The sequence below is a fragment of the Pseudomonas sp. SCA2728.1_7 genome (assembly GCF_018138145.1).
GTDB classification, from domain to species: domain Bacteria; phylum Pseudomonadota; class Gammaproteobacteria; order Pseudomonadales; family Pseudomonadaceae; genus Aquipseudomonas; species Aquipseudomonas koreensis_A.
In genome coordinates this window covers 5,691,798-5,746,202 of the sequence record NZ_CP073104.1, presented here as the reverse complement: position 1 = coordinate 5,746,202, position 54,405 = coordinate 5,691,798, and the positions used below count along the sequence as shown (strand labels likewise).

The following is a 54,405-nucleotide window of genomic DNA, read 5'->3' as shown; positions in this document are numbered from 1 at the left end:
GCACGGTTTACGTACGCGACCCCGAGGTTAGAGCCTGGGTTCGAAATGAAGCTGAGGGGCATTGCGAAGGCTGTGGCGACCCGGCTCCGTTTCAAATGCATGATCTGCCATTTCTAGAAGTCCACCATGTCAAACCACTTGCAGATAAGGGTTCGGATCAAGTCTCGAACGCTGTAGCACTTTGTCCGAATTGCCATCGTCGTTGTCACCATTCGAATGATCGCGTGGCGTTTACAGCTTCGCTTTATAAAAGGGTGAAAAGGCTGATTCCAGAGGAATAAAACTCTGTGACTAGCGGGAGTTTTTGCTGCTGAGTGGGTGTCTGGATTCGATATTGAGTTGATGCCACCAATCCCCAGCAGGCTGACTCCCACAGATTCCGCATCATCCTGAAAACAATCAGTGCAACCTACCCCGCCTCCCGCTATTAATACCCCACCCCCACTCAAGGATCCGAGCCCCACCATGAAATTCGATCTCGCCTACTGCCTCAGCCTCGACGACAAGTTGTCGATCTATGACGTTCGCGATCTCAATTTCGATGAGACGGTGGCGTTTGACTCTGCGAAGGAACACTTCCAGTGCCCCAACGATGCCTGTCGTTCGGCGTTCGAGGCGTCCAACGAGTTGGGTACGTTCAACGCCAAGAACGTGAATTACGTGCGCACGCCGCACTTCAAGAATCTGCCCACTACGCAACATGTGGCGGGTTGTCCGTATGTGAGTTTGAAGGCTTCAGCATCTGGCGTTGAGACGGCGGATGGCGAGGTGGATGACGGGCGAGAGGAGCACTTCCCGTCAGAGTTGTTGCTGACGCGGCGTGAGTATGTGCGCAAGCCTGTCGCGCCAGCGGGGGCGGTGGATGTGTTGCGCGATGATCCGGTGCGGGTGGCGGCGGACAGTGGTAAAGAGTCGGCGAGTCGTGAGTCGGCGCCGGATAAGACCAGTGTGTTTGCGCATCCAGTGGAGTGTTTTGTTTCCAACTTCGCGGACAAGGAGTTGCTTAAGCGTATGCCGTTGAAGGTCGGTGAGCATACGGCGCCGTACAGTTCGTTCTTCAAGAAGATCGAGTATCTGACGGACAACAAGGGGCTGATTTACTGGGGGCGGATCAAGAAGATCGAGGACTTCCACAGTGCCAGTTTTCGTATCGATTTCGAGGACAAGGTCTGGTTCAAGAAGCCCGAGGACAGTAAGAAGAAGCCGTATCCGGTCAGTGTTTATCTGAACAAGAAGCTGATCGACAACTACCGCAAGCGCAAGGCGTTTCTGGAAGAGATCAAGCACGCGGCGGATAGCGACAAGGCGTTGTTCTGTTTCTTCTATGGGGTGACGCCGGAGTTGAGGCAGGTGCCCGGCAAGAAGAACCCCGAAAAGCCTTTCGAGGTCTTCAATGCCAATATCGAGAACCTGGACCACTTCATTATTCGTGAAGCGCCGGGCCTGGAGTGACGGTTAGCCCTGGGGCAGTTGCAGTTTGACGGCGCCGGGGTGTTGTTTGACGAGGGAGTACGGCAGGATCGACCAGTCGGGTGAATCGCAGGCTCGTTCTATGCGGGCGAAGTACGCTCCGATGTACAAACCTTTTTCGGTGAAGTGCCAGTTGGAATAGCTCCAGTTGTCTTCATTGGTGAAGTCGCAACTGTCTTCATCTCCGCCTGCCGGTTTCTTCATTTCATCCGGGTACAGTGCGGTGAGCTGCTTTATTAGCCACGGCTTGAAGATTTCGCGTTGGTACTTTGAGCGCGCTGCGTCTTCGGCCTCGGTCAATGGCTGGTCACCGCCTCGGTAACGATCAGCGTGAAGGATTGGCTGACCCTCGCCCACCCAGAGCACGTCTTCGAGCGACAACGGATGGCCGGTTTTCACATCGATGTTAAGTGGTGAATCGCCGAAGTCCGGGTGCGCACCGCCGCAGTCGTAGCTGGTGGAGATGTTCAGGCTGATGACGCTGGGCGAGATAAATGTCGGGGTGACGTCCTGCAGGAATTCGGCGTAACCGCGACCTCGCAACTGGCAACCGTAGTAACTGATGGCCTCGTCCCACAAGCGCCCGAGCAACTGCTGGTTAACCCGTTGCAGATCTTCTTTTGGCATCCCGGATTCGATGCTGAACATGGACATCTTGGTATCAGGCTCTTCCCACCATTGCAGGGAGTAGCCCATGAAGTCCTGCTTTTTACCGGGTTTGAGTCTCAGTCCCTGAAGCCGTAGATATTCGTAGGGCTCGCTCTTGGGCAACTTGGCGATGTAGGGCAATGCATTCGCCGGCACTTCGGGAAGAGGCGTATCAGTGACGAGTACGGGCAACTTTTTGCCCTTCGGGTTTTGCCATTCGCCCTTCCAGCCGCCATCAATCTGTTGCAGTTTGAGGGTCGGTAATGGCTTTTCCGGGTCCATACGATTGCTGCCCTCTGTGAGCAGCAAGATGTCATTTTGATAGGTGCCGTTAAGCTCTAGATCGCGGTGAAATTTCTCATAAAAGTAGCGACCGGTGACTTGCCCCGGGTCACTAATATCGACTTCGAAGACGATCGGCATTTTGCCCAACGTGCCGGTGAACACCATCCGGTTATCTTCGGCGTGCGCGAAGGATAGCAGCGAGAACAGCACAGCGGCGCAGGTTGCCAGGCGCATCAGTCCCTTGAGCATTGATCGTTCCTTGAAAGAGGCGGAGGCCGCGCCGGCATTGGAGGGCCGGCGCGGATAAATTCGCGGCGATTATGGCGGGGTTACGCCTGGTAATCGAGAGTCTGCGCTTGAAAGATAACGCCACCTCAAGGCAGTTGAAGTGCAACCCCGCCCGGATGTTGTTTGACGATTGTGTACGGCAGAACGCTCCAGTCCACGAATCCGCAGACCGCCGCGACGTGGGCAAATGATGGCTCGAGCTTGATGCCCTGTTCCGTGAAGTACCAACCCGGATAATGCCAGGGATAATCCTCGTCGTAGCCGCAATCGTTTTCACCCTCAAGGGTGACGGTCATTTCGTTTGGGTAGAGTTTCAGCAACTGTGCGACCAACCAAGGTGCCAGTTCAGTGTTGCGGTAGTTCGACCACGCTGTCGAAGAGCCGGGTGAGCCCGCGGCGAAATCTTCATATTCCTCGTAGTGCAACGGCTTGCCCTGCCCCACCCACAAAACATCATCAAGGGTCAGAAGCTTGCCTGTCTTGGTATCGATGTTGAGCGCGTCGTGGCTTTGATCCGGATAGGCACCGCCACAGTAATAGTCCGATGAATTCCGCACACTCATCACTGTGGGCGACATCCACAGTGGCTGGCTCCACTGCGCATAACTTCCAGAACAGCCATAAGACGACAACACTTCGCCCCACAAACGCGCCATCAATTGTTGGTTAATAAGTCGACGCTCTTCGAGGGAGTAACCGGTCAACACTTCAAACAGAGAAGTGCCTGTCTTCGGCTCAGTCCACCACTGCAGCGTGTAGCCCATGAAGGTGTCGGTCTTGCCTTTTTTGAGGGTGACGCCCTGCAGTCGCAGATATTCGTAAGGATACTTGTCGTGAAGGATGGTGAAAAAGGGCAAGGCATCGTCGGGTACATCGGGGATGACGGCTGGTTCTAACTCGACCTTCAGGATTTTCCCAGCGGTACTCGTCCACTCGCCATACCAACCATGAGTTGTCGGCTGCAGACGAAGGGTCGGGCGCGAGTCTTCCATCCGCGAACCTTCTTCCAGCATCAGTGTTTCCCCGTCCAGGGCACCGTCGAGTGGCAGATCCTTGCGATACTTCTTATAGAAGTAACGACCGTCTCCAGTGCGAGTGTTTATTTCGAGGACGATGGCCGCTTTACCCAAGGTGCCGGTGTACACCTGCGCGCCGTTGTCGGCCCACGTTGCAGTCGAGACAAACAAGCCCGTCAGAAAAAGAACAGCGAAAAGGCGTAACAATCCTCGGAACATCACTTCATCCTTGAATAAACGAGCAACTGCCCGCCAAAAGAAGCTGCGGATTATGTCGAGGTTGCGCGAGGGAATCGAGCGCTGTCGCTTTCAACTCAAGCACATGCTGATCATCACCATCAGCAACAGCCCGATGTACACACGCGCATGCACCCGATCCGGGATTCGTCCAATCCATGGCGCGGCCAATCGAATCCCGATGAGCGCCCCCACCGTCAGCATCGCAAACGCCAGCAAATCCACATACCCGACAAACCACGCGCCCAATTCAGCCTGACTGAACCCGGCCAATGCCATGTACGTCAGCGTCCCCGCCACTGCCACCGGCACACTCAACGGATTGGCCATGGACGTCGCTTGCGACATGCTCAATCCACAGCGGCGTAACAGCGGCACGGTCATGACGCTGCCGCCTACACCGAGAAACGTCGCGATGGCGCCGATGCCTACACCACCTGCGGAAGTTTCCGTAGCGCCAAGTCGACGTGGGATGACGTCTGGGTTCTGAGTGAGAAAGCCGCGTCGCAGCAGGCAGTCGACGATGGTCACGCCGAGGTAGCCGATGAATGCGTAGCGAATCACTTCGCCGCTGACCCACACAGCCGCCATTGCCCCCACGATTGCACCCAACCCGATGAACCCTCCCAACGGCCACAGGTAATGACGAATGAGATTGCCGGCGCGGCGGTGTTTGTCGGTGGCGATCAGGGCGTTGACGATCATCACGCAGGTCGAGGTGGCGACGGCAATGTGCATTGCCGATTGGCCGATCGGGTCGGCGGCGCCGTGGCTGGCGGTGAGCATGCGATACAGCAGCGGCACCACGACGAAGCCGCCGCCGAAGCCGAACAGCACGGCGGTAATGCCGGTCAGGCAGCCGAAGAGGGTCAGCAGTAAATAGAACATGTCTAGGCGTCCGTGGTGGGAGAGCGGTCGACGATAGAGCGGCATCGCTTGGCCTGCTTCAGCAAGTCAGCCAATAATGTTTGCGTTTACGCCAATCACCGGGAAACGCCTGATGCGCAATGTTTCGATCAATCTGCTGGATGACACGCCGCGCGCGGTGGTGGCGATCGGTACGGATTATTCCCACGGTCACTTGCTGCCCCTTCACACGCATCGGCGGGCGCAGTTGTTGTACGGCGCGACGGGGGTGATGCAAGTCAGCACCCATGACGGCAATTGGGTGGTGCCGCCGCAGCGCGCGGTATGGATTCCGCCGGGGGTGGCGCATGAGGTGTTGATGCTTGGGGTCAGCACCCGCAGCTTGTACATCGAGCCGGGGGCGGTGGATCTGGGGGAGCGCTGTCAGGTAATCAGTGTGTCGCCGTTGATGCGGCATTTGCTGATGGAGGCGGTGGAGGTACCGCTGACCTATGACCTCGGCGGGCGCGATGGTGTGTTGATTGATCTGTTGCTGCATGAACTGACGCGCAGTGCGCCGCTGCCGCTGCACATTCCGCTGCCGACTGACGGAAAGCTCCTGTCTCTGTGTCAGACCTTTCTGCATCAGCCGTACGCCCACCAATCACCACAGCAGTGGGCTGACCAATTACACATAAGCTTGCGTACCTTCAACAGACTGTTTCGCCAACAAACCGGGCTGAGCTTCAGGCAATGGCGGCAGCAGGCTTGCGTGGTCCTGGCGCTGGCACGTTTGGCCTCAGGTGAAGCGGTGACGCGCATCGCGCTGGACTTCGGTTATGAAAGCCCGGCAGCGTTCTCGACGATGTTCCGGCGGATCCTCGGGCAGGCACCGTCCGTCTGGTTGGAGGCGGCGAATTAGCGCAAATCAAAAAATGCGTTTGATCCCGGCCGAAAACAACTGTACAAAAACACAGTACATTTTCAATCAGCACTCTTGAGCCCGGAGCACACCATGGCCTCTCTTGCGATGAACCACATCCTCGAACGCATTGCCCTTTTCCAGTTCACCCCGACGCACTGCATCCAGGCCCGAGCGATGCTGGGCTGGAGCGCGGAACAGCTCTCGCGGGAGGCTGAGGTTTCGGTTGAGGACATTCAACGCTTTGAAGCGCAGCAGGATGTCGCGGATGCGGCGCGACTGGCGTTGGCTTACCGGTTCGAGGCGCAGGGGCTGGTGTTCTTTCCGGGGTTTGCGCCGGGGCGTAGTGCGAGTTTTCAGAGCGTTTCGTCGGAAGCGGTGGGACGTGGGGATTTTGCGATGGCTGAGTAAGCCAATCGCCCCCTTAGGGGCGAACCGTCTTCATCTGATCAGGCGTTCTGCACAACGCCCTCACTCTCCCCTTCAACCGCCAACCACCACGCCTCCCCGCGTTGCGGTTGAGCGATGTTAAACGCCTCGCCCATCTGCGGCGTGGTAATGGAAATACTGCGTTCCCACGCCAGTGCCAGGATCCGGTCGAACGGTTCGTGCCAGGCGTGCATCGCTAGGTCGAAGGTGCCGTTGTGGATCGGGAAGAGCCAACGGCCCTTGAGGTCGATGTGCGCTTGCAGGGTTTCTTCGGGCTGCATGTGTACGTGCGGCCATTCGACGTTGTAGGCGCCGGTTTCCATCAGGGTCAGGTCGAACGGGCCGTAATGTTCGCCGATGCGTTTGAAGCCGTCAAAGTAGCCGCTGTCGCCACTGAAGAAGATCCGCGTGTCGCCGTCGATCATCACCCAGGACGCCCACAGGGAGCTGTTGCCATCGAACAGGCCACGGCCGGAAAAGTGCTGGGACGGTGTGGCGACGAAACGGATGCCGGCAATCTCTGCGCCCTGCCACCAGTCGTACTGGCGGACTTTGCTGGCGTCGATGCCCCATTTGATCAAGGTGTCGCCGACACCCAGCGGGGTCAGAAACAGGTTGGTTTTGGCGGCCAGTCTGAGCACGGCCTGGTAATCGAGGTGGTCGTAATGGTTGTGCGACAGGATCACCGCTTCGATCGGTGGTAATTGATCGATGCTGATCGGCGGCTGGTGGAAGCGTTTCGGCCCGGCCCACTGCACTGGCGAGGCGCGCTCGGCGAAGACCGGGTCGGTGATGAAGAATTTGTCACGCAGTTTCAGCAGCAAGGTCGAGTGACCGAGGCGATAGACGCTGTGGTTGGGCGCTGCCAGCAGCTCTTCTCGAGTCAACGCCTGCACTGGGATCGGCGCTGCGGGTCGGGTATTGCGCGGTTTGTGGAAAATCATGTTCCACATGATCCGCAGCATTTTGCGCAGGCCTTCGCGTTGCACGGGTGCGTGGTTGCGAAACAGCCCCTGATGCTGCCGCGAGGCTTCAGGCGTGGATGTGTTATCCGGGAGCGAAATTGGATTGGCCATGACTGAATGACTCCAGAAAAACCGCACAATTCGCGGTTTTTCCACGGTGGACGATAGATGGCCAAAGCTGCACGCATAGGCCGAACTGCTGTTTTTTAGGTTGCGAGGATTAACGCAACATTACACTGCTCGGTGTAGTTTCTAGGTTGCATCAAAGCGGATGACAAGTAAACTGCCAAGTGTAATTTCATCTTTTCTCTGCCGAAGCGTACTTATGACAGCTCCACAGCGCCTCACCGACCGTAAACGCGAAGCCATTATTCAGGCGGCGATTGCCGAATTCCGTGCCCACGGTTTCGAGATCACCAGCATGGACAAAATCGCGGCCACGGCCGGTGTGTCGAAGCGCACGGTGTACAACCATTTCCCCAGTAAAGAAGAGTTGTTCGCCGAAATTCTCAACCAGTTGTGGGCACGAATCAGCGCAGAACAATCGGTCGTGTATAACCGTGATCAGCCGTTGCGCGAGCAATTACGGCAGATGCTCCAGGCCAAGGTGCAGTTGATGGCCGACGAGAATTTCCTGACCCTGGCCCGGGTGGCAATTGCCGCCACTATTCACTCGCCGGAGCGCGCGCAGAACATGATCGAGCGCATGGGCGAGCGCGAGGAAGGCCTGACCGTATGGATTCGCGCCGCGCAGGCCGACGGCCGATTGAAACCGGTCGACCCGGAATTCGCCGCCCATCAAGTACAAGGTTTGCTCAAGACCTTTGGCTTCTGGCCACAGATGTCGATGGGCCGCGCCGCTCTTGATGTCGACACGCAGAACACCGTCGCCGAATCGGCGCTGGAGATGTTTCTGGCCTGCTATCAACTCTAAATCGCCCTCCACCTGTAACCCGCTCCCTGCCAGTTGCCGCTGTACGAGGCATGGAGGCTTGATGGAGCGATGGGTGAAGCATTGAATTCATGTTGTCATCCGCAGGTGCCAGACTTGCGAGTGGGTCTGAGTATCGGTCTGGCGCGGTATCAACCCTTGTACAAGGATGCCCTCGACTGGCTGGACGATGCCGACAAAGCGCTGTACACCGCCAAACATAAGGGCCGCAACACCATCAGCACTGCCTTGAGCCGTGCCGTGGCGGACAACGTCAGCGCCTAAAAAGTTATACAAAATTACAAATAATTACTTTCTTGTACAACTTTATGAAGTTTTGTATAAGTAGCCATCTGCCAGTTAAGGAATGCTGGCATTGAGCAGTCACCGCCGAATGCCGTCCGCGCATTCGGTCTGCCAGCGCGGAAATAGGGACTGAATCCTCGATCTTCCCCTTCTTCCAGAGTACTGCGAGCATGTTCTTCAATCGCCACAAAGCCGTCGTCGATGACCTTCAGCGCACCCTCACCGAACAAGCCGGCCTGCTCGATGCGATCAATCGCTCGATGGCGGTGATCGAGTTCGACCTCGATGGCGTGGTGCTGCGTGCCAATGACAACTTTCTCAAGACCATGGGTTACACCGCCGAACAAGCGATCGGCCAAGCGCATCGGCGCTTTTGCACGCCAGAGTTCGGCCGTAGTGCTCAGTACACTGATTTGTGGTCACGCCTGAAAAACGGCCAGTTTCAGTCCGGGACATTTGAACGGGTCGACGGCAAGGGCCAGCCGATCTGGCTGGAAGCCAGTTACAACCCGATCAAGGATGCCTCGGGACGGGTGGTCAAAGTGGTCAAGTACGCCATGGACGTGACCGCGAAGGTGCAGCAGGAAAGTGAGGCCAATGCCAAGTTGCAAGCGATTGACCGGGCAATGGCGGTCATCGAATTCAACCTCGACGGCAGTATTCTCACGGCCAATCAGAATTTTCTGACGCGCATGGGTTACACCCTCGCCGAGCTGAAAGGTAAACATCACCGTTTGTTCTGCACGCCGGCATTGGTCAATAGCAGCGCGTATGAGGATTTCTGGCGGCGTTTGAACCAGGGCGAGCTTTTCCAGGGTCAGTTCGAACGCGTCGATAAACGCGGGCAAACGGTGTGGCTCGAAGCCAACTACAACCCGGTTTACGACGCTGCCGGGCGCTTGTGCAAAGTGGTGAAATTCGCCTCCGACGTGACCGCCCGAGTCGAGCAACACGAACAGGACGCACGCAGTGCCAGCGCGGCGTATCACATCTCGGTGGCGACGCGAAAAGTCGCCGAACAAGGTACGCAAGTGATCCAGCAAGCCGCCAGCGAAATGCGCGAAATCGCCGAGGACATTGCCGAATCTTCAACGCTGATTGCACAACTGGGTGAACGCTCCGAGCAGATCACCGCCATCGTCAACACCATCCGCGCGATTGCCGACCAGACCAACCTGCTGGCGCTCAATGCTGCTATTGAAGCTGCACGCGCCGGTGAACAGGGGCGCGGATTTGCTGTGGTCGCTGATGAAGTGCGACAACTGGCGGCACGTACCAGCGGCTCGACGGCGGAAATTTCCAGCATGATCGGGCTGATCCAGAACGAGACCCGCCAGGCCATCAAGAGCATGGAAGGCACCCGGGGGCGCGCGGCTGAAGGGGTCGAGTTGGCGAATCAGGCGGGCACGGTGATCTTGCAGATTCGTGATGGCGCCAGTGAGGCGGTGGATGCGGTGAGCATGTTTGCCAATGAGCGGGCCCCGGGTTAAAGGCAGGTAGACCGCGTCGTTGCCTTCGCGAGCAAGCTCGCTCCCACAGAGATTGAGTTGACCACAGGTTTTGTATTCCGACCGCTGATCCTGTGGGCGCGAGCTTGCTCGCGAAGGGCCGGTCGCCACAGCGCAGGGCTATAGTGACTACACGTCCCACGCCCTGCCGAGTGCATCATGACCACTGAAAAACCCGCAACACCGGAATCAGCTCCCGTCGATCACCTGCGCTTCCACCGCCGCCATGCGCACCTCAGCACCACCTTCGGCAATGACAAGTTCGCCCTGCGCGCCGAGGCGTTTGCGCGGTTCTTCGGCACGCCGATGTTTCTCGGCGCGCAAACCCTGATTGTGCTGTTGTGGGTCTGCCTCAACGCGTTTGGCGTGACCACCTTCGACGTTTACCCGTTCATCCTGTTAAACCTCGCTTTCAGCCTGCAATCGGCCTACGCCGCGCCGCTGATTCTGCTCGCACAAACCCGTCAGGCCGCCCGCGACAAGGCGCAAGCCGATGCCGATGCGCAACACCGTGAAGCGCTGGCGCAGGCCAATACCGAGCGTCAGGCCCAAGCCGCGAAAAACACCGCGCAGCTGCTTGAGCTGCTGGAGCAGAACACCCGCCTGACCGAGATGACCAAAAACCTCACCGAACGCATCGCCAGCCTGACCAGCGAGTTGCACGATCACATGCGCCAGAACCCGCAGCGCTGATCACGGCAACCGCAGCGCCCGCCCCAACTCATCGAACAGCGTCACCACCGAGCGCAAGGCGCGGCAATCCGGGCGAGTCAGCAGCCACAGCGCGGTGTCGTAACCGTGCAGCGGCTCGCTCAACGCCTGCATACCCTCGGTGATCAGAAAGTCCGGTAACGCCGCCACGCCGAGGCCCGCGCGAACCAGCTCTGTCACCGACAACATGCTGTTGCAGCGATAGCCCGGTGTCACGCCGGGCAGGTGTTGGCGACGCCAGGCAATCGTCGGATGATCGGGGAGAAAGTCGTCCGGGGCGATCCAGGTCAACGTCGTCAGATCCGAAGCATCGACATTTTGCAGATACCGCGCACTGGCGCAGACCCGATAGGAAATCTTCGCCAGTTGGCGTCCGACCAGATGCTCGGGCGGTGTCCGCGTCAGGCGCAGGGCGATGTCGGCATCGCGGCGGCTGAGGTTGGCGAAATCGTTGGAGGTGCTGAGCTCAATGGTCAGTGCCGGGTAATTGGGCATGAACTGCGCCAGTGCTGGCAGCAGCAAACTCTGCAGCACCGAATCGGTACAGGTCAGACGCACCGTGCCGCTGACGACTTCGCCGCCCTGCTCCACGCCAATGCGCGCGGCCTCTAGTGCTTGCTCGGCGCGTTCGGCTTGCTCGGCCAGTGTTTGCGAGAGAGTTGTCGGTAAATAGCCGGCACGGCTTTTTTCGAACAGTTGCTGACCGAGTGCGGCTTCGAGACGGCGCACGGCGCGAAACACCGTCGATACGTCGACCTTCAACAGCTGCGAAGCGCGGGCCAGAGAGCCGCCACGCACCAAGGCCAGAATCAGGGCCAGATCGGGGTAGTCGAGTTGATAGTGCGTCGCTGCATTGATCACTTGGGGAAACGCCCATATTGAGTGCGTGAACGCCAATCTATAGTGAGTGCCATCAATCAACAAGCGCAGGGAACCCCCATGGAAAACAGCGCCATCCGTATCGCCCTGATTGGCGATTACGACCCGCAGGTCACCGCTCACCAAGCCATTCCCGTCGCCCTCGGGCTGGTCGCCGAACACCTCAACCGCAACGTGCAATTCGAATGGTTGCCCACCGAGCAGATCCACGCCGATACGCCGCTCGAGCGGTTCGACGGTTTCTGGTGTGTACCCGCCAGCCCCTACAAAAGCGAAGACGGCGCATTGCGGGCGATCCGTTTTGCCCGCGAACAGCAGCGCCCTTTCCTCGGCACCTGCGGCGGTTTTCAGCATGCGGTGCTGGAGTTTTCCCGCAACGTGTTGGGCTGGGAGGATGCGGAACATGGTGAGACGTCACCTGATTCTGAACGCGCGGTACTCACGCCGTTGACCTGTTCGCTGGTCGAAGCGGTCGACAGTATTCACTTGGTTCCCGACTCGTTGATCGCCAAGGCGTACGAAACGTCGCAGATTCGTGAAGGCTATCGCTGCCGCTTCGGTGTGAATCCGCTGTTCGAACGGGAATTGTTGAACGATCGGCTACAGGCAGTGGGGCATGATTCGTCAGGGGATTTGCGCGCTATAGAACTCAAGGATCACCGCTTCTTTGTCGCGACGTTGTTTCAACCAGAACGTGCCGCGCTCAAAGGGCAGATGCCGCCGCTGGTGCGCGCGTTTGTCGAAGCTTGCATGGAGCCGCGTTGATGACTGATTGCTTTGCGGTGATTTTTACGTCGACTCGAACCGAGGGTGACAATGGGTATGCGGAGGCGGCTGAGCGCATGGCTGCGTTGGTCAGTGAGCAGCCGGGGTTTCTTGGGGTGGAGTCGGTTCGTGGGGCGGATGGCGTCGGGATTACGGTGTCGTATTGGCAGAGCGAAGCGGCGATTCTGGCGTGGCGGCAGAACCCTGAACATCAGGTGATTCAGGCCCGTGGGCGTTTGGAGTGGTATTCGGCGTTTCATACGCGAGTGTGTCGGGTTGAGCGTGAGTATCGGTTCGGGCAATAAAATGGCGGCGCGTTGACGGCCGCTTTCGCGAGCAGGCTCGCTCCCACAGGGGATTTGTGAACACCACTGTTCCCATGTGGGAGCGAGCCTGCTCGCGAAGAGGCCCTCACCCTCACAGCAAATCTTCAGCCGCGCACCAGACTGCGCACCGCCTCAATCTCCGGCACCTCAACCTTGCTCATATAAACGCGCAACGGCTCGGTGATGTTGATCCGGTCATCAATATTCTGATCCAGCAACAACTGAATCAACTCGCGTTTAAGCGTCATGGTCTGCGCTGTCGCCGGCGCCCAGACGAATTCATTCACAGGAATAATGCCGTCATCGGCCACGTCCATGCCGAACGAATCTTCGCTGAAACGCACGATGTATTGACCGGTTTTGCGGTTGAGGCCGACAAAACCCTTGAGATCGTCGGCGGCCTGGCAGATGAGTTGGGAGGTGATGCGCATGGTAAACCTCACGAAAAATGATCGATGGTTTACACGCAGGGCAACAGCACGGCGCGCCCTCTTCCGGAGCGTCTGCCGAGGGCAAGCGTACTGCAAACCGCGCCACAAAAGTGCAGGAAAAATCGCTTTTAATACGTTTATGTCGGTCCTGCGATAGCACCCGAGCGATTCAGTTGTTAAAAGATACGTCTTTGAAAATGCCCTGCGAAAGGAACTCGAACATGCCTGCCACTTTCACCAAAAGCGCTCTGGTCCTGAGCCTGCTGCTCGGCCTCGGTCAGGCGCACGCCGCCAGCCAAACCGATCCGAAAGCGCTCGCTGCCGCCAACGGCATCCCGCACCCGGCGGTGATCGCTCACCGTGGCGCCTCTTTCGATGCGCCGGAATCCACCGCTGCCTCCTACAAACTGGCTCGCGACCTGGGCGCCGATTACCTGGAAATGGACCTGCAGCGCAGCAAGGACGGCGTGCTGTTCGCCCTGCACGACGACAATCTGCAACGCACCACTGACGTTGCGACCAAATTCCCGGAGCGCAAGGACGCCTCGGCCACCGCGTTTACCATGGCCGAACTGAAAACCCTCGACGCCGGCAGCTGGTTCAACGCCAAGTACCCGGATCGCGCGCGCCCGTCCTACGCAGGGCTGAAGATTCTGACTCTCGATGAAATCATCGACATCGCTCAGGCCAATCCGCAACACAAGCCGGGCCTGTACATCGAGACCAAAGAGCCGCAACTGTTTCCCGGGATCGAGAAAGACCTGAAAGAGAAGCTGCAGGATCGCGGCTGGCTGAGCCCGGCCGGTTCGAAACTGGCGAAAAGTGCACTGGGTGTTGGTCAGGGCAAAGGCAAGGTGATCCTGCAGACGTTCGAGAAAAACAGCCTCGAACTGCTGCAAAAAGAAATGCCGCAAGTGCCGAAAATCCTTCTGTTGTGGGTTGGCGAAGGCAGCATCGAGCCGAAATCCAAGGTGACGTTTGCCGAGTCCGGCGAGAAGGACAAAAACGTTTTCTACGGCAAACAAGAGCCGAAGTCCGAAGCCGAATTCAAACAATGGGTGGATTACGCCAAGGCCCAGGGTGCAATCGGCACCGGCCCGTCGGCGAAGCTGACCAAGGGTGGCGACCAGAGCTATTCGGATCTGGTGCAACCGTGGATGAACCAGTACACCCACGATCAAGGCTTGCTGGTGCACGTCTACACAGTTGATGAACCGGTAGATTTCGAGAAAGTCATGGCAGCCGGTGTCGACGGCATCTTCACCAACCGTGCCAGCGAACTGTTGAAGTTCTACAAACGCCCGGCGGCTGGCACTGTTGATCAGGTGTTGAAGAACAACGGTTTCTGATCTGAAATCGAGGCGCCTATATCGCGGGCAAGCCACGCTCCCACAGGTTCGGTGCAGGGGCATGGCTTGTCCGTTTTGTTTGGCGTTTTAAGGGTGAGTTAAGTTGCGCCGGTTAACCTGAGGCCACTTAAACGAATCACCCCAAGGAACGAACCGATGAAAACTTTGACTGCCCTGTTTACCGCCGCTGCCCTGACCCTCACCGCTGGCCTGGCCCAGGCTGATGTCCGCGTCGACCAGATTCCTGAACTGGTTAAGTCGGGCAAGATCAAGTCGCTGGAGTCGATGAACGCCGAAGCGCTGAAACTGCATCCGGGTGCGACTATTACTGACACGGATCTGGACAACCACTTCAATGGTTATGAGTATGAAGTTGAGCTGCGTTTGGCCGATGGCACTGAATGGGATGTCGACTTCGACGCCACCACCGGCAAAGTGCTGAGCAACAAGCAAGACCACTGATACCGCGCATAAGCGAAAGCCGCACGATTGAAAGATCGTGCGGCTTTCGCTTGTGTCTGATGTTTGGCTTTGTTGATGTGTTGTCAGTGAGATTTTCTCCCCCTCACCCCAGCCCTCTCCCCCAAGGGGGCGAGGGGGAAAGGGAGCCGATCGGGGGGTTATTCAAGACCTGAGTTCGACTCGATATTTCAGGTCGGCGTACCTCAAATAATCACCACGGTCAGTCCCCTCTCCCTCTGGGAGAGGGCTAGGGTGAAGGGAAAGGGGGCAGACCGCGGGCTATTCAAGGCCTGAGTTCGACTCGCAATCTTGCAGCCGACAAGAAAACACCAAAGACCTGAGTGCACCTCGATATTTCAGGTCGGCGTAACTCAAATAATCACCCCGGTCAGTCCCTTCTCCCTCTGGGAGAGGGATAGGGTGAGGGGAAAGGGCATCACGCCGAGGTGCTGACCAGCGAACCCGAGGTGCTCGAGTCGGAATCCTGCAACGCCTGCAACAGCGAGGCGGTAGCGGTTGACAGGGAGGCCGAGGTCGCGGTGATCTGCGCTTGTGCGGCGGCTACTTCCGCAGCCTTGGCATCCGAACTTTCCTGCTTCGCCTGCGCCGCTTGCAACGCTTGCTGTTCTTCCTGCAATTGCTTCTGCAGTTCGGCAATCTGCTTGCGCAGTTCCTTCACCGAATCCGATTCTTCGCTGCTGCTGGAGCTGCTGTCACCCGCCGGAGCGGCCCCTCCACCGGCAGCGACTTTACCGCTATCGGCAGTCGCACCCGTGCTGGCGGTTGCTGAGGTAGACGTGTCGTCACCAACGTCACTGATCGACGTTTTGCTGGTCGGTGCGCTGACGGTCTGATTGATCGAAACTGAAGTAATGCTGACCATGGAAAGGCTCCAATGCCGGTTATAGATAACCGGTCATCGACCACGGCCGCAGGTAATTGAGATCGACTGTGTACCGACTCGGTATCCGAACCGGTACACAGTCAATCGCGTCAGGCGCTCAGGCGCGCGGTGACTTCGTTCAGTTGCCCGGACAGACCATGCAGGTTCTGGCTGGCGCTTTCGGTGCGCTGGACGTTGTCGAGGTTGGTGCTGGCGATCGAAGTGATCTCGGTGAGGTTGCGCGAGATGTCCTCGGCCACCGAGGTCTGCTCTTCGGCAGCGGTAGCGATCTGACGATTCATGTCGCGGATCGCTTCCACGGCGTGAGTAATACGTTCCAGCATCGCGCCCGCCTGGGTCACCTGCTCGACGCTTTCATCACTGCGCGTCTGGCCGCCGTCGATGGCTTGCGCTGCGTCCACCGCACCGGTTTGCACGCTCTGAATGATCTGGTTGATCTCGATGATCGACTCGGCAGTGCGCTGTGCGAGGTTGCGCACTTCATCGGCGACCACGGCAAAACCACGCCCGGCCTCACCGGCCCGCGCCGCTTCGATCGCAGCGTTAAGCGCCAGCAGGTTGGTCTGTTCGGCGATGCCACGAATCACTTCCAGCACTTTGCCAATGCGGCCGCTGTCGGCTTCCAGACGACGAATCACCGTGGCGGTGTTGGCGATTTCACCGCGCATCTGGGTGATCGAGTGAATAGTGCTCTGCATGACCTTCTCACCCTGCTGGGCAGACTGGTCGGCATCGTCCGCAGCACGCGCGGCATCGGCAGCGTGACGCGCCACTTCTTGGGCGGTGGCGGACATTTCGTTCATCGCCGTGGCCACTTGGTCGGTGCGGTTGAACTGCTCGTTGGTGCCGCCGGCCATGGTCGTGGCGATCGCATTCAACTCACCGCTGGCGCTGTCCAGATCACTGGCGCTGCGCTGCAAACGGGTGAAGGTGTCGGCGAGGAAATCACGCAGGGTGTTGGCCGCTGCGGCGAGATTGCCCAGCTCATCCTGACGGTCGCTGACCACACGTTCGGCCAGTTTGCCGCGGCTCAATTGGGTGACGTAATCGATGAGTTTGCGGATCGGCTCGACCAGGTTGCGGTTGACCAGCCACAGGCTCAACAAGCCGATCAGCAGACCCGACGCGAGCATCACCAACAGCCCCAGCCACACGGTGCGATCGGCCTCGGCACTGATCAGCGCCGACTGTGCACTACCCTGCTTGCGCAACTCAGCGACCAGTTCGCTCATCTGATCACTGGCGGCACGGTCAACGCCTTTGACCGCCGCGTCACCCGCCGTCGGATCACCACCGGCAGCCACGTAGGCATCGCGTCCCTTCTGATACGCAGAACCCAACTGACGATGCTCATCACGCAAACGTTCGATGCGGTTTTTCAGGCTCGGCTCAATGCCTTTCTGCCCGGCCAGTTCACCAAGGATGTTCTGCACATCGCGCTGACGATCTTCGAACTGGCCCCAGTATTTGGCCAGATCCGCCGGTTGCTTGCCGCGCAGCAGGACGTTTTTCCACTCCTGCACCTGCACCTTGAATTGCAGATTGGCTTCGTCGATCAGTTGCGAGGTGTGCAGGGGACCGGCGATCAATTGGCTGTAGCTTTGCACGCCGTTGGAGAGGAAATGAAAACAGGCCAGCGCAATCAACAGCACCGCCAGCAGGCTGCCGCTCAGCAGGGCGAGAATTTGCGCTCTCAGGGATTTTTGCAGCATCGAAAGATACTCAGGACAAGAATGAGGCACGCCCGGTAAGGCGTGAAATTGTGCCGGACATCCATGTCGGCGAGCCTTGGCTCATGGCCAATGGCGCGCAACCTAACGCACCTGTGATCGGCGCGCCAGAGCGCTTCTTGAAGAAAACCCGACCGTCGGTAAGTCGCTGATTTGACGTCACTTTGCTGTCACATAAACGTCATGTGACATTGCGATGATGTGGCTCAGGTGAATCTGTAAAACCCGCCCCGGATGCCCTCCTCGCAGCGAGCCTTCATGAACCACAGCCTCGATATCAGCCATCGCGATCCTGATCTGTTTGGCCTGCTCTACGGCTTTCGTTTCCTGCCCGGCGAACGGGGCCGCGAAGTCGACTCGGCGACAGCGTTGCGCTGTTTGCAGGACGACAACGACACGGGCGAATTCCTCTGGCTGCACCTCAATCTTGCGCATGCGGCGTGCGAACGCTGGATGAAAAGTCATCTGCAATTGCCCGAAGAGTTTTTCGAGGCGCTGCACGAAGGCTCGCGTTCGACGCGTATCGAGCATGTCGATTCGGCGTTGCTGGCGGTGGTCAACGATGTGGTGTTCAACCTCAGCAGCATGGTTTCTTCGGATGTGTCGACGCTGTGGGTTTGTGTGCGCAGCAAATTGATCGTCAGCGCGCGTCTGCAACCGCTGCACTCGGTGGACAAATTGCGCTCATCGGTGAAGGCCGGCGAACGCTTTCGTTCGCCCTCGGAATTGCTCGTGCACCTGCTACGCGATCAGGGCGAAGTGCTCACGCAGATCGTGCGCAAGACCAGCCTGAGCGTCGATCAGGTCGAGGACGAATTGCTCTCCTCGCGGCTGTCGACCAACCGTGCCGAACTCGGTGCCAACCGCCGCGTGCTGGTGCGCCTGCAACGGCTGCTGGCGCTGGAGCCGGGTTCGTTGCTGCGTCTGCTCAACCGGCCGCCGCCGTGGTTGCAGAAGGAGGACGTCAAGGAGCTACGCAAATCCACCGAGGAGTTTGCGCTGATCATCAACGACCTCACTGCACTGGGTGAGCGAATCAAATTGCTTCAGGAAGAGATCGCCGCCAACCTCAACGAACAGAGCAACCGCACGTTGTTTACCCTGACGGTGGTCACGGTGCTGGCGCTGCCGATCAACATCATTGCCGGTTTTTTCGGAATGAATGTGGGTGGCGTGCCGTTGTCGCAGGATCCGGAAGGGTTCTGGATTTTGGTTGCACTGGTGGCGACGTTTACCGTGATTGCCGGGCGTTGGGCGTTTCGTAAACGAGGGGATTACTGACCGCGGAATGCACTACCACCGCAGATCCCCTGTGGGAGCGAGCCTGCTCGCGAAGACTGAGTGTCAGACGCCATCATGTTGAATGACACACCGCTTTCGCGAGCAGGCTCGCTCCCACAGGGGATCTTCGTCGTTGTTTAGATCAATGGTCGGACTAATAAAGCAAACACTGACATGGCGCAGTCTCTCTGTAACATTCTGCAACGATCATGGGCGACATTCCTTTCCTCGCTCAGGATTGTCCGCTCATGGCTACTCCCTCCCTGACCGCCAGCCCCGCCTCCGCCGCCAGCGGCAGGCCTGCCCTCGACAAGAAAACCGGCCCGTTTACCTACGTGATCTTTTTCGCCGTGCTGGCGATGGGAATGCTGTTCACCGCCTACAGCCTGATGCACGACATGCACGAACTCGGCACGGTGGTCACCACGTGGACGCCGTTTCTGTTGCTCGGTGTGGCGTTGCTGATTGCCCTGGGCTTTGAGTTCGTCAATGGTTTCCACGACACCGCCAACGCCGTCGCGACGGTGATCTATACCCACTCGCTGCCGCCGAACGTGGCGGTGGTCTGGTCGGGTTTCTTCAACTTTCTCGGCGTGCTGCTTTCGAGCGGTGCGGTGGCGTTCGGCATTATCGCGTTGCTGCCGGTGGAGTTGATTCTGCAGGTCGGTTCGTCCGCTGGTTTCTCGATGATCTTTGCTCTGCTGATCGCGGCGATCCTGTGGAACCTCGGCACCTGGTGGCTGGGTTTGCCGGCGTCGTCTTCGCACACGCTGATCGGTTCGATCATCGGCGTCGGTGTGGCCAATGCCTTGATGCACGGCCGCGACGGCACCAGCGGTGTCGACTGGGCACAGGCAACCAAGATCGGTTACGCCTTGCTGCTGTCGCCACTGGTGGGTTTCGGTTGTGCGGCACTATTGCTGCTGGCGCTGCGCGCCTTCGTAAAAAATCGTTCGCTGTACAAGGCACCGGAGGGAAATACCCCACCGCCGTGGTGGATTCGCGGTTTGCTGATTCTGACCTGCACCGGCGTGTCCTTCGCCCACGGCTCCAACGACGGCCAAAAAGGCATGGGCCTGATCATGCTGATTCTGGTCGGCACACTGCCGATGGCCTATGCCTTGAACCGCACGATGCCGGAAGAACAATCGCTGCAGTTTGCCGCCGTGGCGCAAGTCACCCAGCAAGCGCTGGTGAAAAGTGCGCCGCTGCCGACGCCGGCCGATCCGCGTGCGGTCCTTTCCGATTACGTGCGCAGCAAGGACGCCACGCCGCAACTGATCCCCGCCCTCGCCGCCCTCACCGGGCACATCGGTGAGGAAGTCAAAGGCTACGGTTCGCTGGCAAAAGTCCCGGCTGAAGCCATGGGCAACGTGCGCAATGACATGTACCTGGCCAGCGAAAGCATTCGCCTGATGGACAAGAACAAGGTCGGCAATTTCGACGCCGACACCAGCGGCAAACTGCAACTGTTCAAGCAACAGATCGACAACGCCACGCGGTTTATTCCGCTGTGGGTGAAGATCGCCGTGGCCATCGCGCTGGGGCTGGGCACCATGGTTGGCTGGAAGCGAATTGTGGTGACGGTGGGCGAGAAGATCGGCAAGACCCACCTGACCTATGCGCAGGGCGCCTCGGCGGAAACCGTGGCCATGCTGACGATTGGTGCGGCGGACATGTTTGGTTTGCCGGTGTCGACGACGCATGTGTTGTCGTCCGGTGTGGCCGGGACCATGGTCGCCAACGGTGCCGGGTTGCAGATGAAGACCATCCGCAATCTGTTGATGGCGTGGGTGCTGACACTCCCCGCCGCCATCTTGCTGTCGGGCAGCCTGTACTGGCTGTTCACCCAGATCTTCTGACGGACGAAGATCCCCTGTAGGAGTGAGCCTGCTCGCGATAGCGGTGTATCAGTCAACATTGATTAAACTGACCCACCGCTATCGCGAGCAGGCTCACTCCTACAGTTTTGACCGGTGTTCAGGTTTAGAGCGCGGAGCGGATCAGATCGCCCAGCCAATCCATAAACACCCGCACCCGCAACGGCAAATGCCGTTGCCGCGCATACAACAATGAAATCCCCATCGCCGGCGCCGTGAACTGCGGCAACACGGTCACCAGTTCGCCGTTTTCCAGATGCGGCTGCATGCCGGTTCGCGGTACCTGCGTCAGACCGAAACCGCCGAGGCACGCCGACTCGTAAGCGTCAGTGCTGTTGACCGTAATGCTGCCAGCCATCGGCAAGCGTTTAACCTGCCCGCCCTCCTCGTACACGAACCCTTCCGAACGCGAACCGAGCACGCCAACGTAATGCACCAACCGATGCTGCGCCAGATCCTCCAGGGTTTGCGGCACACCGTAGCGCGCAAGGTAGGCGGGGCTGGCGCAGTTAACCATGGGAAAGTCACCGAGATGTCGCGCGACCACCGACTGATCCGGCTGCGCGCCGATGCGCACCACGCAATCAAAGCCCTCGCTGAGCAGGTCGACGCGGCGATCTGTACTGCTGATTTCCAACTCAAGATTCGGGTGGCGATCCATGAACTGCGGCAAGCGCGGCATGATCAGGCGCCGCGCGAGAATGTTCGGCAGGTCGACCCGAATGCGCCCGGTCAGCGAAGCCTCGTCCTGGCGGAACAAGCCTTCGATCTCGTCCATGTGCGAGAGCAGATCCTTGCTGCGTTCGTACAGCACCAGTCCGTCCTGCGTCGCCTGCACCTTGCGCGTGGTGCGTTGCAGCAGGCGCGTGCCGAGTAACGCTTCGAGCGCTTGCACATGCTCGGAAACGGTTGATCGCGGGAGACCGAGATTTTCACCGGCGAGGGTAAAACTCGACAGTTCGCTGACCCGCACGAAGGTGCGCAGCAGTTCCAGTTTGTTCATTAGGCACCTGTCGATTGTTCGGCTGAGCCGATCAGTGATTCCGGTTTCACTCTGTTTATCACCTCACGGCGGATAAATAAACTGAGTCCCATCACCACTCACCGCAATCGAGGAAGCCTCCATGAATCGCAAAATCGCATTGATCACCGGCGCCAGCCGTGGCCTGGGCAAGAATGCCGCCCTGCACCTCGCCGCTCAGGGCATCGACATCATCGGCACTTACCACAGCCGTGCTGATGAAGCCCAGGCGCTGGTGAGCGAAGTGCAAGCACTCGGCGGCAAAGCCGTAATGCTGCAACTGGACGTCGGTCGCAGCGAAAGCTTTGCCGATTTCGCTAAACACGTTGAGCAGGCGTTGCAGCAGACTTTCGAACGTCAGCGTTTTGATTTCCTGATCAACAATGCCGGGATCGGTGTGCATGCACTGTTCGCCGAAACCACGCCGGAGCAGTTCGATTTGCTGATGAATATCCAGCTGAAAGGGCCGTTCTTTCTGACTCAGCAGTTGCTGCCACTGATTAATGACGGCGGGCGCATCATCAATATTTCCAGCGGCTTGACCCGTTTCAGTCTGCCGGGTTACGGCGCTTATGCGGCGATGAAAGGCGCGATGGAGGTGCTGACCCGATATCAGGCCAAGGAGTTGGGTGCGCGGCAGATTGGCGTGAACATTCTCGCGCCGGGCGCGATTGAAACTGACTTCGGTGGTGGCGCCGTACGCGATAACTCGGCGCTGAATGCGATGGTCGCCAGCAACACCGCGCTGGGCCGTGCCGGGCAACCGGACGATATTGGCGGAGCGTTGGCGCTGCTGCTGTCGCCGGGCGGACAGTGGATCAATGGCCAGCGTGTTGAAGCATCCGGCGGCATGTTCCTCTAACCAACGCTGAAACACCGTCACATGTAGGAGCTGCCGAAGGCTGCGATCTTTTGATCTTGATTTTAAAGGGCAAGATCAAAAGATCGCAGCCTTCGGCAGCTCCTACACGGGGATCGAGGTTAGTTCTGGAAAGTGTTGCGCGTCATGAAGCGCTCGCGCACCACGTCATAACCCCAGTGATACACATAGGTGTACGGCAGGAAAAACAGCAGCACGCCGATGTCGAGCAAAAACGCCTGCCACAGGCTGACCGACAGCCACCAGGCAATCAGCGGCACGCCCATCACGATCAAACCACCCTCGAAAAGCAGCGCGTGCACCACCCGTACCCAAGCGTTGTGCGCGACGTTCATGCGTTCCAGCAAACGATCAAAGAAGCGGTTGAACACCACGTTCCAGCCCAGCGCCAATAGGGCGATCAACACCGTCACGGCGCCCATTTCAAGCATCGGTTTTTGCATGATCCACGCCAGCAACGGCGTGCAGATCAGGATCGCCAGCAGTTCGAAACCGATGGCCTGGAAAATACGTTCAGTGATGGATTTGTTGGCAGTCATGGCCTGAGTCCTTGAGTGAAGATGGTTGCCATGATCTATGCTCACATCGATACTTCATAACCAGTAACCATCGATCAAGGCGATAGTTGATGATCTCGCAAGAAGTGCTGTTGGCGTTTGTCCAGGCTGCCACCCAAGGTTCGTTTTCGGCAGCGGCGCGCAAGCTCGGGCGCAGTCAGTCGACGATCAGCGCGGCGGTGGCCAGCCTGGAGATTGATCTGGATCTGCTGCTGTTCGATCGCAGCAGCCGCAAACCGACGCTGACCCCGGCCGGGCATGTGATGCTGCAACGCGCCGAGGCGATTCTGGCGGCCAGCAGTCGTCTGGAAATGACTGCGCGGCAGTTGTCCCAAGGCGTCGAGCCAAAACTGACGGTGGCGATTTCCGATACCTATCAGTCGGACCGTTTTGAAGCGGCGTTGGTCGGGTTTGAGCAGCGTTATCCGGATCTGGAGCTGGAATGTTTGATTGCCGAATGCGATGACCTGATCGAATTGGTGCAGCGCGGTCGTGCGCATCTGGCGTTCGCCGAAATGCAAGAGAACTATCCGCCGGATCTGGCGACGTCGACGGTGGCCGAACGCACGGAAATCGCCCTGTTCGTTAATCGCGACCATGCGCTGGCCAAGCTTGATCACATTGATCAGCAGATCCTCGAGCAGCATCGCGAATTGCGTCTGGCGACCATCGTCAATCCGTATGACAGTCGTGGCAAAGGTCGGGTGTGGTCGGCACCGAGTTATCTGATGTTGCTGGAAATGGCCGAGAAAGGCTTTGGCTGGGCGCCGCTGCCGCGTTGGCTGGCGCAGCGGTTTGGCAATGATTTGCTGGTGGAATTGAAGGTGCGCGGCTGGCCTAAGCCGGTGTTTGTTGATGCGTTGTGGTCGCGGCTTTATCCACCGGGGCCGGCGGGGAGTTGGTTGTTGAGCAAGATGCTGGAATAGCGGCGCTGCTGATCGCTGGCAAGCCTGAAGTCAAAAGCCCCTCACCCCAGCCCTCTCCCGGAGGGAGAGGGGGTCGACCGAGGTGTCTTGCGTCAGACATCGACCTGAGAGATCGAGTCGATTATGGATTGATTGCTGCGGTATATATGGTCGTGAAATTTGGGTCGATTATGGATTCACCGCTGAGCGTTCAGGTCGGCGTACTTCTACAGCATCCCCCAATCGGTCCCCTCTCCCCCTGGGAGAGGGCTAGGGTGAGGGCAATTCCAGCGCCGAAAGTCGCTCTTCAATAAACCGCCGCTCCGGCTCCTGCCGGGTCAGCTCCAACGCCCGCAAATACGCCGCCCTCGCCTCTTCCACCCTGCCCAACTGCCGACAAAACTCCGCCCGCGCCGAATGCGCCAAGTGGTAATCCTGCAACTGACCGCGCGCCAAAATCCCTTCAATCAGATTCAACCCCGCCAACGCCCCATCGCGCTTGGCCACCGCCACCGCCCGGTTCAACTCGATCACCGGCGAAGGCACCGCGTGCAGCAGCACGTCATACAAACCAACGATCTGCTCCCAATCGGTTTCTGCCGCCGACGGCGCCTCAGCATGAACCGCCGCAATCGCCGCCTGCAAACAATATGGCCCAAAGCGCCGCGTGGTCAGCGCACGCTCGACCAGCGCACAGCCTTCGGCTATCAACGCGCTATCCCACAATGAGCGGTCCTGATCATCCAGCAGCACCAATTCACCGTCCGGCGAAGTGCGCGCCGAACGTCGCGATTCGTGCAGCAGCATCATCGCCAACAACCCCAAAACCTCCGGTTCCGGCAGCAACTCCATCAACAGCCGCCCCAACCTGATCGCCTCACGCGTCAGATCTTCACGGGTCAACTCAGACCCGCCCGACGCCGAATACCCCTCGTTGAACACCAGATAAATCACCCGCAACACACTGTCGAGGCGTTCGGGCAATTCGCTCAGGCTCGGTACTTGATAAGGGATTTTCGCATCACGAATCTTGGCTTTCGCGCGCACGATGCGCTGGGCTATCGCCGCCGGCGCGCAGAGAAATGCACGGGCGATTTCCTCGGTGGTCAGGTCGCAGACTTCGCGCAAGGTCAGCGGCACTTGCGCATCCGCCGCCAGTGCCGGGTGGCAGCAGGTGAAGATCAGACGCAGGCGATCGTCTTCCACGTCTTCACCGCTCCAGTCGGCCTGTTCGAGTTCTTCCAGTTGCGCCAACAGCAAGGGTTGCGAGGCCTTGAACCGCGCGCGGCGGCGCAACACATCAATCGCTTTGAAGCGCCCGGTCGACACCAGCCAGGTGCGCGGATTGTCCGGCACGCCGTCGCGTTGCCAGCGCTCGACCGCGACGAAGAACGCCTCATGCAAGGCCTCTTCGGCAAGGTCGAAATCACCGAGCAGACGAATCAGCGTCGCCAGAATCCGCCGCGAGTCTTCGCGATAGACCTGCTCGACCCGCGCCTTGACCTCAGACATTCAACTGCCGCACCGGGCGCACTTCCACGCTGCCAACCCGCGCCGCCGGAATGTTGCCGGCGACCTGAAGCGCTTCGTTAAGATCCTTGGCGTCGATCAGGTAAAAGCCAGCCAGTTGCTCCTTGGTTTCGGCAAACGGGCCGTCGGTGATCGACAGTTTGCCGTTGCGCATACGCACCGTGGTGGCGGTCTGCACCGACTCCAGCGCTTCGGCGGCGACCATCCGCCCACTGCCCTGAATCGACTCGGCATAAGCCCAGCATTCGGCGTCTTCCGGGCTGTCGGGCGACGAATGAAGCAGGCGCTCATCGCTGTAGACCAGGCATAGATACTTCATGGCGTTCTCCTGAAGCGGACGGTTCAACTATGGCTGAAGATCAGGGGGTCACATCGAACAGGGTCGCGCCGCTCATCGGATCGAACGGCGCCGACCAGTGTTCGTGGACGATTTTCCATGTCCCGCCAACCTGCCGATAGCAAGCGGTGACGCGCATCCAGCAGCTCTGGGTTTCGCCCTTGTCGTTGGTGCCGCCGCAATTGGCTACCCAGTGGGCGAAGGCGATGTTGTCGGCGCTTTCGATGGCGATTTCCTGGAATTCGAAGACGTGCGGGCCGGGGCACATTTCCATGCACGCGACCCAGTGCGCGCGGTAGGCGGGTTTGCCCTTGAATTGCAGGGCTTTGATCGCGTCGAAGGAGACGATGTCGTCGGCGTACAAAGCCATGACTTTCTCCACGTCCTTGGTCATGACGGCTTCGCGGTAGGTGTTGATCAGGGTCTGGATTTCAGATTGTGCGCTCATGCTGTTCTCCGTGTTTTTGTTGTGAAGACACCTTTAGTCGTTCGGCAAACAGGCAAATCGACAGTCGAAACAAAAAATTTCCACTGAGGCCAAAATCGCTAGAATCCGAGGCTCATCTTTGTAGGAAAAAGGAAATTCCCGTGTCAGCCCAACTCGTGCCGTACGACAGCCTGAACGCCTTGCAGCGTCAGCAAGTCGAGTCGATTGAAATCAATGCCGAGCAGATCAAGTTCTCCGGCGATATCCACGGTGCCTTGCACACCCTGCTGTCGAAACCCGGCCCCGGCGTGAAAGGTTTCGCGCTGTTGGCGGATGAGGTACCGGTGGCGTTTCTGCTGCTCAAGCGCCCGCCGGTGTTGCCAGCCTGGGCCAATGAGCACAGTGCAACATTGCATGCGTTGCAGGTTGATCGCCGGGCGCAGGGCAAAGGTTTCGGCAAGGCGTGTCTGCAAGCGCTCCCCGAAGTCGCGCGTCAGGCCTGGCCGGAGATCAAAGGGCTGGAATTGTCGGTGGACGCAGACAATGACGCGGCGATCGCGCTGTACGCCAAACACGGCTATGTCGACAGCGGCGAAGCGTACAAGGGCCGGATCGGTTACGAACGGCGCATGGGCCTGGTTTTCTAAGTCATCGAGGGAAGCACGATGATCGATTCAATCGAAGCGCTGGAAGCGATTTACGGACTGCCCCACGAGCGCGCGGTGCGCAAGCAGATCGGTTTTCTCAACGAGGATTATCAGGCGATGGTGCGGGTTTCGCCGCTGGTGATTGTCAGCTCGGTGGGCGCCGATGGCCTCGACAATTCACCGCGAGGCGACAAGGCCGGGTTTGTGCGGATCATTGATGAGCGCACCTTGGCCCTGCCGGATCGCCCGGGCAACAACCGCATCGATACCTTGCGCAATGTGCTGCAGGATTCGCGGGTGTCGCTGCTGTTCATCATTCCGGGGATTGGTGAAACGTTGCGGGTTAATGGCACGGCGACGATCAGCGCGGAGCCGCAGTTGCTGGAAAGCTTTGCGGTGAATGGCAAACCGGCGAAAACGGTGTTGCTGGTGACGGTGGAAGCGGCGTTCTTTCATTGCTCGAAAGCCTTCGTCCGTTCGGATGCGTGGAACCCGGAAACGCATCTGCCACGCTCGGCCCTGCCCTCTGCTGGCGCGTTCCACAAGCGCCTGAATGATGGCCAGTTCGATGCCGAAACCTACGACCGTGAAGCCCCGAAACGAGTAAGCGACACCCTCTACTGATACAACACGGCCCCTTGTAGGAGTGAGCCTGCTCGCGATAGCGGTGTGTCAGCTAAATCGATGTTGTCTGACACTCCGCTATCGCGAGCAGGCTCACTCCTACAGGTTTTGATAGGGGTTGGGTCAGAGGGTCAGGATCATCTCGTGCCACGCCATGCCGCCGTGATCCGACTCCGACGGCTTGATGTAGGCAAAACCAAACCCGGCATACAACGGAATGTGATTTTCCTTGCACATCAAATGAATCGTCGCTTTATCCATCCCGCGCATACGTTCAATGAACTCGCCCATCAAACGCTTGGCCAAACCCTGCCCCTGATAATCCGGGTGCACCACCACCGACATGATCACCACGTTCGGCCCCTTCGGGTCGTGGCCGATCAGTTCCTTGAACGCCTCGTCCGACATCTGCACATCAAACGCCGCGCCGGAGTTGACGAAGCCTGCGACCTCACCGTCCACCTCGGCAACGATAAAACCTTCCGGCCAAGTGGCGATGCGCGTAGCGATTTTTTCGCGAGTGGCCGCTTCGTCACCTTCATAGGCGACGGTTTCGATGGCGTAGCAGCGGTCCAGATCGGCGGCGGTGACGTTGCGGATGACGGTGTTCATGGCGGCTCGGAAATCAGCAGAAGAAAGTGCCGAAAGCATAAAGGAATAAGGCCTGCATATCGATGCGCACGGGCGGCGTAAAGCCTGCGTATAAGCGCTTTTCTTCGTGCAGGCGGCGGGCTATTTCTGAGGTGTGTCTCTGACTACCCTTGGGGGAAACCGCTTATGAGCAGCGTTGAAATCGGCCTGTTGATGGTGTTGGGCATCAGTACGTTCGGCTTTATCACCTTGGGCATCGACCTGTTGCGGGCGCGACGGTTGGGCAAAGGCAAGCGGGGTTGAAAACCATGAGGCGGATCATTGATCCGCCTCAAGTTTGTCTGCTCAGGCCTTGGTATCGACTGGCACACAGATTTCCAGTTTGCCGGTGTGCAGCTTCGGATTGAAATCGGCGCTGTAGCGCTCCAGTTCCGGGGCATTGAGTTCCACGTAGTGGGAGGTCGGCAGCCAGGTCTTGTAGATGTATTGCAGAGTTTGCGGCAACTGTTCGAGCGGTCCCTTGTGCTCGAACACCGCGTATTGCCGAGGCAGCACTTCGACCCATTGGTAGACCTTCTGGTCGAGGTCATCGAGCTTGCTGATTTCCACCCCGGCGATGTAATCGAAGCCGCCCTTGCCGTCGAAATTGCTGCAGACCCCGTAGGTCACTTCGTTCTTTTGCCCCTGGATCTTTCCCAGGTGCGGCAAGAACTTTTCCCACAGCGCGGGGATGTCTTTTGCTGTGTCTTGGGTAAATCGACCGCGAAAGCCTGCAATCAGCAGGAAGTGTCCATGTTCGAAGCGAGGTTCAGCCACTTCGACGCGTGTTTGCTCATCCATGACTCGACTCCTGGAACAAAAAAGGGGTTCGGCTGGGAGTATAGAAAGCCAAACCCAATTCGCACGCTTACAGCGAATGCAACTGCTCGACGGCGCCCGAACCGACAAACTCGTTATAGCCGGATACGATCACGTACACCGCGAAATAGCAGAAGATCGCTGCAGATGCCATATACGAATAGCGCAATAGCTTGTCGCCCAGCAGCTTGCCACCGTGGCTTGCGGCGAAGCACAAACCCGCCGACCACAGCAGCCCGGCGCAAAGGAAACCGCCAAGGAACAGCGCCGAACTCAGCGGCCCACCGCCACCGGAACGGGCGATCAACGTACCGCCAACCGCGGCAAACCAGAGAATCGCGCTCGGCGACGACATGGCGAGAAAAATCCCCCGGAAGAATTCCTTGCGATGGGAGTTGTGCCCCACTTCTGCCGTCTCGGCCAATAGCGCTTCGTGATGGATCGCCGAGTAAATCATCTTCGCCGCAAAGTAGATCAGCAACGCCGAACCCCCGATCCACAACACCCAGCGCACAGTTTCGTATTGCAGCAAAACCGTCATGCCGGCCAGCGCCAGCACCGCGTAAATCAGGTCGCCGACGCAGGTGCCGAGGCCCAGCGCAAAACCCTGAAAGTAACCGCGCTGCATCGCCAGGGTGATCATCGCAATGTTGGCCACGCCGATATCCAGGCACAGCGAAAGGCTCAGCAAGAAGCCGCTGGTGAATTCCATCTACCGATTTCCTTGGGACAAAATTGTTTACAAACGGGCTGGACAGTATGCCATCACTGACCTTATCTTCCGCCACAGGTCACCGCAGTGACCAGCGTCGCTCGGACGGTTCCGGGCGCTTACGTTATCCGAGGCAACAATGGCCGAACAAGGTTCGCCGCGCCGCTTTGCGCGCATAGATCGACTCCCCCCTTACGTTTTCAACATCACCGCCGAGCTGAAGATGGCCGCGCGTCGTCGTGGTGAAGACATCATCGACTTGAGCATGGGCAACCCCGACGGGGCTACGCCGCCGCATATTGTCGAAAAACTCGTACAGGTTGCGCAACGCGAAGACACCCACGGTTACTCGACGTCCAAAGGCATTCCGCGCCTGCGCCGGGCGATTTCCAACTGGTACAAGCAGCGCTACGAGGTCGATATCGACCCGGAAAGCGAAGCCATTGTCACCATCGGTTCCAAGGAAGGCCTGGCGCATTTGATGCTGGCGACCCTCGATCAGGGCGACACCGTGCTGGTGCCGAACCCGAGCTACCCGATTCACATCTACGGTGCGGTGATTGCCGGCGCCCAGGTGCGTTCGGTACCGCTGGTGCCGGGCGTGGACTTCTTCGACGAACTGGAACGGGCCATTCGCGGCTCGATTCCGAAACCGAAAATGATGATCCTCGGCTTCCCGTCGAACCCAACCGCGCAATGCGTGGAACTGGATTTCTTCGAACGGGTGATCGCCCTCGCCAAGCAGTACGACGTGCTGGTGATTCACGATCTGGCTTACGCCGACATCGTCTACGACGGCTGGAAAGCGCCGTCGATCATGCAGGTGCCGGGCGCCAAGGACATTGCGGTGGAATTCTTCACTCTGTCGAAGAGCTACAACATGGCCGGCTGGCGCATCGGTTTCATGGTCGGCAACCCGGAACTGGTCAACGCCTTGGCGCGGATCAAGAGCTACCACGACTACGGCACCTTCACCCCGCTGCAAGTGGCGGCGATTGCTGCGCTGGAAGGTGATCAGCAATGCGTGCGCGACATCGCCGAGCAGTATCGCCAGCGCCGTAATGTGCTGGTCAAAGGTCTGCATGAACTGGGCTGGATGGTCGAAAATCCAAAGGCGTCGATGTATGTCTGGGCGAAGATTCCTGAGCAGTACGCGCATCTGGGTTCGCTGGAATTCGCCAAGAAACTGCTGGCCGAGGCCAAGGTGTGCGTCTCGCCGGGGGTCGGCTTTGGTGAGTATGGCGATGACCATGTGCGCTTTGCGCTGATCGAAAACCAGGACCGGATTCGTCAGGCTGTACGCGGGATTCGCGGGATGTTCCGGGCGGATGGATTAGTCGCAAAAACTGGCGGCTAACGCAAAACCTGTAGGAGTGAGCCTGCTCGCGATAGCGGTGTGTCAGTCACCGTAAATGGCACTGACACACCGCTATCGCGAGCAGGCTCACTCCTACAAGGGAATGTGTCCGGCCTCGAAATTTCACCCACAAAAAAACCGCATCGCTGCGGTTTTTTTGTGCCTGCAAAGCGTCGCTTAAACGAACAGCGACAGCAGCAGGATAAAGCCCAACGCAACCACCGACAGGATGGTTTCCATCGCCGTCCAGGTCTTGAACGTCTCGGCCACGGTCATGTTGAAGTACTGCTTCACCAGCCAGAAACCGGCGTCGTTCACGTGGGACAGGATCAACGAGCCGGCACCGGTAGCCAGCACCAGCAGCTCACGGTTAACGCCCGGGATCATCCCCACCACCGGCACCACAATGCCCGCGCCGGTAATGGTTGCCACAGTCGCCGAACCGGTCGCGATACGAATCACTGCCGCCACCAGCCACGCCAGCAGGATCGGCGAGATCTGCGCGCTGACCGCCATGTGGCCGATCACGTCGCCCACGCCGCTGGTCACCAGCATCTGCTTGAAGCCACCGCCAGCACCGATGATCAGGATGATCGCGGCGGTTGGCGCCAGACTTGCGTCGAGCCACTTGAGCATCTGCTGGGAACCGATGCCCTGCTTGTGGCCGAAGGTGTACAGCGACAGCAGCAACGCCAGCAGCAGCGCGGAGATCGGGTGACCGATCATGTCCATCCAGGTACGGAAGAAGTGACCGTCCGGCAGCGCCACGTCAGCGAAGGTTTTCAGCAGCATCAGGAACACCGGCAACAGCACGGTGATCAGGGTGATGCTGAAGCTCGGCAGCGTGGTCGAGTCGTCGTTTTCACGGGCCAGTTGATCGACCAGCTCCTGATTCGGGTGACCCGGAATGTGCTTGGCGATGAACGTACCGAAGATCGGACCAGCAATGATCGCGGTCGGCAGCGCAACGATCAGACCATAAAGAATGGTCTTGCCGATGTCAGCGCCGAACACACCGATGGCCAGTAGCGGACCCGGGTGCGGTGGCACCAGACCGTGCACGGCGGACAGACCGGCGAGCAGCGGGATACCGATCTTGATGATCGACACGCCAGTGCGGCGCGCAACGATGAACACCAGTGGAATCAGGAGCACGAAGCCGATTTCGAAGAACAGCGGAATGCCCACCAGGAATGCGGCGAACATCATTGCCCACTGGACTTTGTCTTTACCGAACGCACGGATCAGGGTCTGGGCGATCTGATCCGCCCCGCCCGATTCGGCCATCATTTTGCCGAGCATGGTGCCCAGCGCGAGGATGATGCCGACGAAACCGAGCACGCCACCGAAGCCGTCCTGGAACGCCTTGATGATGGTGCCGATCGGCATGCCTGACGTCAGGCCGAGGAACGCGGCGGCGATGGTCAGGGAAATGAACGGGTGAATCTTGAATTTGGTGATCAGGATAATCAGGCCGATTACCGTGACCACTGCATCGAGCAGCAGGAACGTCTCATGGGACATGCCAAACATTGGGGGTGTCTCCTGGATTGTTGTTGTTATTAAAGCGGGTTAAACAGAAGTCGGGAGGACAGCGCTATCTCTTTCAACACACTCATACCGCCTGCTTCAGACCGTGGGCCTGCCACCAGACGTGAGCCTGGGACGCCAGTTCTTCAACGCTGTGGATCGAGGCATTCAGGGCCAAGGTCAACGGTTCGCCCTTGGGCGACTCGAGGGTGGCGAACTGGCTTTCGATCAACGTGGCCGGCATGAAGTGGCCCGGACGATGGGACACACGTTCAGCGGCGACTTCAGGGGTCAATTCAAGAAACACGAAGCCCAGGCCCGGCAAGGCACTGCGCAACACTTCGCGATAACTGTGTTTAAGGGCCGAGCAGGTCAGCACTGGGCGTTTGCCCGATGCATCGACACGACGCAGTTCATCGCACAGGCTGTCGAGCCAGCCGGCACGGTCGTCGTCGTTCAGGGGGATCCCCGCGCTCATCTTTTCGATGTTCGCGGCCGGATGGAAAGTATCGCCTTCAATGGCAGTGGCGCCGCTCAATTGGCACAGGGCCTCGCTGACGCACGTCTTGCCGCAACCGGCAACGCCCATGATGACCAGGGCGGTGATGGGATGACTCATATAACACCTCAGCGCGCAGACAGCGCTACCTTTGCTAGCTATGACTCTAGTGCACAGGCAGAAGTTGCCGACGCCTTCTTGTCGTTTTTTTGGGTTGCAGCAGGTTTGTTCCCAACGCCAAAAAGCGAAGATCAGGCAGGACCTCGCTTACGCATTTACAGCTGCATCAGGACAGCGCTACCTTAGTGCCTTGATTTTTGTTTGGCAAGCCGCCCGATGACCTCCCCTAAAAACGATAAAAACACTCGCACCACCGGCCGTCCCACCCTGAATGAAGTTGCCCGCCTGGCCGGTGTCAGCCCGATTACCGCCTCCCGCGCCTTGCGTGGGGTCAGCACGGTCGCCACGGAACTTGTGGAAAAAGTGCAGAAAGCCGCCCTCGAACTCAACTACGTGGTCAACCCTGCCGCCCGCGCTTTAGCCTCGGCGCAAAGCCATTCGGTGGTGGTTCTGGTGCCTTCGTTATCCAACTTGCTGTTCATCGATACGCTGGAAGCCATTCATCGGGTGCTCACGCCCAAGGGCTTCGAAGTGCTGATCGGTAACTTCCACTACTCGCGCGATGAAGAAGAAAACCTGCTGCGCAACTACATGGCTTATCAGCCGCGCGGTTTCTTGTTGACCGGGTTTGATCGCACGGAAAGTTCGCGGCGGATGATCGAGGCGAGCAACATTCCCTGCGTGTACATGATGGAACTGGACAGCGCCGCCGGGGTGAATTGCGTCGGCTTCTCGCAGCTCAGTGCCGGTGAAACGGCGGCCGAGCATTTGCTCTCCCGTGGGCGCAAACGCCTGGCTTACATTGGTGCGCAACTTGATCAGCGAACCCTGCTGCGCGGTGAAGGTTTTCGCAAAGCGCTGCAGAAGGCCGGCCGTTATGACCCGGATCTGGAAGTGCTGACGCCTCGCTCTTCATCGGTGGGCTTGGGCGGGGAATTGTTTTTGCAGTTGCTCGCGGCGCATCCGGATGTTGATGCAATCTTTTTTGGTAACGACGATTTGGCGCAGGGAGCGTTGCTGGAAGCACTGCGCAACGGCATCAAGATTCCCGAGCAAGTGGCGATTCTTGGTTTCAACGACTTGCCGATGTCCGAGTACATGGTGCCGCGCCTGAGCAGCATCAACACCCCGCGTGAAGCGATCGGCCGGCGCGCGGCGGAGCAGATGCTGACGTTGATGGCCGGTAACTCGGTCGCGCGCCCGGTCGAGGACATGGGTTTCGAACTGAAGATCCGCGAAAGTACCTGACGCTGTCGCCCCCCCGCAGGTTTTATGTGGTGCTCACAAATGCTGAGTTGAAACACAACCCTTGTAGGAGTGAGCCTGCTCGCGATAGCGGTGTGTCAGGCGACGCATGTGTTGAATGACACTCCGCTATCGCGAGCAGGCTCACTCCTACAGGGGATCTGCGCAATGTTCAATGGCTGAGCAGGTCGACGAGGGCCAGTGCGCCTTTTTGTAAGGGCTGGCTCTTGAGCCACACGGCATGCACCGGCATCACCAGTCCGTTTTCGATGTTGCGGAAATTCAGCCGTTTCAGCCGTCCGCTGTCCAGTCGCGGCTGCACCACCGACAGCGGGAAGTTGCCCCAGCCCAATCCCGCCTCGACCATTTCTATCGCCGTCTCAAGACTGTCGGTGCGCCAATACGACTCCGCCACCAACGGCCGCGTTTCACTGATCGGCAAGTCGCGACTGGCGACGATGATCTGCCGTACATGCACCAGATCTTCCAGAAACAGGTCCTGCTGCCCCCGCAACAACGGACTGTCCGCCGCCAGCGTGGCGATCATCCGCTCGCTGCCGACAAACTGAAAACGCTCCAGCACATTCATGCTCAACCCGGCAAACGCCAGGCACACGCTGACGCGGCCGCTGTGCAGCATCGCCAGCACGTCATCCTGCGGCGCGGTCAGCACTTCGATGTCGAGCAGCGGATGCCGCTCGGCGATCACCTTGATCGCCGCCAGCAAACGACGGCGATCGATGTCCGCGACCACGCCGATCGACAACTTGCTCTCCAGCCCCAATGACAATTCCACGGCATGCACTTGCAGTTGCTTGAGTTGCTCGGCGATCAGCCGTGCGTGCGGCACCAGCGACAGCGCCATCGCCGTGGGTTGCGGTTCGCGATGACTGCGGTCGAACAGCAGATAACCCAGTTCGGCCTCGAGGTTGCCAATGCTCATGCTGACGGCGGAAGGCACTCGACCTAATGCGCGAGCCGCCGCTGAAAACGAGCCGCGTTCGATCACCGCAAGAAACAGCTCAATGCTGTCGCTGTTGAAATTCACTTTTCACACCTATCAACAAAACTGAAAGCTACTGACTTTTTCTGTCAGCCCTATTGAAGCTATCTTTCGCCGCCTTCGCCAGTCCTACTGGCCCAAAAGTCGCAAGAAAGAGGCAATCCCCATGCAAGGCGTCAAACGCAAACTCGTCTACGTATCGCTCTACGAAGTGATCGGCATGACCTTCTCCGCCCTCGGTCTGGCGCTGTTGTCCGGCACCTCGCCAGGCAGCACCGGGCCATTGGCGGTGATCATCACCACCATCGCCGTGACCTGGAACTTCATTTACACCTCGCTGTTCGAGCTCTGGGAAAGCCGCCAGATTTCGCGTACTCGCACAGTTAAACGCCGCATCGCCCACGCCGTCGGCTTTCAACTGACGCTGATCGTGTTCCTGATTCCGTTGATCGCGTGGTGGATGAACATCAGTCTGGTGCAGGCGTTTCTGCTGGATCTGGCGCTGATCATTTTCATCCCGTGCTACACGTTCGCGTTCAACTGGCTGTTCGACCGGATCTTCGGCTTGCCGGCCTCGGCGCTACCGGATTCGACGGCTGCGGCATAAATCGTTAACTGGTAAGCAGATATTGCAAGAATTCAGCGGTTTATCTGTTTAATCAGCCGATATTCACAATCCGTGAACTCCGATAGCAGGCTAAGCTTTTCCATCAATAAAAAATGGATCAGCCCATGACTGCACACGCCCCCGCCGCCGCGCAAAGCGACGGCATCGACCCGATCCGCGCCGCTCAGGTGTCCGCCCGAATTGATCGCCTTCCGGCGGTCGCGACGATCTGGCGGATGGTGGCGCTGCTGTCGATCGGTGGTTTCTTCGAACTCTACGATCTGTTCCAGACTGCCTACATCAGCCCCGGGCTGATTCGCGATGGCATCTTTGCCACCGGTAATCAGGGTGTGTTCGGTTTCTCTGATCAAGCAGCGTTTGCTTCGGCGACGTTCCTCGGCCTGTTCCTCGGCGCCAGCCTGCTCAGCCCGTTGGCCGATCGCTTCGGCCGCCGCGCGATCTTCACCTTTGCCCTGGTCTGGTACACGGTGGCGACGGTGTTGATGGGCATTCAGAGTTCGGCGCTGGGCATCATTTGCATGCGCTTTCTGGTTGGCATCGGTCTGGGGATCGAACTGGTAACCATCGACGCCTACCTCTCGGAACTGGTGCCCAAGCGCATGCGCAGTTCGGCGTTTGCCTTTGCGTTTTTCGTGCAGTTCCTCTCGGTGCCGGCGGTGGCGCTGATGTCGTGGTGGCTGGTGCCGCAAGCGCCGTTCGGTATCAGCGGCTGGCGCTGGGTGGTGTTGGCCAGTGCGGTGTTTGCGCTGTTTATCTGGTGGCTGCGCAAGCGTCTGCCGGAATCGCCGCGCTGGCTCGCGCAGCATGGCCGCTTTGATGAAGCCAAGCGGATTCTCGATGGCATCGAAGCACGCTGCGAGAAGGATCACGGCAAGCCACTGGACGTGCCCGAAACGGTCCCGGTCGACGTCGAAGGCAAGGGCCGCTTCGCCGATATCTGGCAGCCACCGTATCGTCGTCGCGCATTGATGCTGATCGTTTTCCACATTTTCCAGGCGATCGGTTTCTTCGGTTTCGGCAACTGGTTGCCGGCGTTGCTGTCCGGCCAGGGCGTCAGCGTCACCCACAGTTTGATGTACGCGTTCATCATCACCCTCGCCTACCCGCTCGGGCCGCTGCTGTTCGTGAAATTCGCCAACCGTTTCGAGAACAAATGGCAGATCGTCGGCTCGGCCCTCGGCGCAATGACCTTCGGCACCTTGTTCGCTCTGCAGACCAGCGCGTTCGGGCTGATCTTCTGCGGAGTGATGATCACGTTCTGCAACGCCTGGTTGAGCTTCAGTTATCACTCGTATCAGAGCGAATTGTTCCCGACCAACATCCGCGCCCGCGCCGTCGGTTTCTGTTACTCGTTCAGTCGTTTGTCGACGGTGTTCAGCAGCTTGTTGATAGGTCTGTTTCTCGACAACTTCGGCACACCGGGCGTACTGGCGTTCATCGTCAGCAGCATGCTGATCGTGATGCTGACCATCGGCTGGTTCGGTCCGCGCACACGCAATCTGGCGCTGGAGAACATTGCCCATCGCTGACGGGCGCAACGGTCATCCTCTGCCGCTTATCGGCAATGGATGACCGTCGCGAACACCTGACCGACGATCAACCTGTTGAAATAAAACGACTTATTGAGAAGGCACGGTAATTGCTCCGATACGCCAGTCAGCAATTACCTACAGGTCTACACGTCATGTTGATCAGTGCCAAACAACAGCAAATCATTCATCTGCCCAAAGCGCTGAATGACGATGCGACGTCCATCGCCGCAGCCGGTCTGCAAGGTGGTCTGCACGGCGCCATGCTGCAAACCCTGCAAAACCAGACCCAGGCGCAAACCGCTGAAGCCACCGCCAAGGTGCAGGACTCGGCCACGCAGATCGCCACCCAGCAAGTCAGCGAAGCCTCGCGTATCAGCGACAACGTCGACGAAGCGTTTGCCAAGACCCGCGTCAACCTGCAAGCCACCGATGCCACCACGGCCTCGGCAACATCCGCCACCGATGAATTCAAGGACTACATGAGCAAGACGCCGGAACAGCGTCTGCGCGACAGTATCCTGCAGTCGATGGGGCTGACCGAAGACGACATCAAAGCCATGCCGCCGGAGAAACAACTGGCCATCGGCAAAGAGATCGCCGAGCGCTTGCAGGACAAGATGAAGTTGGCCCAAGCGGAGAAAGACAACGATGTGAAGGACAGCGACAAGCAGGCGGACAAGTTTCTCGCCGCACTCTGATCTCGGGTCTAAATGAAAATCCCTTGTAGGAGTGAGCCTGCTCGCGATTGCGGCTAGTCAGTCACCGAAGATGTCACTGATATACCGCTATCGCGAGCAGGCTCACTCCTACAGGTTTGGCTGCGTTTTCAGTTCAATTGCAGCGTTTCATTGAACTGGCTGATCGCATCCACCACATGCCGTGAGCCCTGCTGAATCTCCTGAATCACCGCCCCCGCCTCGTTCGCCAGCTCCACGCCAAGCCCGGTACGACTCAGGCTCGACTGCATACTCGACACCGCACTCAGCGACAGGTCATGGTTCTTGCGTACCACATCGACAATTTCCAGGGTCGCCTGACTGGTCCGCGCCGCGAGGCTGCGCACCTCATCCGCGACCACCGCAAAACCACGCCCATGTTCACCGGCCCGCGCCGCTTCAATCGCAGCGTTAAGTGCCAACAAGTTGGTCTGGTCGGCAATCCCGCGAATGGTCTGCACGATGGTACCGATGATGTCTGACTGTTTGCTCACCGCATCGATACTCGCCGCCGCTTCGTTGAGGTCGCGGGAAATGTCCTGAATGATCTGCACGGTTTGCTGTACGACTTGTGAGCCTTTTTGCGCGCAGGCATCGTTTTGTACCGAGGTGCTGTGGGCCGATTCGGCAGCGTTCTGCAACGTGGTCATCTGATGGGTGATGTCGCTGGCGAACTTGACCACTTTGTACAAGCGGCCCTTGGCGTCGAACAGTGGGTTGTACGACGCTTCCAGATAGACCATGTGCCCGGACTTGTTCTTGCGCTCGAAACGGTGCGAGTGATATTCGCCGCGATTGAGTGAGGCCCAGAATGCCTTGTACTGCGCAGACTCGGCTTCGGCACGATGGCAGAACAGGCTGTGATGATGGCCGACGATTTCGTTGAGCGAGTACTGCATGGTTTGCAGAAAGTTGTCGTTGGCGGTAATGACGTTGCCTTCCGGGGTGAACTCGATCACCGCCATGGAGCGGCTGATCGCCGCCAGCATGCTTTCTTCTTCGTGTTCTTTATTCACTCGAGCAGTGATGTCGGCAGCGACTTTGATTACGCTGCGGACTTGTTTGTCCGGGCCATAAACCGGCATGTAACTGGCTTCGAGCCAGACTTCCCTGCCGGCCTTGTTCAAACGCAGAAACGTTCCGCTGATCGGCTCACCGCGCGCCAGGTCACGCCACAATTTGGCGTACTCCTCACTGCGATAGAAAGCCTCTTCACAAAACACCCGGTGATGTTTGCCGCGTACTTCATCGGCACTGTAGCCCATGGTCTTGCAGAAGTTTTCATTGGCATCGAGAACGATGCCGTCAGGGCTGAACTCGATCATGGCCATCGAACGGCTGATCGCGGCCAGTTTGGCGTTGGCCTCGGTCAGGGCGCAGCTGAAGCGCTCGATTTCCTGCAGGTCAGCCTTGTGATGTAGGTTGAACATGGTTGTATCACCTTCCGCGCGGACTTTTGATTTGATGAAAGTTCAGTTCTTTCACGATCCACCACTACGTTCCACAGAACAGGCACACGCATTCCTCCACGGGAGGAAGTTGTCAGGTGATAAATGATGATCAATCGGAGCGTCCATGCAGCGACGCTCTAATCAAGACATCCTTCTCTTGATAGCCCGCATGCGGGCCAGCCCTAACGCGTTGAAGAACTTCCATGTAAGCGACGCTCCTTGTTGGTTCAGTGTCGGTGCCTTGGGTTGCGCACTCTGGCAGCATGAATTCACGGACTAACCCTGTGGATCAGCCATGTTTTGACATGACGGTCGACATAGTTAGTTACGAGAAGCATAGCCAGTGCAAAGGCCTGCGCAAGGCCACTAGTCGGCCAGTATCTGGCACTTTTTGCACAAGAAACGGTTCAGCGCGGGGAGAATTGTCGGCGGGGCGGACGTTTTCGCGAGCAAGTTAGCTCCCGTAGGAGAAACGCATTCCAATGTGGGAGCGAGCCTGCTCGCGAAGGCGCCATATGAAGCACTACAAAAACAACAGAAACGACTTACAGACTTCCGCTCACCTTGGTCGCCACCTCAGCAGGCACCCAAGGCTTCCAGACCTGCGGCTGCTCACGCAAAAACGCCTGCGCCACCACTCTCGGCTGCAAACGTTTTTCGCTCATTCCCGCCAGCGTCTGGTTCAACAGATCAATCGGCAAATCGACTTTCTCGAAGAACGCCACCAACTCCGGATACTGCACCTTGAACGGCGCCGACACGCCAATCGCCAGACTCGCCGGCATCGACCGGGTGCCTTTTGGATTCGGGTTATTGGCATCGGCGAGGGTTTTCCAGGCCTCGGCATCGAACGGCGGTTCTTCCAGTTTCACCAGTTTGAATCGACCCAGCAGCGGCGTCGGCGACCAGTAGTAGAACAACACCGGTTTGCCCCGTTTGATCGACGACGCCACCTCGGCATCCAGCGCCGCGCCGGAACCGGTGCGGAAATTCACGAAGCTGTCGTTCAGCGCATAGGCCTTGAGCTTCTGGCTGTTGACGATCTCCGAAGTCCAACCGGTCGGGCTGTTGAGGAAACGCCCGCGAGACGGATCTTCCGGGTCGCGGAACACGTCTTTGTAGCGCGGCAGATCGGCCACAGATTTCAACTCCGGCGCCAACGCTTTGATGCCGCGCTCGGGGTCGCCCTTGATCACATACTCCGGCACCCACCAGCCTTCGGTTGCGCCTTTGACCGTGTCGCCCAAACCGAACACCTTGCCTTCGGCGGCCGCTTTGACCCACGCCGGACTGCGCCCGGCCCATTCTTCGCCGATCACCTGGATATCGTTTTTCGCCAGCGCCGCTTCCAGGCTGACGGTACTGCCGGGCAACGTGTCGGTCGGGTAGCCGTAGCCTTTTTCAACGATCAGGCGCAGCACTTCGGTGATGAAACTGCCGCTTTCCCAAGTGATGTCGCCGAAGTGGATCGGCGCGGTTTTTTCCGTCGCCGAAACAGCGCCAACACTCAGGCTCAACGCCAGCAGCGAAGTGCCGAGCAGGGTTTTGATCGATCTCATGCGGACCTCTTGTCTTGCAGGGATTGGTTGGCGCTGTGGCGATCGCACAGCGCTTGGGAACGGCTCATGTACTCGCTGACCGAGCGCTGGGAGATGCCCAGTTCGGCAGCGATTTGCGGGTAGGTCAGGCCATCGATACGGGCGAGCAGAAACGTCGTGCGGACCTTGGCGGGCAGGCGCTGCAAGCTGTGATCGAGGCGGTTGAGGGTTTGCGATAGCGTGACCAGATCTTCAGGCGAGACGGCGTAATCGACAGCAAGCTGCTGGCGATGACGACGCTCCAGATCACCGCGTCGCCAGCGCTGATAAAGCAGGCGCTGGGCGATGGTCGTCAGCAAGGCGCGAGGTTCGCGGATGGCTCTCAGCCCCGGGGCTTCGAGCAATTGCGCAAAGGTTTCGGCGGCGATGTCTTCGCTGCCGGCCGCGTCGTGCAGATGACCGCGCAGATAAGCACAGAGCCAGCGATAGTGGGCGCGAAACAGCTCGTCCACGGTGTTGCGATGGCAAAGCTCGGCGCCGGACATAGGGGCTCCTGGTTAGGGGTCGCTGAATGTCCGGTGTTCCGGTGGCGCGATCGTAGCAAGGCGCCTTATTCTTTAATAATATTTAAATTTCATTTTTATATGCGATTTGTGAATATAAAAGCACGAGATCGCAGCCTTCGGCAGTTCCTACACCGATCCCCTGTAGGAGCTGCCGAAGGCTGCGATCCTTAGCGCAAGCGGCCATAGCCAAGTCCTTCAGCCTCACGCTGATAGTCGAGCAGGATTTGATAATCGCGCTCACTGGCCGCAAGCACCTCAGGCAATCCCAAGGTCTCCACGACATCAGGGAGTTCGCGCAAGGTTTCATTCATTACCTGTCGGAGCTGCTCGACCTGCTCATCCGTGGCGCTGACGACAGTAATGAACGGCAGGGTCGGGCTCAGGGCACTGCGCGCAATCACCCGCAAGGCACGGACTTCTTCCGACGCATATTGCGCCAGATAGGCGTAGGTGACGCTGTCGATGGCGGCCAGATCGGCGCGGTTTTCGCGCAGCCAACGCAGGCTCTCGCGATGGCCGCCGCTGATGCCGACCGAGGCAAAGAATTGTCCGTCCTGATTCAGTGGCGCCAAGCGCTGACGCAGCAGGTTCATGCCACTATTGGAGTCGTCACTGTTGATCACCCCTCGACTGTTGTGAAAGTCCGCCAGGGTTTTGCGTGGGTCATCAACTCGGCTAATGATCAGGCTGCAATGATTGCCGGCGCTGGCGTCAGGGAGTTCGTAACGGGGCCGGCCGACGATGCGCACTTGCCCGCGCAATGCAGTCATCAGCGGATAGCCGCAGGTTTGTGTGAGCCGCAGATCGGGGGATAACCAGAGTTCGGGCAATGACAGGCCTTCAGCACTCAGGCGGGTGTGGCCAAGTTGCTCGAGAATGCGCGCAATCCAGCGCTCATTGGCTGCGCGGATGGGCTCGGGGGCGACGTACATCAGGAGTTCGGTGTGGTGTTGGGTCATGCACATTTTCCCCGGGCAGCACGTTTCAATGTAGGAGTGAGCCTGCTCGCGATAGCAGTGAGTCAGGCACTGAAAATGTCACTGATATACCGCTATCGCGAGCAGGCTCACTCCTACAGGGTTTTGTGGTGTTCTTGGGTCAGTGGTAAGGATGCTCGGGGCTGTCGATTGGCTTCAAGACATGGCGCCGCCAGAACTCGCCATACCCTTGCACCAGAAACCCGCCACTGCGCGCGATCCATTGCTCGCGATGCATCCGGTAAACCGTGGGCAAGTCGTACCACGCCAGCTTCGGCAAGTCGTGATGCACCAGATGAAAATTCAGATTCAGAAACAACCAGCGCCACGGCCAACCGGCTTCGTTCAACACCGTGCGCTGCTCCGGTTGCGCATGTGGGCGATGTTCATAGTAGGAGCGGATCATCGCGATCGACAGCGCCGGCACGCTGATCAGCAGCAGGTAATGCCAGACCGGCAGCACGCTGAAACGGGTGATGAACCACAGCATCAATAACGTGAGCAGGCCGTGGGTCAGCCACATCAACCAGGCCTGGCGCTCGCCATTCTTCAGCCGCAGCAACTCTTCTTTGGCCAGCGCCATCAGCGCCAGCGGTGCGCCGATCACAAAGCGCCCGAGCACGGTTTTGTTCAACCAGTGCAAGCTGCGTTCAAACAGCGAACTGCCCTGCCAGCCAGCGCGGGTCAGGTAACGGCTTTCCGGATCGACGCCGGGCACGGTCAGATCCTCATCGCGGTGATGCAGCAAATGACTATCGCGATACAACGTGTACGGATACCACACGGCAAACGGCGCATAGCCAAGGATCTTGTTGAAGCGCACCCAGCGCGTCGGATGCCCGTGCAGCAACTCGTGCTGCACCGACAGCCACAACACCAGCAGCGGGATCAACAACAGCGTGCTCAAGGCACGGCCCAGCCAGTGACTGTTGAGCACAATGGCGAACCAGCCAGCATAGACGCCGATCAGCAACAGCCAGGTCGGCCATTCGGTGCGGGCGGTAAAGCGTTGGCGCAGGGTTTCGATCTGCTGACGATGGGCGGCGTCGAAGTAATGGGGCATGGCGTTGCTCGGAACGGGATTCTTGCCCTTCTGTGCAACGACGCGGTGCAATCTTGCAGATTATTTTCGGGTGCAGGCAGGAGCCCGAGAACCGGGCTCCGGAAAGGCGTGATCAGTGACCGAAGATGTCGACTTTCTTGGCTTTCTTCTCCGCGCGTTTTTCAATCGCGGTCTTGGCCGGTTTCTTCTTCGCGGCTTTCTTTGAATCCATACCTTTGGACATGATGCGTACTCCACTCACAGGGGATGTGAGGTCAGGTATACACCTATCCAGAGCCGTGCGTTCTTTTATAATCGTCGCTTTGCCCACCGACAGTCCGATCCCATGCCCGACACCCAATACAGCCTGCTCGACGAGTCGTTATGGCCGTTGATGAACAAGTTTTACCGCAGCCACCAATCCTCGATGAAAGCGGTTCGTGATGCGCAATTGTGGGTCGCGCGGCGCGGAGAGATTGTAGCCGCGTTGTGCTTGCGACCGGTGGCGGGTGGGCATTGGTTGACCGGGTTGTTTGTTGATCCTGGCTGTCGCGAACAAGGGCTTGCCGCGCAGTTGATTGCAACGGCGGTGCAGGATGTGAGCGAGCCGGTGTGGCTGTTCTGTCATCCGGATTTGCGTGAGTTTTATGAGCGACGCGGGTTCACCTTCGACCCGGCGCTGCCGCAAGCGATGGCGGAGCGGTTGAGCCGGTATGCGCGGAGCAAGCCGATGATTGCGATGGAGCTGGCTCCTTCAATCTGACGCAAAACCTTGTAGGAGTGAGCCTGCTCGCGATAGCGGTATGTCTGTCACCGAAAATGTCACTGACAGACCGCTATCGCGAGCAGGCTCACTCCTACAGGGGGGGTGTGGTGTTCCCGGGGATCAATCGTCAGCGGTGGGATCGAGATCCGGGAACATCACTTCGGTAAAACCGAACTTGCTGAAGTCGGTGATGCGCGACGGGTACAACCGGCCGATCAGGTGATCGCATTCGTGCTGCACAACCCGTGCGTGGAAACCTGACGCAACGCGCACAATCGGCTCACCCTTCGGATCAAATCCTTCGTAGCGAATCTGCTGATAACGATCCACCGCGCCACGCAAACCCGGCACCGACAGACAGCCTTCAAAGCCCTCTTCCGTCAGTGGACTCAGCGGGGTGATCAGCGGATTGATCAGGATCGTCTGCGGCACCGCTTCAGCGTCCGGGTAACGTTCACTGTGTTCGAAACCAAAGATCACCAATTGCAGATCGACACCGATCTGCGGCGCAGCCAGGCCAACGCCACCGACGCTTTCCATGGTCTGGAACATGTCGTCGATCAGTTGCCACAGCTCGGGGCTGTCGAACATCTCGGCCGGCACGGGCGGGGCGATGCGCAGCAGGCGCTCGTCGCCCATTTTCAGAATTTCACGGATCATGATCAGACTTCGTCAGTGTCCGGCTTGAGCGAATGATCGCGGCCCAGGCCCGAGACGTGTTGTTTGGGATGTTCATCGAGTTCGCCGGGGACTTTTTCACCCGCATCCTTGCCCTCGCTGGACATGTGCTCGATCACCGCGTTCATCTCGGCGCCGAGCAATAGCACCGCGGCGGAAATGTAGAAGTACAGCAACAGCACGATGATCGCCCCGATGCTGCCATACATCGCGTTGTAGTTGGCGAAGGTTTTCACGTAGAAAGCAAAGCCCAACGAGGCGATGATCCACACCACCACGGCCAATACCGAACCGGGTGTGATGAAGCGGAATTCCTGTTTGACGTCGGGCATCACGTAGTAAATCAGGGCCACGGCGACCATCATCAGAATCACGATCACCGGCCAGCGCGCGATGGTCCACACGGTGACGATGAAGTCTTCCAGCCCCACCTGCGCGGCGATCCAGCCCATCACCTGCGGCCCGAGCACCATCAGCGCGGCGGCCACCAGCAGCATGCCGGCGATGCCGACGGTGTAGAAAATCGACAATGGGAAGCGCTTCCAGACCGGTCGGCCTTCGACCACGTCGTACGCCGCGTTCATCGCACTCATCATCAAGCGCACACCGGCGGATGCGGTGTACAGGGCGATCACGATACCGACTGAAAGCAGGCCACCCTTGGACTGCTGCAACTGGTCAATCACCGGATTGACCTGCTCCAGCGCCTGCGGTGGCAGGACCAGTTCCGACTGCAAGCGCAGCCAGGAGAAAAAGTCCGGCAGGTGCAGGAAACCGATCAGGGCGATCAGGAACAGAATGAACGGGAACAGCGAGAACAGCATCTGGTAAGCCAGTGCCGAGGCGTAGGTCGACATCTCGTCGTCAACGAATTCAGTGACCGTGCGCACCATCACCCGGTGCAGGGGCAGACCTTTCATGTCCGGAAAAATCATTCGCGTCTCCTTTCGCCGCAGAACAGGTTGAAGTCGTGGCGACTCAGGGGCGTTTTTTACATCACGTTAGCCTGTTTGGCGAACCTCGTCGGGTTGCTGCAGGCTTTTGACACAAAAACGGCCATCCTTGGATGGCCGCTCGTGTATTTCGTTCAAGGCTGAGTTACGCCTTGTCGACACCTTTTTTGACCGCGTCCTTGGCTTTGCCGACGGCTTGCTGGGCTTCGCCTTTTTTCTCTTGAATCTTGCCTTCGGCTTGCAGCTTGGTGTTGTCGGTGGCTTTACCGACGCCTTGCTTGACGTTGCCGACCGCTTCGTTGGCCATGCCTTTTACTTTATCGCCTGTGCTACTCATGGTGTTTCTCCTTGGTGCAATTAGGGGGAAAAGTCAGTACGTAATGATTGACTGGCCGGGTTTGCGCCAAGTTTCATTTATTTTCAGGGGTTCATTTCGTCGTGGCGTGCAGGTTGGGCTTTATGTTTGCTGCCCAACCCACGAGAATGCCCACCATATGGGCGCCACGCGCCAGGAACCGATACCGCAGGAATGTTATGAAACTCGATAAAACGCAGGCCATCGCCCGACGCAACAAGGAACTGGGCGGTGCCGTGCTCGGCACCAACAACTGCCACTTCGCCGAACTGAACCGTAACCGCAACATCTGGTGGTTCGACCTGCCAGTGTCGCGTCTGGCCATCGGTCAGTACGAGTGGATTCACTTGCTGATGCACACGCCGGCCACCGATGAACTGCTGCACCTGAAAGTGCCGACGGTGTTTCTGCGTGAAAAGCTTGAAGGGCTGGTGATTCGTAACGAGGGCAAGCGTAAAGCGGCGTTGAGCCTGGAATTGAGTGCGGACAAGGATTCGTATCTGCAGGACATGCGTCCGGCGGGGACTAACGTGAATTTTGCGCCGTTTCGTCAGTAGGATTTGTGCTGTCCCCTTTTCCCCTCACCCTAACCCTCTCCCAAAGGGAGAGGGGACTGACCGAGGTGTTTGGGCGAGCTACACCGACCTGAGATATCGAGTCGAACTCAGGTTCTGAAAGGCCCCCGATCGGCTCCCTTCCCCCTCGCCCCCTTGGGGGAGAGGGTTGGGGTGAGGGGTAGGATTTACCGGGCACTGCAAACTCCCCCGCATACACCAACAAAAAGCCCCGCATCTGCGGGGCTTGGTGTTTTTAGGCGGCGGACTTGGCCTTGATCTTCTTCAGCTCTTCATCCCGCAGCTCGCGACGCAAGATCTTGCCGACGTTGGTGGTCGGCAGCGCATCGCGGAACTCCACCGAGCGCGGTACCTTGTAGCCGGTGACGTTGGCGCGCATGTGCTCCATCACCGTTTCCTTGGTCAGCGTCACGCCCGGTTTGGCAACAATGAAAATCTTGATCGCCTCACCCGACTTCTCGTCCGGCACGCCGATGGCCGCGCACTGCAACACGCCCGGCAAGGTCGCCAGCACGTCTTCCAGTTCGTTCGGGTAAACGTTGAAACCGGAGACCAGAATCATGTCTTTCTTGCGATCGACAATGCGCATGTAGCCGTCCGGCTGGATCAGCGCGATGTCACCGGTCTTCAGCCAGCCTTCGCTGTCGAGCATTTCATCGGTGGCTTCCTGACGCTGCCAGTAGCCCTTCATCACTTGCGGACCCTTGACGCACAGCTCGCCGATTTCACCCAGCGGCTGCTCGACGCCGGAATCATCGATGACTTTGCACAGGGTCGATGGCACTGGAATGCCGATGGTGCCGATCTGGATATTCTGGATCGGATTGACCGTGGCCACCGGACTGGTTTCGGTCATGCCGTAACCTTCGCAGATGGCGCAACCGGTGACCGCTTTCCAGCGCTCGGCAGCGGCCAGTTGCAGGGCCATGCCGCCGGACAAGGTGACTTTCAGCGCCGAGAAATCCAGCTTGCGGAAACCTTCGTTGTTGCACAGCGCCACGAACAGCGTGTTCAAGCCGACGAAACCGCTGAACTTCCACTTCGACAGTTCCTTGACCATCGCCGGCAGATCGCGCGGGTTGCTGATCAGGATGTTGTGGTTGCCGATCAGCATCATCGCCATGCAATGAAAGGTGAACGCATAGATGTGGTACAGCGGCAGCGGCGTGATCAGGATCTCGCAACCTTCATTGAGGTTGGAGCCCATCAGCGCTTTGCACTGCAGCATGTTGGCGACGAGGTTGCGATGGGTCAGCATCGCGCCTTTGGCCACGCCGGTGGTGCCGCCGGTGTATTGCAGCACTGCCACATCGCCGCTATCCGGATTGGCTTCGGCCACCGGTTGGCCCTGGCCCTTGCTCAACACGTCGTTGAACTTGACGGCTTTGGGCAGATGATAGGCCGGCACCATCTTCTTCACGTACTTGATGACGCTGTTGATCAGCAGACGCTTGATCGGCGGCAGCAGGTCGGCGACCTCGGTGACGATGACGTGTTTGACGCCGGTTTTCGGCACCACGGTTTCGGCCAGGTGCGCCATGTTCGCAAGACAAACAAGGGCTTTGGCACCGGAGTCGTTGAATTGGTGTTCCATTTCCCGCGCGGTGTACAGCGGGTTGGTGTTGACCACGATCAGCCCGGCGCGAATCGCACCGAAGACGGCCACCGGGTACTGCAGAACGTTGGGCAGTTGCACGGCGATTCGATCGCCGGGCTGCAAATCGGTATGCTGTTGCAGATACGCGGCAAACGCACCGGACAATTCGTACAATTCACCGTAGGTGATTGTCTTGCCCAGGTTGCTGAAAGCCGGTTTGTTGGCGAAGCGTTGGCAGGATTGCTTCAACACTGCCTGAATGTTCGGATACTCGTCCGGATTGATGTCGGCAGCAATTCCAGCCGGGTATTTATCCTTCCAAAAGTCTTCGATCATGGAAGCCCACTCCTCAGCAACGCGAATTCTTCACCGCATTTGATGCGATTATTATTGGTGTGTGTTTGGTATTGGTGAATCTGGCTTTTATATAGGCCGAGAAGTCACAAAGCGCGCCGAGAGTAGCAGCTTTGCCAAGGGTCGACTAGAGCCAAAAGCGGCCCCTACAGTCACTATGATGACTCAAGACTATCTAGCAGTCATTTTAGAGCAAAAATCCTAGACCACCTTGAAAGCCCCGGTTTTCGGGGACATCGGCCAAAAAAATTCGCGAGCAGGCTCGCTCCCACAAGGATCACATCTTTCCCTGTGGGAGCGAGCCTGCTCGCGAATGCGCGCAGCGCAGCCGTTGATTTTTACGCGATATCGCGCAACTCGCGCCGCAGAATTTTCCCGACAGGCGTCATCGGCAATGACTCACGCAACACGATGTGTTTCGGCACCTTATACGCAGTGAAATTCTCTTTGCAGTAGGCCTTGAGCTCTTCGAGGCTGACCCCGGTTTCCCGCGCCACCACAAACAGCTTCACCGCCTCGCCCGAACGCTCGTCCGGCACACCGATCACCGCGCAGTTGGCGACTTTCGGATGGGCCATCACCACGTCTTCGATTTCGTTGGGGTACACGTTGAAACCGGAGACGATGATCATGTCCTTCTTGCGATCGACGATGCGCACGAAACCGTCCGGATCGATCACCGCGATATCACCGGACTTGAACCAGCCCTCGGCATCCAGCACTTCGGCCGTGGCCTCAGGCTTGTGCCAATAGCCCTTCATGATCTGCGGGCCTTTGATGCACAACTCGCCGCGCTCGCCCATCGGCTGTTCGACACCGTCATCGTTGATGACTTTCAGCAACGTGCCCGGCACCGGCAAACCGACCGTGCCCAGACGCGACTGATCGCCGTACGGGTTGGTGCAGGCCACCGGCGAGGTTTCGGTGAGGCCGTAGCCTTCGGTGATGCGGCACCCGGTCATCTGCTCCCAGCGCTCGGCGGTAGCCTTGACCAGCGCGGTGCCACCGGAGTTGGTGAGTTTCAGGCTGGAGAAATCGAGGGTCTTGAAATCCGCGTGTTCCATCAGCGCGACGAATAAGGTGTTCAAACCCAGCAACGCCGAGAAGCGCCAGTTCTTCAGCTCCTTGATGAAGCCGGCAATGTCGCGCGGGTTGGTGATCAGCACGTTGTGGTTGCCGGAAACCATCATGCACATGCAGTTCGCGGTGAAGGCATAGATGTGATAGAGCGGCAGCGGCGCGATCATCACTTCCTGGCCTTCGCGCAGCAGCGGCTGACCGTCCGGGCCGAGTTGGGCGAGACAGGCGCGCACTTGCTGCATGTTCGCCACCAGATTGCCGTGGGTCAGCATCGCGCCTTTCGCCAGCCCGGTGGTGCCGCCGGTGTATTGCAGCACAGCGATGTCGTCGAGGCTGACCTTCAGCGGCTTGATCCCCAGGCCGCGGCCCATGCGCAGTGCGCTCTTGAAGGAGATCGCCTGCGGCAGCGAATACGCCGGGACCATTTTCTTCACTTTGCTGACCACGGTGTTGACCAGCCAGCCCTTGGCGGTGGGCATCAGGTCGCCCATCTTCGCTTCGATCAGGTATTGAATGTCGGTGTCGGGCAGCACTTCCTGGACTTTCTGGCCGAACATGTTCAGGTACACCAGCGCGCGGGCGCCGGAATCCTTGAACTGATGGCGCATCTCCCGCGCGGTATACAGCGGGTTGGTGTTGACCACGATGAGCCCGGCACGCAGTGCACCGAACACGGCAATCGGGTAATGCAGGACGTTGGGCATCTGTACCGCAATGCGATCCCCCGGCACCAGATCGGTATGCGCTTGCAGGTAACCGGCGAAGGCAGCGCTCTGGCGCTCGAGCTCGGCGTAGGTCAGGGTGATGCCCATGTTGCTGAACGCCGGGCGATCGGCGAACTTCTTGCAGGAACGCTCGAACACCTCGATCACCGACTTGAACTCACCCATGTCGATGTCCAGCGGTACGCCGGCCGGGCGTTTATCGTTCCAGAAATCAGGTTGCATTGTTCTTGTCCTCTTTACCTGAGCCGATCCGGGGCCGCTTTCTGTCATTTCTGAAAAAGCGGAGCTTCACGGACACTAGCAGCTATGGCCATTGAGGCAAATATGGACAAAGCCGTCATTGATCGTGTGAATCTTCCTGCCGTGGCGTGGGCTGATCAGACGCGCTATACAATGATCCGACTCTGAGCAAAGGAATCGCCATGATCCACGACACCCTATGGCTGGACGCGAGTGACCGCAGCCGCCTGTTCGTCAATCAATGGCTGCCTACGGCGCCGTTGAAAGCGGTGATCCTGCTGGCCCACGGCATGGCTGAACATAGTGGTCGCTACGCGCGACTGGCCGACACGTTTTGCGACAAAGGATATGGCGTGTACGCCCCGGATTTGCGCGGACATGGCAAAACCGCCAATCACGGAACCCTCGGCCACTTCGCCGATGACGACGGCTGGTGCAAAGTGCTCGGCGATCTGGCCAGCCTCAATCAGCACATCGGCCAGCAGCACCCCGGCGTGCCGATCATCCTGCTGGGCCACAGCATGGGCAGCTACATCGCCCAAGGTTATTTGCTGCATCACAGCGCCAGTCTGCACGGGGCGATTCTCAGTGGTTCCAACTTTCAGCCTGTTGCGCTTTATCGCGCTGCGCGGCAGATCGCCCGTCTGGAAAAACTGCGTCAGGGTGGCAAGGGCCGCAGTGCGCTGATCGAATGGCTGTCGTTCGGCTCGTTCAACAACAAATTCAAACCGGTGCGCACACGCTTCGACTGGCTGAGTCGTGATCCCGCCGAGGTTGACCTGTACGCCAACGACCCGCTGTGTGGCTTTCGCTGCACCAATCAACTGTGGATCGACCTGCTCGGCGGCTTGCAGCAGATCAGCAAAGCGTCCAATCTCGCGCAGATCGACCCGGGCCTGCCGCTGCTGGTAATCGGCGGCGAATGTGATCCGGTGAGTGAAGGCAAGCGTCTGACAGATCTGGCCAATGCCTTACGCACGGCCGGCAGCCAGCACCTGCAACTGCAGATCTACCCGCAGGCGCGGCACGAATTGTTCAACGAAACCAACCGCGACGAAGTGATCGCGGATGTGCTGGCCTGGATCGATCAGGCCCTGAGCCATCCACGCCCGCATCGCAGCGAATAATTTTTTGTGGATTCATTGAATCCGTTACAGGAATCGAGACCGATGACCCAGGTTACCAACATCCCTTACGAAGCCCTCGAAGTCGGCCAGACCGCCAGCTACAGCAAGACCGTCGAAGAGCGCGACATTCAACTGTTTGCCGCGATGTCGGGCGACCACAACCCGGTGCACCTGGACGCCGAGTTCGCCGCCGCAAGCATGTTCAAGGAGCGTATCGCTCACGGCATGTTCAGCGGTGCGTTGATCAGTGCCGCAGTGGCGTGCGAGTTGCCTGGGCCGGGCACTATCTATATCGGCCAGCAGATGAGCTTTCAGAAGCCGGTGAAGATTGGCGACACGCTGACCGTGCGTCTGGAAATCCTCGAGAAACTGCCGAAGTTTCGGGTGCGCATTGCGACGCGTGTGTTCAACCAGCGTGATGAGCTGGTGGTGGATGGTGAGGCGGAGATTCTGGCACCGCGCAAGCAGCAGACGGTGACGTTGCCGACGCTGCCGGCGATCAGCATTGGCTGATTGATTTTTGGTGTGTCAGTGAGAGCTTTTCCCCCTCACCCCAGCCCTCTCCCCCAGGGGGGCGAGGGGGAAAGGGAGCCGATCTATGTGGATTTCAAATCCCTAGTTCGACTCGGTACCCCAGGTCGGCGTACCTCGAAAGGACACCCCGATCAGCCCCCTCTCCTCCAGTCCTCTCCCTCTGGGGCGAGGGGGAAAGGGAGCCGATCTTGATGCTTTTCAGAACCTGAGTTCACCTTAGATCGCTCAAGTCGGTGTACCTCCCACATTCACCCCAATCAGTCCCCTCTCCCTCCGGGAGAGGGCTAGGGTGAGGGACTCTTGCTCTTGCTCTTGCTTTTCCCAGCCCCATAAAAAAACGCCAGACTAGCTGGCGTTTTTTGTACCCGGCAAACGCTTACGAACGAGCGCGAGCCTGGTTACGCAGCGCTTTCACCTGGTCGTGATTGCGTTGCACACCGTGATACTGGCGTTCAACCAGGTCACGAATACCCACCAGATTGTGCTTGTTGATCTTCTCGATGGCTTCACGATAAGCCTTCAGCGCATGGTCTTCACCACGCTCGGCTTCGTTCAGCACGGCCTCTTCGTCTTTGCCGGTGAACATGGCTTTGACGTCGACCCAGCGACGGTGCAGGTCACCGCTGACGCTGGTGGAGGTTTCCGGATCGCCGCCCAGCTTGCGAACTTCGGCTTGCAGTTCAGCGGCAGCAGTGGCGCAATCAGCGGAGCGAGTGACAAACAGGGTTTTCAGCTCTGGATGTTTGATGTCTTCAGCGCAAGTCTTGAACCCTTCCTGACCGTCCTTGCTGGTTTCAATCAGGTCATTGAGTACAGAGATGGCTTCTTTATTCATGTCGGTCATTTTTCAATTCCTTGCGATTGGTTGAAGATGCAAGGGATATTGCAGCATGCGTGCCAGCTTTTTTATTTCTAATAAACTGTTGTAAATCAATAGCTTAAAGATAAGTGAACTATCTGTATCACGGTTATTTGCATGATCTGTCATTTGGCCTGCATGCAGAATGCCTGTATTTTCCTGATTGTTTTGAAGCCAGACGAAAACCCTGATGAATCCCGAAAAACTCGAACTGCTGATCACTCGCGAAATGCCTTTCGGCAAGTACAAGGGGCGGATCATTGCCGACCTGCCGGGGCCATACCTGAACTGGTTTGCCCGCGAAGGTTTCCCGCACGGCGAACTCGGTGGCTTGCTCGCGCTGATGCAGGAGATCGACCATAACGGCCTCTCGGACCTGCTCGAACCGCTGCGCGCCAAACACGGCAAACCTGCCCCGCGCCACTGAAGCACCCTCCTCTCTCAGAGTCAGCCGACCATGCCCGATAACACCCGCCGCGCCCGTGACGAAGCCTTTTGGCAAACGTTCGCCGACCGATACGACGTTCAACCCGGCCCCGTGAACCTGGAAAACGGTTACTTCGGGCGCATGTCGCGCACGGTGATCGAGGAGTACCAGCGCAATATCGAGCTGATCAACACCAGCAACTCGGTGTATGTGCGCCAGCGTTTCGAACAGCACGACAACCTCGACATTCGCGCGCAACTGGCCGAGCTGATC

General features: G+C 58.6%; 58 protein-coding genes and 1 pseudogene (2 of these 59 running past the window's edge). 29 read left to right on the top strand and 30 right to left on the bottom strand.

Features of this window, described 5'->3' with window-relative positions; genetic code table 11:
• Positions 1-281, top strand: partial view of an HNH endonuclease signature motif containing protein gene (locus tag KBP52_RS25720; RefSeq protein WP_095112220.1) — the 3' end only. The gene continues 436 nt to the left of window position 1, outside the view; 281 of the gene's 717 nt are visible here — the last part of the coding sequence; the start codon falls outside the window, past its left edge; it ends in the stop codon at positions 279-281.
• A 184-nt stretch (positions 282-465) separates the two neighbouring features.
• Entirely contained in the window at positions 466-1,452 is a 987-nt protein-coding gene (locus KBP52_RS25715) for a hypothetical protein (RefSeq protein WP_212621260.1), read from the top strand.
• 3 nt (positions 1,453-1,455) lie between these two features.
• On the opposite strand, the gene KBP52_RS25710 is transcribed toward KBP52_RS25715, so the two are convergent.
• The 3 genes from KBP52_RS25710 to KBP52_RS25700 form a co-directional block, all read right to left on the bottom strand.
• Positions 1,456-2,652, bottom strand: coding sequence for a hypothetical protein (locus KBP52_RS25710; RefSeq protein ID WP_212621259.1), 1,197 nt, complete (start codon positions 2,650-2,652; stop codon positions 1,456-1,458).
• A 125-nt stretch (positions 2,653-2,777) separates the two neighbouring features.
• Positions 2,778-3,926: a hypothetical protein gene (locus tag KBP52_RS25705; protein ID WP_116029926.1), complete on the bottom strand. Its 1,149-nt coding sequence runs from the start codon at positions 3,924-3,926 to the stop codon at positions 2,778-2,780.
• A 90-nt stretch (positions 3,927-4,016) separates the two neighbouring features.
• Positions 4,017-4,832 carry a sulfite exporter TauE/SafE family protein gene (locus tag KBP52_RS25700; RefSeq protein ID WP_212621258.1) on the bottom strand — a complete coding sequence of 272 codons (816 nt, stop codon included), beginning with the start codon at positions 4,830-4,832 and terminating at the stop codon, positions 4,017-4,019.
• 112 nt (positions 4,833-4,944) lie between these two features.
• Here KBP52_RS25700 and KBP52_RS25695 point away from each other — a divergent pair, with 112 nt between their 5' ends.
• Together KBP52_RS25695 and KBP52_RS25690 are read left to right on the top strand one after the other, a co-directional pair.
• Positions 4,945-5,712, top strand: coding sequence for a helix-turn-helix transcriptional regulator (locus KBP52_RS25695; protein WP_212621257.1), 768 nt, complete (start codon positions 4,945-4,947; stop codon positions 5,710-5,712).
• 93 nt (positions 5,713-5,805) lie between these two features.
• On the top strand, positions 5,806-6,123 hold the full coding sequence (locus KBP52_RS25690; RefSeq protein ID WP_212621256.1) for an XRE family transcriptional regulator: 318 nt from the start codon (positions 5,806-5,808) through the stop codon (positions 6,121-6,123).
• Positions 6,124-6,161: 38 nt separating this feature from the next.
• On the opposite strand, the gene KBP52_RS25685 is transcribed toward KBP52_RS25690, so the two are convergent.
• Complete coding sequence (locus tag KBP52_RS25685; RefSeq protein WP_212621255.1) at positions 6,162-7,217, bottom strand: MBL fold metallo-hydrolase; 1,056 nt, start codon at positions 7,215-7,217, stop codon at positions 6,162-6,164.
• A 214-nt stretch (positions 7,218-7,431) separates the two neighbouring features.
• Between KBP52_RS25685 and KBP52_RS25680 the strand changes: the two genes are divergently transcribed.
• The 4 genes and pseudogenes from KBP52_RS25680 (at position 7,432) to KBP52_RS25665 (ending at position 10,544) form a co-directional block, all read left to right on the top strand.
• A complete protein-coding gene (locus KBP52_RS25680) occupies positions 7,432-8,040 on the top strand; it encodes a TetR/AcrR family transcriptional regulator (RefSeq protein WP_212621254.1) in 609 nt (202 codons plus the stop codon).
• A gap of 96 nt (positions 8,041-8,136) precedes the next feature.
• A pseudogene (locus KBP52_RS25675) lies at positions 8,137-8,322 on the top strand (diguanylate cyclase); the annotation flags it as partial.
• Between the two features lie 191 nt (positions 8,323-8,513).
• Complete coding sequence (locus KBP52_RS25670) at positions 8,514-9,833, top strand: PAS domain-containing methyl-accepting chemotaxis protein (protein WP_212621253.1); 1,320 nt, start codon at positions 8,514-8,516, stop codon at positions 9,831-9,833.
• Positions 9,834-10,010: 177 nt separating this feature from the next.
• Complete coding sequence (locus KBP52_RS25665) at positions 10,011-10,544, top strand: DUF1003 domain-containing protein (protein ID WP_123594095.1); 534 nt, start codon at positions 10,011-10,013, stop codon at positions 10,542-10,544.
• Here the strand turns inward: KBP52_RS25665 and KBP52_RS25660 are convergent, their stop codons facing one another.
• Positions 10,545-11,486: a LysR family transcriptional regulator gene (locus KBP52_RS25660; protein WP_212621252.1), complete on the bottom strand. Its 942-nt coding sequence runs from the start codon at positions 11,484-11,486 to the stop codon at positions 10,545-10,547.
• A gap of 15 nt (positions 11,487-11,501) precedes the next feature.
• Between KBP52_RS25660 and KBP52_RS25655 the strand changes: the two genes are divergently transcribed.
• Entirely contained in the window at positions 11,502-12,206 is a 705-nt protein-coding gene (locus KBP52_RS25655) for a CTP synthase (protein ID WP_212621251.1), read from the top strand.
• Positions 12,206-12,511 (top strand): antibiotic biosynthesis monooxygenase, encoded by a 306-nt coding sequence (locus tag KBP52_RS25650; RefSeq protein WP_077574213.1) that lies wholly within the window; start codon positions 12,206-12,208, stop codon positions 12,509-12,511. Before KBP52_RS25655 ends, KBP52_RS25650 begins: the two co-directional genes overlap by 1 nt.
• Before the next feature lie 125 nt (positions 12,512-12,636).
• Here the strand turns inward: KBP52_RS25650 and KBP52_RS25645 are convergent, their stop codons facing one another.
• Positions 12,637-12,963 carry a DUF2025 family protein gene (locus tag KBP52_RS25645; RefSeq protein ID WP_077574214.1) on the bottom strand — a complete coding sequence of 109 codons (327 nt, stop codon included), beginning with the start codon at positions 12,961-12,963 and terminating at the stop codon, positions 12,637-12,639.
• A gap of 221 nt (positions 12,964-13,184) precedes the next feature.
• Here KBP52_RS25645 and KBP52_RS25640 point away from each other — a divergent pair, with 221 nt between their 5' ends.
• Entirely contained in the window at positions 13,185-14,312 is a 1,128-nt protein-coding gene (locus tag KBP52_RS25640; protein ID WP_137219005.1) for a glycerophosphodiester phosphodiesterase, read from the top strand.
• 156 nt (positions 14,313-14,468) lie between these two features.
• Positions 14,469-14,774 (top strand): PepSY domain-containing protein, encoded by a 306-nt coding sequence (locus tag KBP52_RS25635; protein ID WP_212621250.1) that lies wholly within the window; start codon positions 14,469-14,471, stop codon positions 14,772-14,774.
• A 436-nt stretch (positions 14,775-15,210) separates the two neighbouring features.
• Here KBP52_RS25635 and KBP52_RS25630 read toward each other — a convergent pair whose 3' ends face one another.
• Positions 15,211-15,657: a hypothetical protein gene (locus KBP52_RS25630; protein WP_077574216.1), complete on the bottom strand. Its 447-nt coding sequence runs from the start codon at positions 15,655-15,657 to the stop codon at positions 15,211-15,213.
• A gap of 110 nt (positions 15,658-15,767) precedes the next feature.
• Positions 15,768-17,390, bottom strand: a complete 1,623-nt coding sequence (locus KBP52_RS25625; RefSeq protein ID WP_212621249.1) for a methyl-accepting chemotaxis protein — start codon at positions 17,388-17,390, stop codon at positions 15,768-15,770.
• 276 nt (positions 17,391-17,666) lie between these two features.
• Between KBP52_RS25625 and KBP52_RS25620 the strand changes: the two genes are divergently transcribed.
• Complete coding sequence (locus KBP52_RS25620; protein ID WP_077574218.1) at positions 17,667-18,689, top strand: transporter; 1,023 nt, start codon at positions 17,667-17,669, stop codon at positions 18,687-18,689.
• 248 nt (positions 18,690-18,937) lie between these two features.
• A complete protein-coding gene (locus KBP52_RS25615; RefSeq protein ID WP_212621248.1) occupies positions 18,938-20,551 on the top strand; it encodes an inorganic phosphate transporter in 1,614 nt (537 codons plus the stop codon).
• Between the two features lie 124 nt (positions 20,552-20,675).
• On the opposite strand, the gene KBP52_RS25610 is transcribed toward KBP52_RS25615, so the two are convergent.
• Positions 20,676-21,572: a LysR family transcriptional regulator gene (locus tag KBP52_RS25610; RefSeq protein WP_212621247.1), complete on the bottom strand. Its 897-nt coding sequence runs from the start codon at positions 21,570-21,572 to the stop codon at positions 20,676-20,678.
• A 121-nt stretch (positions 21,573-21,693) separates the two neighbouring features.
• Here KBP52_RS25610 and KBP52_RS25605 point away from each other — a divergent pair, with 121 nt between their 5' ends.
• Positions 21,694-22,452, top strand: a complete 759-nt coding sequence (locus tag KBP52_RS25605; protein WP_212621246.1) for an SDR family oxidoreductase — start codon at positions 21,694-21,696, stop codon at positions 22,450-22,452.
• Positions 22,453-22,571: 119 nt separating this feature from the next.
• On the opposite strand, the gene KBP52_RS25600 is transcribed toward KBP52_RS25605, so the two are convergent.
• Positions 22,572-23,009, bottom strand: a complete 438-nt coding sequence (locus KBP52_RS25600) for a multidrug/biocide efflux PACE transporter (RefSeq protein ID WP_212621245.1) — start codon at positions 23,007-23,009, stop codon at positions 22,572-22,574.
• A gap of 89 nt (positions 23,010-23,098) precedes the next feature.
• Here KBP52_RS25600 and KBP52_RS25595 point away from each other — a divergent pair, with 89 nt between their 5' ends.
• Positions 23,099-23,953 carry a LysR family transcriptional regulator gene (locus tag KBP52_RS25595; protein WP_212621244.1) on the top strand — a complete coding sequence of 285 codons (855 nt, stop codon included), beginning with the start codon at positions 23,099-23,101 and terminating at the stop codon, positions 23,951-23,953.
• Positions 23,954-24,202: 249 nt separating this feature from the next.
• Here KBP52_RS25595 and KBP52_RS25590 read toward each other — a convergent pair whose 3' ends face one another.
• Genes KBP52_RS25590 through KBP52_RS25580 form a run of 3 tightly spaced genes read right to left on the bottom strand, consistent with a single transcriptional unit; the run spans position 24,203 to position 26,247 of the window.
• Positions 24,203-25,444, bottom strand: a complete 1,242-nt coding sequence (locus KBP52_RS25590) for an RNA polymerase sigma factor (protein WP_212621243.1) — start codon at positions 25,442-25,444, stop codon at positions 24,203-24,205.
• On the bottom strand, positions 25,437-25,781 hold the full coding sequence (locus KBP52_RS25585) for a YciI family protein (protein WP_077574226.1): 345 nt from the start codon (positions 25,779-25,781) through the stop codon (positions 25,437-25,439). Before KBP52_RS25585 ends, KBP52_RS25590 begins: the two co-directional genes overlap by 8 nt.
• 40 nt (positions 25,782-25,821) lie before the next feature.
• Positions 25,822-26,247 carry a nuclear transport factor 2 family protein gene (locus KBP52_RS25580; RefSeq protein ID WP_116029944.1) on the bottom strand — a complete coding sequence of 142 codons (426 nt, stop codon included), beginning with the start codon at positions 26,245-26,247 and terminating at the stop codon, positions 25,822-25,824.
• Between the two features lie 140 nt (positions 26,248-26,387).
• Here KBP52_RS25580 and KBP52_RS25575 point away from each other — a divergent pair, with 140 nt between their 5' ends.
• On the top strand, positions 26,388-26,873 hold the full coding sequence (locus KBP52_RS25575) for a GNAT family N-acetyltransferase (RefSeq protein WP_212621242.1): 486 nt from the start codon (positions 26,388-26,390) through the stop codon (positions 26,871-26,873).
• 18 nt (positions 26,874-26,891) lie between these two features.
• Complete coding sequence (locus KBP52_RS25570; protein ID WP_077574229.1) at positions 26,892-27,497, top strand: pyridoxamine 5'-phosphate oxidase family protein; 606 nt, start codon at positions 26,892-26,894, stop codon at positions 27,495-27,497.
• Between the two features lie 123 nt (positions 27,498-27,620).
• On the opposite strand, the gene KBP52_RS25565 is transcribed toward KBP52_RS25570, so the two are convergent.
• From KBP52_RS25565 to KBP52_RS25555, 3 genes are all read right to left on the bottom strand, one after another.
• On the bottom strand, positions 27,621-28,109 hold the full coding sequence (locus tag KBP52_RS25565) for a GNAT family N-acetyltransferase (protein WP_212621241.1): 489 nt from the start codon (positions 28,107-28,109) through the stop codon (positions 27,621-27,623).
• Between the two features lie 324 nt (positions 28,110-28,433).
• Complete coding sequence (locus tag KBP52_RS25560) at positions 28,434-28,928, bottom strand: GyrI-like domain-containing protein (RefSeq protein WP_095121252.1); 495 nt, start codon at positions 28,926-28,928, stop codon at positions 28,434-28,436.
• Positions 28,929-28,995: 67 nt separating this feature from the next.
• Positions 28,996-29,658, bottom strand: coding sequence for a LysE family translocator (locus KBP52_RS25555; protein WP_077574232.1), 663 nt, complete (start codon positions 29,656-29,658; stop codon positions 28,996-28,998).
• Between the two features lie 139 nt (positions 29,659-29,797).
• Between KBP52_RS25555 and alaC the strand changes: the two genes are divergently transcribed.
• Positions 29,798-31,015, top strand: a complete 1,218-nt coding sequence (alaC, locus tag KBP52_RS25550; RefSeq protein ID WP_077574233.1) for an alanine transaminase — start codon at positions 29,798-29,800, stop codon at positions 31,013-31,015.
• Positions 31,016-31,192: 177 nt separating this feature from the next.
• On the opposite strand, the gene KBP52_RS25545 is transcribed toward alaC, so the two are convergent.
• Both KBP52_RS25545 and KBP52_RS25540 read right to left on the bottom strand, forming a co-directional pair.
• On the bottom strand, positions 31,193-32,548 hold the full coding sequence (locus KBP52_RS25545) for a GntP family permease (protein ID WP_008082018.1): 1,356 nt from the start codon (positions 32,546-32,548) through the stop codon (positions 31,193-31,195).
• Positions 32,549-32,630: 82 nt separating this feature from the next.
• Positions 32,631-33,164, bottom strand: coding sequence for a gluconokinase (locus tag KBP52_RS25540; protein WP_007917804.1), 534 nt, complete (start codon positions 33,162-33,164; stop codon positions 32,631-32,633).
• A gap of 216 nt (positions 33,165-33,380) precedes the next feature.
• Between KBP52_RS25540 and KBP52_RS25535 the strand changes: the two genes are divergently transcribed.
• On the top strand, positions 33,381-34,412 hold the full coding sequence (locus KBP52_RS25535) for a LacI family DNA-binding transcriptional regulator (protein ID WP_212621240.1): 1,032 nt from the start codon (positions 33,381-33,383) through the stop codon (positions 34,410-34,412).
• A gap of 169 nt (positions 34,413-34,581) precedes the next feature.
• On the opposite strand, the gene KBP52_RS25530 is transcribed toward KBP52_RS25535, so the two are convergent.
• Complete coding sequence (locus tag KBP52_RS25530; RefSeq protein ID WP_212621239.1) at positions 34,582-35,457, bottom strand: LysR family transcriptional regulator; 876 nt, start codon at positions 35,455-35,457, stop codon at positions 34,582-34,584.
• A gap of 121 nt (positions 35,458-35,578) precedes the next feature.
• Here KBP52_RS25530 and KBP52_RS25525 point away from each other — a divergent pair, with 121 nt between their 5' ends.
• The 3 genes from KBP52_RS25525 (at position 35,579) to KBP52_RS25515 (ending at position 38,270) form a co-directional block, all read left to right on the top strand.
• A complete protein-coding gene (locus KBP52_RS25525) occupies positions 35,579-36,019 on the top strand; it encodes a PACE efflux transporter (RefSeq protein WP_212621238.1) in 441 nt (146 codons plus the stop codon).
• A 125-nt stretch (positions 36,020-36,144) separates the two neighbouring features.
• Positions 36,145-37,569, top strand: a complete 1,425-nt coding sequence (locus tag KBP52_RS25520; protein ID WP_212621237.1) for an MFS transporter — start codon at positions 36,145-36,147, stop codon at positions 37,567-37,569.
• A 155-nt stretch (positions 37,570-37,724) separates the two neighbouring features.
• A complete protein-coding gene (locus KBP52_RS25515; RefSeq protein WP_212621236.1) occupies positions 37,725-38,270 on the top strand; it encodes a hypothetical protein in 546 nt (181 codons plus the stop codon).
• A 128-nt stretch (positions 38,271-38,398) separates the two neighbouring features.
• Here KBP52_RS25515 and KBP52_RS25510 read toward each other — a convergent pair whose 3' ends face one another.
• The 5 genes from KBP52_RS25510 to KBP52_RS25490 all read right to left on the bottom strand — a co-directional run bounded on the left by KBP52_RS25510 (position 38,399) and on the right by KBP52_RS25490 (position 43,883).
• Positions 38,399-39,718, bottom strand: coding sequence for a PAS domain-containing methyl-accepting chemotaxis protein (locus tag KBP52_RS25510; protein WP_212621235.1), 1,320 nt, complete (start codon positions 39,716-39,718; stop codon positions 38,399-38,401).
• 566 nt (positions 39,719-40,284) lie between these two features.
• Entirely contained in the window at positions 40,285-41,298 is a 1,014-nt protein-coding gene (locus tag KBP52_RS25505; protein WP_212621234.1) for an ABC transporter substrate-binding protein, read from the bottom strand.
• Positions 41,295-41,822: a sigma-70 family RNA polymerase sigma factor gene (locus KBP52_RS25500; RefSeq protein ID WP_212621233.1), complete on the bottom strand. Its 528-nt coding sequence runs from the start codon at positions 41,820-41,822 to the stop codon at positions 41,295-41,297. Before KBP52_RS25500 ends, KBP52_RS25505 begins: the two co-directional genes overlap by 4 nt.
• A gap of 188 nt (positions 41,823-42,010) precedes the next feature.
• Positions 42,011-42,802 carry a PhnD/SsuA/transferrin family substrate-binding protein gene (locus tag KBP52_RS25495; RefSeq protein WP_212621232.1) on the bottom strand — a complete coding sequence of 264 codons (792 nt, stop codon included), beginning with the start codon at positions 42,800-42,802 and terminating at the stop codon, positions 42,011-42,013.
• Between the two features lie 139 nt (positions 42,803-42,941).
• Complete coding sequence (locus KBP52_RS25490; protein ID WP_212621231.1) at positions 42,942-43,883, bottom strand: fatty acid desaturase; 942 nt, start codon at positions 43,881-43,883, stop codon at positions 42,942-42,944.
• Between the two features lie 325 nt (positions 43,884-44,208).
• On the opposite strand from KBP52_RS25490, the gene KBP52_RS25485 reads away from it, so the two are divergent.
• On the top strand, positions 44,209-44,625 hold the full coding sequence (locus tag KBP52_RS25485; protein WP_212621230.1) for a GNAT family N-acetyltransferase: 417 nt from the start codon (positions 44,209-44,211) through the stop codon (positions 44,623-44,625).
• 123 nt (positions 44,626-44,748) lie between these two features.
• Here KBP52_RS25485 and def read toward each other — a convergent pair whose 3' ends face one another.
• From def to KBP52_RS25470, 3 genes are all read right to left on the bottom strand, one after another.
• Positions 44,749-45,288, bottom strand: a complete 540-nt coding sequence (def, locus tag KBP52_RS25480) for a peptide deformylase (RefSeq protein ID WP_016983685.1) — start codon at positions 45,286-45,288, stop codon at positions 44,749-44,751.
• Between the two features lie 2 nt (positions 45,289-45,290).
• A complete protein-coding gene (locus tag KBP52_RS25475) occupies positions 45,291-46,241 on the bottom strand; it encodes a YihY/virulence factor BrkB family protein (protein ID WP_034153379.1) in 951 nt (316 codons plus the stop codon).
• Positions 46,242-46,404: 163 nt separating this feature from the next.
• Positions 46,405-46,596, bottom strand: a complete 192-nt coding sequence (locus KBP52_RS25470) for a CsbD family protein (protein ID WP_008082339.1) — start codon at positions 46,594-46,596, stop codon at positions 46,405-46,407.
• Between the two features lie 197 nt (positions 46,597-46,793).
• Here KBP52_RS25470 and KBP52_RS25465 point away from each other — a divergent pair, with 197 nt between their 5' ends.
• On the top strand, positions 46,794-47,171 hold the full coding sequence (locus KBP52_RS25465) for a hypothetical protein (RefSeq protein WP_007917843.1): 378 nt from the start codon (positions 46,794-46,796) through the stop codon (positions 47,169-47,171).
• Positions 47,172-47,424: 253 nt separating this feature from the next.
• Here the strand turns inward: KBP52_RS25465 and fadD1 are convergent, their stop codons facing one another.
• Both fadD1 and fadD2 read right to left on the bottom strand, forming a co-directional pair.
• On the bottom strand, positions 47,425-49,122 hold the full coding sequence (gene fadD1, locus KBP52_RS25460) for a long-chain-fatty-acid--CoA ligase FadD1 (protein WP_212621229.1): 1,698 nt from the start codon (positions 49,120-49,122) through the stop codon (positions 47,425-47,427).
• Positions 49,123-49,478: 356 nt separating this feature from the next.
• Positions 49,479-51,167, bottom strand: a complete 1,689-nt coding sequence (gene fadD2, locus KBP52_RS25455; protein WP_116029959.1) for a long-chain-fatty-acid--CoA ligase FadD2 — start codon at positions 51,165-51,167, stop codon at positions 49,479-49,481.
• A gap of 200 nt (positions 51,168-51,367) precedes the next feature.
• Here fadD2 and KBP52_RS25450 point away from each other — a divergent pair, with 200 nt between their 5' ends.
• Positions 51,368-52,312: an alpha/beta hydrolase gene (locus KBP52_RS25450; protein ID WP_212621228.1), complete on the top strand. Its 945-nt coding sequence runs from the start codon at positions 51,368-51,370 to the stop codon at positions 52,310-52,312.
• A gap of 42 nt (positions 52,313-52,354) precedes the next feature.
• Positions 52,355-52,825, top strand: coding sequence for a MaoC family dehydratase (locus KBP52_RS25445; RefSeq protein ID WP_003227420.1), 471 nt, complete (start codon positions 52,355-52,357; stop codon positions 52,823-52,825).
• A gap of 397 nt (positions 52,826-53,222) precedes the next feature.
• On the opposite strand, the gene KBP52_RS25440 is transcribed toward KBP52_RS25445, so the two are convergent.
• Complete coding sequence (locus KBP52_RS25440; RefSeq protein ID WP_034153383.1) at positions 53,223-53,690, bottom strand: PA2169 family four-helix-bundle protein; 468 nt, start codon at positions 53,688-53,690, stop codon at positions 53,223-53,225.
• Positions 53,691-53,895: 205 nt separating this feature from the next.
• Between KBP52_RS25440 and KBP52_RS25435 the strand changes: the two genes are divergently transcribed.
• Positions 53,896-54,132: a DUF3820 family protein gene (locus KBP52_RS25435; RefSeq protein ID WP_003227425.1), complete on the top strand. Its 237-nt coding sequence runs from the start codon at positions 53,896-53,898 to the stop codon at positions 54,130-54,132.
• 30 nt (positions 54,133-54,162) lie between these two features.
• Positions 54,163-54,405: the start of an aminotransferase class V-fold PLP-dependent enzyme gene (locus tag KBP52_RS25430; RefSeq protein WP_212621227.1), read on the top strand. It continues 939 nt past the right edge of the window; the window shows 243 of its 1,182 coding nt (coding positions 1-243); the start codon lies at positions 54,163-54,165; its stop codon lies beyond the right edge, outside the window.

What these genes read in the sequence shown, in the direction of transcription:
- KBP52_RS25640 (WP_137219005.1), top strand. Translation starts at nt 13,185, where the DNA reads ATGCCTGCCACTTTCACCAAAAGCGCTCTGGTCCTGAGCCTGCTGCTC.
- KBP52_RS25545 (WP_008082018.1), bottom strand. Translation starts at nt 32,548, where the DNA reads ATGTTTGGCATGTCCCATGAGACGTTCCTGCTGCTCGATGCAGTGGTC.
- KBP52_RS25540 (WP_007917804.1), bottom strand. Translation starts at nt 33,164, where the DNA reads ATGAGTCATCCCATCACCGCCCTGGTCATCATGGGCGTTGCCGGTTGC.
- KBP52_RS25695 (WP_212621257.1), top strand. Translation starts at nt 4,945, where the DNA reads ATGCGCAATGTTTCGATCAATCTGCTGGATGACACGCCGCGCGCGGTG.
- KBP52_RS25680 (WP_212621254.1), top strand. Translation starts at nt 7,432, where the DNA reads ATGACAGCTCCACAGCGCCTCACCGACCGTAAACGCGAAGCCATTATT.
- KBP52_RS25590 (WP_212621243.1), bottom strand. Translation starts at nt 25,444, where the DNA reads ATGTCTGAGGTCAAGGCGCGGGTCGAGCAGGTCTATCGCGAAGACTCG.
- KBP52_RS25505 (WP_212621234.1), bottom strand. Translation starts at nt 41,298, where the DNA reads ATGAGATCGATCAAAACCCTGCTCGGCACTTCGCTGCTGGCGTTGAGC.
- KBP52_RS25615 (WP_212621248.1), top strand. Translation starts at nt 18,938, where the DNA reads ATGGCTACTCCCTCCCTGACCGCCAGCCCCGCCTCCGCCGCCAGCGGC.
- KBP52_RS25440 (WP_034153383.1), bottom strand. Translation starts at nt 53,690, where the DNA reads ATGACCGACATGAATAAAGAAGCCATCTCTGTACTCAATGACCTGATT.
- KBP52_RS25535 (WP_212621240.1), top strand. Translation starts at nt 33,381, where the DNA reads ATGACCTCCCCTAAAAACGATAAAAACACTCGCACCACCGGCCGTCCC.
- KBP52_RS25445 (WP_003227420.1), top strand. Translation starts at nt 52,355, where the DNA reads ATGACCCAGGTTACCAACATCCCTTACGAAGCCCTCGAAGTCGGCCAG.
- def (WP_016983685.1), bottom strand. Translation starts at nt 45,288, where the DNA reads ATGATCCGTGAAATTCTGAAAATGGGCGACGAGCGCCTGCTGCGCATC.
- KBP52_RS25635 (WP_212621250.1), top strand. Translation starts at nt 14,469, where the DNA reads ATGAAAACTTTGACTGCCCTGTTTACCGCCGCTGCCCTGACCCTCACC.
- KBP52_RS25450 (WP_212621228.1), top strand. Translation starts at nt 51,368, where the DNA reads ATGATCCACGACACCCTATGGCTGGACGCGAGTGACCGCAGCCGCCTG.
- KBP52_RS25685 (WP_212621255.1), bottom strand. Translation starts at nt 7,217, where the DNA reads ATGGCCAATCCAATTTCGCTCCCGGATAACACATCCACGCCTGAAGCC.
- KBP52_RS25475 (WP_034153379.1), bottom strand. Translation starts at nt 46,241, where the DNA reads ATGATTTTTCCGGACATGAAAGGTCTGCCCCTGCACCGGGTGATGGTG.
- KBP52_RS25495 (WP_212621232.1), bottom strand. Translation starts at nt 42,802, where the DNA reads ATGACCCAACACCACACCGAACTCCTGATGTACGTCGCCCCCGAGCCC.
- KBP52_RS25500 (WP_212621233.1), bottom strand. Translation starts at nt 41,822, where the DNA reads ATGTCCGGCGCCGAGCTTTGCCATCGCAACACCGTGGACGAGCTGTTT.
- fadD2 (WP_116029959.1), bottom strand. Translation starts at nt 51,167, where the DNA reads ATGCAACCTGATTTCTGGAACGATAAACGCCCGGCCGGCGTACCGCTG.
- KBP52_RS25525 (WP_212621238.1), top strand. Translation starts at nt 35,579, where the DNA reads ATGCAAGGCGTCAAACGCAAACTCGTCTACGTATCGCTCTACGAAGTG.
- KBP52_RS25490 (WP_212621231.1), bottom strand. Translation starts at nt 43,883, where the DNA reads ATGCCCCATTACTTCGACGCCGCCCATCGTCAGCAGATCGAAACCCTG.
- KBP52_RS25560 (WP_095121252.1), bottom strand. Translation starts at nt 28,928, where the DNA reads ATGGATGAGCAAACACGCGTCGAAGTGGCTGAACCTCGCTTCGAACAT.
- KBP52_RS25485 (WP_212621230.1), top strand. Translation starts at nt 44,209, where the DNA reads ATGCCCGACACCCAATACAGCCTGCTCGACGAGTCGTTATGGCCGTTG.
- KBP52_RS25650 (WP_077574213.1), top strand. Translation starts at nt 12,206, where the DNA reads ATGACTGATTGCTTTGCGGTGATTTTTACGTCGACTCGAACCGAGGGT.
- alaC (WP_077574233.1), top strand. Translation starts at nt 29,798, where the DNA reads ATGGCCGAACAAGGTTCGCCGCGCCGCTTTGCGCGCATAGATCGACTC.
- KBP52_RS25655 (WP_212621251.1), top strand. Translation starts at nt 11,502, where the DNA reads ATGGAAAACAGCGCCATCCGTATCGCCCTGATTGGCGATTACGACCCG.
- KBP52_RS25715 (WP_212621260.1), top strand. Translation starts at nt 466, where the DNA reads ATGAAATTCGATCTCGCCTACTGCCTCAGCCTCGACGACAAGTTGTCG.
- KBP52_RS25520 (WP_212621237.1), top strand. Translation starts at nt 36,145, where the DNA reads ATGACTGCACACGCCCCCGCCGCCGCGCAAAGCGACGGCATCGACCCG.
- KBP52_RS25600 (WP_212621245.1), bottom strand. Translation starts at nt 23,009, where the DNA reads ATGACTGCCAACAAATCCATCACTGAACGTATTTTCCAGGCCATCGGT.
- KBP52_RS25620 (WP_077574218.1), top strand. Translation starts at nt 17,667, where the DNA reads ATGAACCACAGCCTCGATATCAGCCATCGCGATCCTGATCTGTTTGGC.
- KBP52_RS25690 (WP_212621256.1), top strand. Translation starts at nt 5,806, where the DNA reads ATGGCCTCTCTTGCGATGAACCACATCCTCGAACGCATTGCCCTTTTC.
- KBP52_RS25580 (WP_116029944.1), bottom strand. Translation starts at nt 26,247, where the DNA reads ATGAGCGCACAATCTGAAATCCAGACCCTGATCAACACCTACCGCGAA.
- KBP52_RS25585 (WP_077574226.1), bottom strand. Translation starts at nt 25,781, where the DNA reads ATGAAGTATCTATGCCTGGTCTACAGCGATGAGCGCCTGCTTCATTCG.
- KBP52_RS25625 (WP_212621249.1), bottom strand. Translation starts at nt 17,390, where the DNA reads ATGCTGCAAAAATCCCTGAGAGCGCAAATTCTCGCCCTGCTGAGCGGC.
- KBP52_RS25705 (WP_116029926.1), bottom strand. Translation starts at nt 3,926, where the DNA reads ATGTTCCGAGGATTGTTACGCCTTTTCGCTGTTCTTTTTCTGACGGGC.
- KBP52_RS25470 (WP_008082339.1), bottom strand. Translation starts at nt 46,596, where the DNA reads ATGAGTAGCACAGGCGATAAAGTAAAAGGCATGGCCAACGAAGCGGTC.
- KBP52_RS25700 (WP_212621258.1), bottom strand. Translation starts at nt 4,832, where the DNA reads ATGTTCTATTTACTGCTGACCCTCTTCGGCTGCCTGACCGGCATTACC.
- KBP52_RS25665 (WP_123594095.1), top strand. Translation starts at nt 10,011, where the DNA reads ATGACCACTGAAAAACCCGCAACACCGGAATCAGCTCCCGTCGATCAC.
- KBP52_RS25570 (WP_077574229.1), top strand. Translation starts at nt 26,892, where the DNA reads ATGATCGATTCAATCGAAGCGCTGGAAGCGATTTACGGACTGCCCCAC.
- KBP52_RS25605 (WP_212621246.1), top strand. Translation starts at nt 21,694, where the DNA reads ATGAATCGCAAAATCGCATTGATCACCGGCGCCAGCCGTGGCCTGGGC.
- KBP52_RS25510 (WP_212621235.1), bottom strand. Translation starts at nt 39,718, where the DNA reads ATGTTCAACCTACATCACAAGGCTGACCTGCAGGAAATCGAGCGCTTC.
- KBP52_RS25645 (WP_077574214.1), bottom strand. Translation starts at nt 12,963, where the DNA reads ATGCGCATCACCTCCCAACTCATCTGCCAGGCCGCCGACGATCTCAAG.
- KBP52_RS25565 (WP_212621241.1), bottom strand. Translation starts at nt 28,109, where the DNA reads ATGAACACCGTCATCCGCAACGTCACCGCCGCCGATCTGGACCGCTGC.
- KBP52_RS25670 (WP_212621253.1), top strand. Translation starts at nt 8,514, where the DNA reads ATGTTCTTCAATCGCCACAAAGCCGTCGTCGATGACCTTCAGCGCACC.
- KBP52_RS25630 (WP_077574216.1), bottom strand. Translation starts at nt 15,657, where the DNA reads ATGGTCAGCATTACTTCAGTTTCGATCAATCAGACCGTCAGCGCACCG.
- KBP52_RS25435 (WP_003227425.1), top strand. Translation starts at nt 53,896, where the DNA reads ATGAATCCCGAAAAACTCGAACTGCTGATCACTCGCGAAATGCCTTTC.
- KBP52_RS25515 (WP_212621236.1), top strand. Translation starts at nt 37,725, where the DNA reads ATGTTGATCAGTGCCAAACAACAGCAAATCATTCATCTGCCCAAAGCG.
- KBP52_RS25710 (WP_212621259.1), bottom strand. Translation starts at nt 2,652, where the DNA reads ATGCTCAAGGGACTGATGCGCCTGGCAACCTGCGCCGCTGTGCTGTTC.
- KBP52_RS25595 (WP_212621244.1), top strand. Translation starts at nt 23,099, where the DNA reads ATGATCTCGCAAGAAGTGCTGTTGGCGTTTGTCCAGGCTGCCACCCAA.
- KBP52_RS25610 (WP_212621247.1), bottom strand. Translation starts at nt 21,572, where the DNA reads ATGAACAAACTGGAACTGCTGCGCACCTTCGTGCGGGTCAGCGAACTG.
- KBP52_RS25465 (WP_007917843.1), top strand. Translation starts at nt 46,794, where the DNA reads ATGAAACTCGATAAAACGCAGGCCATCGCCCGACGCAACAAGGAACTG.
- fadD1 (WP_212621229.1), bottom strand. Translation starts at nt 49,122, where the DNA reads ATGATCGAAGACTTTTGGAAGGATAAATACCCGGCTGGAATTGCTGCC.
- KBP52_RS25555 (WP_077574232.1), bottom strand. Translation starts at nt 29,658, where the DNA reads ATGGAATTCACCAGCGGCTTCTTGCTGAGCCTTTCGCTGTGCCTGGAT.